We start from the raw sequence: 43,584 nt of genomic DNA, 5'->3' as shown, positions 1-43,584 counted from the left end.
CCAGCCTCCATCCGCTGGCGATAAAACCGGACAACTCACGTGCTACCTAATCCGGACAACTCATGTGCTTACGACACAATGCGTCGTTGCGCTTGCGTTTGGAGCACTTCCCCTCTATATGCGCGCTCATTCCACACACGGACTTTGGTGTCTGCCCGGGAGAAATCCGGCTGAAACCTCCGGTGGCGTCGAGGACTTCGTCCGAAAATGCCTGTGTCCGTGGAGGCTAACCGGAAAGGAAAATGAGAATGGCTCTGCCTGATTTCAGCATGCGCCAGCTTTTGGAAGCTGGCATTCACTTCGGCCACCAGACCCACCGCTGGAACCCGAAGATGGCGCCCTATATCTACGGCGCCCGCAACAACATCCACATCATCGACCTCAGCCAAACGGTGCCGTTGCTGCACCAGGCGCTGAAGCAGGTTTCCGACACCGTCGCCAAGGGCGGCCGCGTGCTGTTCGTCGGCACCAAGCGCCAGGCGTCCGACATCGTCGCCGATGCCGCGCAGCGTTCGGCCCAGTACTATGTCAACTCGCGTTGGCTGGGCGGCATGCTGACCAACTGGAAGACGATCTCGAACTCGATCCAGCGCCTGCGCAAGCTCGACGAGATGCTGGCCGGCGAGGCGCAAGGGTTGACCAAGAAGGAGCGTCTCAATCTCGACCGCGAGCGCGAGAAGCTCGACAAGGCTCTCGGCGGCATCAAGGACATGGGCTCGACGCCCGACCTGATGTTCGTGATCGACACCAACAAGGAAGCGATCGCCATCCTCGAGGCCAAGCGCCTTGGCATTCCGGTCGTCGCCATCATCGACTCGAACTGCGATCCGGACAAGATCGACTTCCCGATCCCCGGCAATGACGACGCCGCGCGCGCCATCCAGCTCTATTGCGACCTCATCGCGAAGGCTGCCATCGACGGCATCGCCCGCCAGCAGGGCGCGCTGGGTGTCGACATCGGCGCTTCGGTGGAAGCTCCGGTCGAGCCGGTGCTCGGCGAAACTCCGGCGGCGGAAACTCCGGAAGCGTGATAGCGAGGGCCGGTCACGGCCTTCATCTTTCTAATATTTTGACGCGTTAAACGGACGCACCGTCGAGATTCGATGGTGCGTCGGCGCATTTGAACAAAGAGGCGACAATGAGCATTTCGGCTGCACAGGTCAAAGAACTCCGCGACTTGACCGGCGCGGGCATGATGGACTGCAAGGCGGCGTTGAACGAGACCAACGGCAACATGGAAGAAGCCGTCGACTGGCTGCGCAAGAAGGGTATCTCCAAGGCCGACAAGAAGGCAGGCCGCACCGCGGCCGAGGGCCTGATCGGCGTCGATTCCGGCGTGCGCGAGGCCGCGGTCGTCGAGGTCAATTCCGAGACCGACTTCGTCGCCCGCAACGCCGCCTTCCAGGAGATCGTCGCCAACGTCGCCAAGGTGGCACTGGCCTATGGCACGAGCGAGGCCGTGGCTGCCGCGAAGTACCCGGGTTCGGACAAGTCGGTCACCGACACCATCAAGGACGCCGTCGGTACCATCGGCGAGAACATGGGCTTCCGCCGTTCGGCCAAGCTCACCGTTCCGCACGGCGCCGTCGCGACCTATGTTCACAACGCGGTTGCCGACGGCCTTGGCAAGCTGGGCGTCCTGGTCGCTATCGAGACCACGGGCAACGAGCACGCGGCCAATGCATTCGCCCGCCAGGTCGCCATGCATGTCGCCGCCACCAACCCGATGGCACTGACCACCGAGGAACTCGATCCCGCGGCAGTCGAGCGCGAGAAGGCGATCTTCGCCGACCAGGCACGCCAGTCCGGCAAGCCGGAGGCGATCATCGAGAAGATGGTCGAGGGCCGCCTGCGCAAGTTCTACGAGGAAGTCGTGCTTCTGAAGCAGGCCTTCGTGCTCAATCCCGACATCACCGTCGAGAAGGCGCTGAAGGATGCCGAGAAGGAGATCGGCGCTCCGGCCAAGATCTCGGCCTATCTGCGTTTCGCGCTCGGCGAAGGCATCGAGAAGGAAGCGACCGATTTCGCGGCGGAAGTCGCGGCGGCGGTCAAGAAATAGCCCGAAGAACAAGTAAGGCTAAACGGCTCAGGCAACTCGGCCGGGTGTCCGCATGGATGCCCGGCCGATTTCTTGTGCGGTGTCGATGAAGGCCCTCAGCTTCGGCGCCATCGACGCCCGGCGCGGAAAGTAAAGGAAAAGGCCGGGTTCCTCGATTGCCGTCTTTGGCAGGATCTGGACGAGGCGTCCTGCGGCAAGATCGACGCGCACCAGCGGCTCGAACACATAGGCGAGCCCGACCCCTGCAAGCGCAAGATCGATCGCCGCCAGCGAATCGGTCACGACGGCCGTGCCACGCGTCTCGACCACGACCTCCTTGCCGTTGTCGTTCAAATCCCAACGATAGAGCGCGCCGGAGCGGACAAGCCTGTAGCCTATGCAATTATGGTTCGCGAGGTCGGCCACGTCGCGTGGACGGCCGCGCTTTCCGATATAGTCCGGCGAGGCGACCAGCACGGCCTTGAAAGGCTGCGTCAGCCGTATGGCGGTCATGTCCTGCGCGATCATCTCGCCCAGCCTGATGCCGGCGTCAAAACCTTCCCCGACGATATCGACCAGGGCTTGATCGGCGAAAACCTCGACCGTCACATCCGGATAGCGATCGGCCATGGCTGCGATCACAGGCGTCACCGCCAAAGGGATCGCGATGTTGGAGGCATTGATCCTGAGCAGACCGGAAGGCCGTCCCTTGACGCCGCGGATGCGGTCCATCCGCTCCGCGATGTCCTGAAGGGCAGGGCCCGCTGTCTCCACCAATGCCTTGCCGGCTTCTGTCAGCGAGACGCTACGTGTCGTGCGCGCAAACAGCGGCTGGCCGATGCGTTCTTCCACCAGCCGCACCGCATGGCTGACCGCCGACGGGCTCATGCCGAGCTCGGCCGCGGCAAGCGCGAAGCCGCCCCGTCGCGCCACGGCAACGATGACGGGCAGGTGGGTAAGCAGGTCCCGGTCCATTCATGAATGATATCGCATAGTCTTTGCGAACAATGCAATCTTATCGATGGCGGCGCGTTGATCCACATTGTCCTCGATACATCGTCGGCGGGCTGATTTTCCAGGAGACGAGACATGAATGCTTTGAAACATGTGACCTTCGCTGCGGGACTGGCGCTGGCGCCGATCGATGCCGGGGGAGCCGAACCGGCGGAGTGGCAGGCGCTTGCCGACGAGCGCGCGGTCATCCGCATCGCCGATGCCATCGACCGCGCCGTCGACGCGCAGGACTGGAAGCTTGTCCGCAGCTATTTCGCGGATCGGGTTACCGCTGATTTCAGCAGCCTGTCCGGACAGCCGGCGGCCAATATTGCCTCCGACGACCTGATCGGCGCCTGGGCCGGCAACCTCAAGGGCGGCAAGACCAGCCTGCATCTGCGCACCAATCACCAGGTCGTTCTCGAAGCGGACACGGCGACCGTCCTGTCGAACGGCTATGCCTGGAACCGGATGGAAGGCAATGGCGAGCCGCTTTGGGAAGTCTGGGGCACATATGAGCACCACCTGACCCGCTCCGGCGCGGGTTGGAAGGTCGACGGCTTCACCTTCCGCGTGACCCATGAGCGCGGCAATCCCTGGGTCAAGACGACACCCGGCCAATAACCCAACATCAAACTCGATCGGAGAATATCATGACCATGAACTACTACACGCTTGGCAACAGCGGCTTGCGCGTCAGCCGGTTGGCGCTGGGCACCATGACCTTCGGCACCGAATTAGGCTGGGGCACTGATAGGGATACAGCCCGCGCAATCTTCGACGAATATGTCGAGGCGGGCGGCAATTTCTTCGACACGGCCGATCTCTATACCGGCGGCACCGCCGAGACCTGGCTCGGCGAATTCGTCGCCGAGCGCGGATTGCGCGACAAGGCGGTGATCGCCACTAAATTCACCTTCAATTCAGAACCGGGCAATCCGAACGCCGGCGGCAATGGCCGCAAGAACATAATGCGCGCCGTGGACGCCTCTCTGAAGCGGCTCGGAACCGACTATATCGACCTCTATCTCATGCATGTGTGGGACAGGCTGACGCCGGCCGAGGAGGTGCTGCGCACGCTGGACGACCTGGTGCGCGCGGGCAAGGTGCGCCACGTCGGCCTTTCCGATGTGCCGGCCTGGTATGCGGGGCGGGCGCAGGCGATCGCAGAATTGCGCTGCTATGAGCCGATCTCGGCCCTGCAGCTCGAATATTCGCTGGCCGAACGCTCGATCGAGCATGAGTTCGTGCCTTTCGCCACGCATCATGGCGCCGGCGTCATGGTTTGGAGCCCGCTGGCCAGCGGCTTGCTCAGCGGCAAATATCGCCCGACGCAAGCCGGCAATGCCGGCCGGCTCGACGGTTTCCGCAACACCACGCATCCGAGCTTCCGGAAATTCAGCGACCGCAATTGGGCGATCGTGGCCGAGCTCGAAAAGGTGGCCGCCGAACTCGGCCGCAGCATGGCCCAGGTGGCACTCAACTGGGTGGCGACGCAGCCCGGCGTCGCAACCGTCATCCTGGGCGCGACCAAGCTCGCGCAACTGCAGGACAACCTCGCGGCGCTGGATTTTTCGATTGCCCCCGAACTCCGCAAGCGGCTGGATTCGGTGAGCAGCATGCCGGCGCCGTTCCCGCATTCCTATTTCGGGCCCGAGATCCAGGTCAGGGTGGCCGGCGGTGTCGTGACCGGCGACAAGCCCTCCGGCTATTCGCCGCAGGTTCTGGTGGAAGGCGAGGCGGTCAGCATCAGCAGCAACTGATCGAAAAAGCCTGGGATTTTGCGCAAGGGCGCGGCGTGACATCGCCGCGCCCTTCGTGTATCGGGTCGAACCATCATGCCAGCGCCGCCAGGCGAAGCGGGGCAGTTTCGCCTCCTGATTTGCCGCGCCGAGATTTTCGAGGACCAGATGACGGTGAAGCCCTTCTACCGACGTGTCTTGCTGAAAGCGTCTGGTGAAGCGTTGATGGGCGAACAGCATTTCGGCATCGACGTCTCGGTCGTCGACCGCATCGCCGGCGACATCGCCGAAGCCCGCGCGCTCGGCATCGAGGTTGGCGTCGTCATCGGCGGCGGCAATATCTTTCGCGGTGTGGCGGTTGCCTCCAAGGGTGGCGACCGCGTCACCGGCGACCATATGGGTATGCTCGCCACCGTCATCAATTCGCTGGCGCTGCGCACCTCGCTGAACAAGATCGGCGTCGATGCGGTGGTTCTTTCCGCGATCGCCATGCCTGAGCTTTGCGAGAGCTTTTCGCAGCGCCAGGCAACCGCCTACATGAACCAGGGCAAGGTGGTGATCTTTGCCGGCGGCACCGGCAATCCGTTCTTCACCACTGATTCGGCCGCAGCACTTCGCGCCGCTGAAATCGGCGCCGACGCGCTGTTCAAGGGCACACAGGTCGACGGCGTCTATTCTGCCGACCCGAAGAAGGACCCGAACGCGACGCGTTTCGAGCGCATCAGCCATGCCGAAGTGATAAATCGCGGCCTTTCCATCATGGATACGGCAGCGATTGCACTTGCGCGCGAAAACAACATTCCGATAATCGTCTATTCGATCCACGAAAAAGGTGGTTTCGGCGATATTCTAAGGGGCGGCGGCCGCTGCACGGTCGTCGCGGACGATTGATCCGGGGCCTGATCGCGGAAAAGGCGAAAACCGGTTTCGAAATCAGGCTCGAACACGGGGCCTTGCCCCGAAAGCAGTGAACCCGCGTCAGACGGGTCGAGGAGACTAAGATGAGTGGTGAGTACGACGATCTCAAGCGGCGCATGGATGGGGCAATCGCCGCGTTCAAGCATGACCTGGCTTCGCTGCGGACCGGTCGCGCTTCCAGCAACCTGCTCGACGCTATCCAGGTGCAGGCCTATGGCACCAGCATGCCGATCAACCAGGTGGCCAATGTCACGGTGCCTGAGCCGCGCATGATTTCGGTGTCGGTCTGGGACAAGTCGATGGTGGGCGCGGTCGATCGCGCCATCCGCGAATCCAATCTGGGCTTCAACCCTATCGTGGACGGCACCAATCTCAGGATTCCGCTTCCGGAACTCAACGAGCAGCGCCGTAAGGAACTCGTCAAGATCTCGCATGGCTACGCCGAGAACGCCCGTGTCGCAGCGCGCCATGTGCGCCGCGACGGCATGGACTTCCTGAAGAAGGCGGAGAAGGACGGCGTCATCAGCGAGGACGATCAGCGCAAGCGCTCCGACCAGGTCCAGAAGCTTACCGACGAAACGATCAGCACCATCGACCACCTGCTTTCCGACAAGGAAGCTGAAATCATGCAGGTTTAGGGTCTGGCCGGCGGCTGGCCCGAAAGCGAGATCATGGCAACGCCCGCGCATGTCGCGATCATCATGGATGGAAACGGACGCTGGGCCAAGGCGCGCGGCATGCCGCGGCTCGCCGGCCATCGCGCGGGCGTAGAAGCACTGCGCAAGACGGTGCGCGCCGCGCCCGATCTCGGCATTTCCTACCTGACTGTCTATGCCTTCTCTTCGGAAAACTGGTCGCGGCCGAAATCCGAAGTCAGCGACCTGATGGGCCTGTTGAAGCTGTTCATTCGCCGCGATCTCGCCGAACTGCACCGCAGCGGCGTGCGCGTCAGGATCATCGGCGACAGGGCAGGGCTGCAGCCCGATATCAGGCTCCTGCTCGAAGAAGCCGAAGCGCTGACGTCGGCCAACGAGGCGCTGACGCTGATCATCGCCTTCAACTACGGCGGACGCGACGAGATCGTGCGCACGGCGCGCAAGCTTGCCTCGGCCGTCGCGCGCGGCGAGCTCGACAGCGAGGCGATCACCGCCGAATCCTTTGCCGGCTGCCTCGACACGCAAGGCGTTCCCGATCCCGAACTGGTCATACGCACCAGCGGTGAGCTTCGCCTTTCCAATTTTCTTCTGTGGCAGGCTGCCTATAGCGAGCTTGTGTTCCTGCCCTGCTATTGGCCCGATTTCAGCCGAGAGCATCTAGCCGAGGCCTTGCGCGAGTTCGCCGGGCGCGAACGCCGTTTTGGCGGGCTGGATCCGCAAGATGTCGCTTCGCGGCCGGCCGCGGGATGAGCAATCTCCAGCTTCGCGTTCTTTCGGCGGTCGTGCTTGCCATCGCGACGCTTGGCCTGACCTGGTTCGGCGGCCTGCCGTTCCGGCTGCTTTCAGCCGCGATTTCGGCGGTGATCTTCTACGAATGGACGCGCATGTCTCGCCCTTCCGGGACGACCGGGCTCGGTTTTTTGCCGGAAGCGCTGCTGCTGGTGTTTCTCGGCGCCCTGATCACCGGCCTGCCTGCCTTGTGGCTGCTGCTTCTAGTGGCTGCACTGGTCGCCGTCACGGCCATCGCCGCCCAACTGCGCGGGGCCGGGCAGTGGGATGCCTCCGGCCTTGCCTATGCAGCCGTCTCGGGTCTTTCCCTTGCGCTTCTGCGTGACGGCGACCATTCCGGCCTCGTCGCCATCCTGTTCCTGTTCGCGGTGGTCTGGGCGACCGACATCTTTGCCTATTTCGTCGGCCGGGCCGTCGGTGGCCCGAGGCTGGCGCCGTCCATCTCTCCCGGCAAGACGCGAAGTGGCGCGCTCGGCGGCGCCGTGGGCGGGGTCGTTGCGGGGCTCATCCTGGCCGTCGCCGCCGGTGCGGGCAACCTGCCAATGCTCGGTCTCGTCGCGCTCGCGCTTTCAATCGTCTCCCAGGCTGGCGACCTCCTGGAATCCTGGGTCAAGCGCCGCCACGGCCGCAAGGATTCGGGCGCGCTCATTCCGGGCCATGGCGGCGTCATGGACCGTGTCGACGGGCTTGTCGCGGCGGCTTTCGCCCTATACGTCATCGGCTGGATTTCGGCGGGCGCCGATCAGCCGGCACAGGGGCTGTTTCCCATTTGAACGGCATCGTTCCACGATCGATGCGGGCGCGCCTTGGATTCGCCTGGATTGATGTCACAGTCGCGGCGCAACGGTGTCGCGGAAGAACTGAGGATTTGAGTTGAACGAGATTCTTCACGCGATCTTCGGCATGGAAGGCTTCCTTCTCGGCACGCTCGTGCCCTTCCTGTTCGTGCTGACCGTGGTCGTGTTCGTCCACGAGATGGGCCACTATCTCGTTGGCCGCTGGTGCGGCATCGGCGTCAGGGCCTTTTCGATCGGTTTCGGCCCGGAACTCTTCGGCTTCAACGACAGGCACGGCACGCGCTGGAAGCTCTGCGCCATACCGCTTGGCGGCTATGTCAAATTCGTCGGCGACATGAACGCCACCTCCAGCCAGCCGTCGATGGAAGAGATCGAAACGCTGACCGACGAGGAACGCAAGGTCGCCTTTCACACCCAGCCGATCTGGAAGCGGGCGGCGACGGTGGTGGCCGGGCCGCTGTTCAATTTCCTGCTGACGATCGTCGTCTTTTCGGTGCTGTTTTCAGCCTATGGCCGCTATGTCGCGGAACCCATGGTGGCCGAGGTGACCGCCGGCAGCCCGGCGGCGAAAGCCGGCATCCTGCCCGGCGACCGATTCGTCAGCGTCGACGGCAGCAAGATCGAAACCTTCGGTGACGTCCAACGCCTGGTTTCGGGCCGGGCCGGCGACAGCATCACCTTCGTCATGCTGCGCGACGGCAAGGAAGTGACCGTGACCGCCACGCCGCAGCTGATGGAGCAGCAGGACGCGCTCGGCAACAAGGTCAAGGTGGCCGTGATCGGCGTCGTCAACAACCAGGAACTCGGCCAGCCCAGGCTGATCACCTACAGCCCCGCCGGCGCGTTGGCCGCGGCGGTGGAGGAAACCGGGCACGTCATCCAGCGCACCGGCCAGTTCCTGCAGCGTTTCGTCGTCGGGCGCGAGGACAAGTGCCAGCTCGGCGGCCCGGTGAAGATCGCGGACATGGCCGGCAAGGCGGCGAAGCTCGGCTTCGAATGGCTCGTGCAGCTCGTTGCGCTGCTGTCCGTGGGCATCGGCATCCTCAATCTTTTGCCGATTCCCCCCCTCGACGGCGGCCATCTCCTGTTCTACGGCGTGGAGGCCGTCATCCGCCGGCCGGTGTCGGAACGGATGATGGAAATGGCCTATCGGGCCGGTCTGCTTCTGGTTTTGGGCTTCATGGGTTTCGTATTCTGGAACGATCTGTTTGGATGCTGAAATCATGAAGAAATTTGGCTTCGGGATGGTCGATGTTGAGACGCCGTTTACCATGCACGGGGATATGAGTGACGCGAAAGCCACGCACCAGGGTTAAGTAAATACAAATTAACCAGAAGCCTTGCGTGTAGGGAAAATCCGGTTAATACGGTACGAGAAATTACCGCACGTCCGGTTTTCTCGCCGTGGGGACTACGAGAAAAGGTTATTAAGCCCGATGAAGGCAGCATCCAAGTTTTTGAGCGCCGCTTCCGCGGCAGCCCTGTCCGCGGCTTTGGTCGTGCCAGGTGCGCTCGCAGTGCAGTTCGTTGCCACATCGGCGGCCGAAGCCGCTGTCGTCAGCAGGGTGGAGGTGAGCGGCAACCAACGTGTCGACGCCGATACCATCCGCAATTACATCACCATCAAGCCGGGCAAATCCTTCTCCAGCTCCGACATCGACAGCGCGGTCAAGGCGCTCTTCGGAACCGGGTTGTTCTCGGATGTGCAGATCAATCAGGTCGGTTCGACGTTGGTGGTCAAGGTTTCCGAGTACCAGGTCGTCAACCAGGTGCTGTTCCAGGGCAACAAGAAGCTCAAGGACAACGCGCTTGCGGCTGCCGTGCAGTTGAAGCCGCGCGGCACGTTCTCGCAGGCGGCGCTCGACGCCGATGTAGAGTCGGTCAAGGCCGCCTACAGGCGTATCGGCCGTGACGATGCCGCCGTGACCACCGAGGTCATGCAGCTCGGCGACAACCGCGTGAACGTGGTCTTCCATGTCAATGAAGGTGATCGCACGCAGATCGCGGCGATCAATTTCGTCGGCAACAGCGCTTATTCGAGCCGCCGCCTGTCAGATGTGATCACGACCAAGCGCTCGTCCTGGGTTTCGTTCATCCTGCGCGACGACGTCTATGACGACGACAAGCTGCGCGCCGACCAGGAGCTGCTGCGGCGCTTCTACTACAATCACGGCTATGCCGACTTCCAGGTCGTGTCCGCTGTCGGCGAACTCGACAACGCGACCAACAAGTACACGGTCACCATAACCGTCCAGGAAGGCGAGCGTTATACGTTCGGCGACATCAGCGTCGAAAGCACGATTCCGGAAGTCGACTCGAAGGCGCTGGAATCGGTGGTCGAGACCCACAAGGGCGACGTCTACAACGCCAAGAACGTCGAGGACACCATCATTGCCCTGACTGAGAAGGTGGCCGGCTCCGGCTACGCCTTCGCGCAGGTCACGCCGCGTGGCGACCGCAATTTCGAGAATCATACGATTTCGGTGGTCTACACCATCGACCAGGGCACCAAGGCCTATGTCGAGCGCATCGAGATCCGCGGCAATGACCGCACGCGCGACTATGTCATCCGCCGCGAGTTCGACGTCAGCGAAGGCGATGCGTTCAACCAAGTGCTGATCCAGCGCGCGAAGAAGCGGCTGGAAGATCTCAATTACTTTGACAAAGTCGAGGTTTCGACGGTGCCCGGTTCGGCGCCGGACCAGGTCGTGCTGGTGGTCGACGTGGTCGAAAAGTCGACCGGTGAATTCTCTGTCGGCGCCGGCTATTCGACCGGTGGCGACACCGCCGGTCCGTCCGTCGAAGGATCGATCACAGAGCGCAACTTCCTCGGCCGCGGCCAGTTCATCAAGGTGTCGGCGGGTGGCGGCAAGAACTCGCGCGATTACAGCCTTTCGTTCACCGAGCCCTATTTCCTCGGGCGCCGTATCGCCGCCGGCTTCGACATCTACAAGCGGACCAGGGAATACGACGACTACGACAGCGATACTGTGGGCGCGACGGTGCGCTTCGGCCTGCCGATCACAGACAGCATCTCGACCCAGCTGGCCTACAATATCTCCCGGGAGAAGTATGAGGTAGACGACGGTTGCGATGCCACCGATGTAGATCCCAGCGGCACCTGCGACATTTCCAGAGCCGTGTTGGATGGCATCGAGCAAAGCCCTTGGATCAAGTCGTCGGTCAGTCTGGGACTGGTTTATAACACCATCGACGACATGAAGAACCCGCATGAGGGTATCTATGCCACCTCCACGGTTGAAGTGGCCGGCCTCGGTGGCGACGCCAAGTTCGTGAAGGTCACCGGACGCGGCAGCGTCTATCAGACGCTGTCCGAGCAGTTCGATCTTGTCGGCCTCATTTCGGGCGGCGCCGGCCATGTCGAAGGCTACGGCGGCGACGGCGATCTGCGCATCTTCGATCACTTCCAGAGCACCGATCGCATGATCCGCGGTTTCGCTTATGGCGGCATCGGCCCAGTCGACAGCGACGGTGCGGGTGACCACCTTGGCGGCACCACTTATTTCAACGCGTCGGCAGAGGCTCAATTCCCGCTGCCGGTCGTTCCAGAAAGCTTCGGTCTGCGCGGCGCGGTCTTTGCAGACGCGGCAACACTCTATGGCAGCAAGGTTGCCAATGATTTGGTTGACCAATCATCCGTGGGCATGAAATGGCGCGCCTCGGTCGGTGTCGGCCTGATGTGGGCTTCGCCGTTCGGTCCGATCCGTATCGACTATGCGATCCCGGTCAAGAAGGAAGCGAGGGACGACGTGCAGGAATTCAACTTCGGCATATCGACCCGCTTCTGACCGGCGGATGACGATGCTCCCGGGTCGTTGAGATCCGGGAGAAAATGTTCCGATCTAGCTGGATATAGCTTCTGGAATGACCGATCCGGTGTTCTTCGCGCCATCACGCCGGTATACGGCGGGCGAAGTCGCGAATCTGACCGGCTCGGTGCTTGTCGATTCCGGCCAGTCCGGCGTTTTCATCGACGCGCTGGCGCCTGCCAACGAAGGCGGCGAGAATGCGCTCGTTTTCGTCGATGGCAAACGCAATTCCGTGCTGATGCCGTCGCTGCGGGCTGCCGCTGTGCTGTGCCCGGCGGAGTTCGCCGGCAAGGCGCCTGCCGCCATCGCCGTCCTTGTACATCCCCGTCCGCAACAGGCATTCGCGCTGGTCGGACGACTGCTGTTTCCGACGGCGGCGACCCCGGGGCCAATGACCGGTGAAACCGGTATCTCGCCGCATGCCCATATCGATCCGAGCGCACATGTCGAGGAAGGTGCCGTCGTCGAAGCCGGCGCGGTGATCGGTCCTGCGGTGTCCATAGGCGCCGGCACCGTCATCGCGCCTCACGCCGTCGTCGGCCGTTCCTGCCAGATCGGGCGTGACGGCTATATCGGCCCGGGCGCCAGCGTCCAATATGCCTTGATCGGCAACCGCGTCATCATTCATGGCGGCGCCCGGATCGGCCAGGACGGCTTTGGCTTCGTTGCCGGCGCCAAGGGGCCGGAACGTGTTCCGCAGATCGGCCGCGTCATCATCCAGGACGACGTCGAGATCGGTTCCAATTCCACGGTCGACCGCGGCGCCATGTCCGATACGATCATCGGCCAGGGCACCAAGATCGACAATCTCGTGCAGATCGCGCATAACGTCCGCATCGGCCGCAACTGCATCGTGGCCGGACTTTCGGGTATCTCCGGTTCCGTCGTCGTGGGCGACAATGTCACCATGGGCGGCGGCGTCGGGCTTGCGGATCACCTGACCATAGGGTCGGGCGCGAAGCTTGCCGCGAGAAGCGGATTCATGAGCAATGTGCCCGCGGGCGAGATCTGGGGCGGCTATCCGGCACAGCCGATGGCGGAAGCCATGCGCGAGATAGCCATGCTGCGCAAGCTCGCCAGGACCCGCAAACAGGGCGAGGGGAGCAATGGCTGACATCACCGGGACGACGCTGGAAGCAGTCGACATATTGGGGCTGATGAAGCTCCTGCCGCATCGCTATCCGTTCCTGATGATCGACCGCATCGTCGACATTGATGGCGACGAATCCGCCACCGGCATCAAGAACGTGACCATAAACGAGCCGCATTTTCAGGGTCACTTCCCCGAGCAGCCGGTCATGCCGGGCGTGCTCATCGTCGAGGCGATGGCACAGACTGCCGGGGCCATCTGCATCCGCAGTCTTCGCACTGAAAAGCCGTCGCTGGTCTATTTCCTGACCATCGACAACGCCAAGTTCCGCAAACCGGTCGTTCCCGGCGATCAGTTGAAGATCCATGTCAAGAAAATCAAGAAACGCGGCAACCTGCTCAAATTCGCCTGTGAAGCCCTGGTCGACGGCAACAAGGCCGCCGAGGCTGAGATCTCAGCCATGATGGTCACCGGCGACTGACAATCGAATGCTTATGAAAATCAAGACATCCATCCATCCTTCCTCCGTCGTGGAGGAAGGCGCTCAAATCGGCCAAGGCGTCCGCATAGGACCGCTCTGTTATGTCGGCGCAGATGCCGTGATTGGCGACGGCGTTGAACTGGTCAGCCATGTCTCGGTGATAGGCGCGACGACGATCGGCGCGTCGACCAAGGTCTATCCGATGGCGATACTGGGCGGGCCGCCGCAGAACACCAAGCACAAGGGCGGCCGCACCACGCTCGTCATCGGCGAGAACTGCACGATCCGCGAAGGCGTCACCATGCATGTCGGCACCGATACCAGCCGCGGCGAAACGACGGTCGGCGACAATGGCAATTTTCTCGCCTACGCCCACATCGCCCATGACTGCGTCGTCGGCAAGAACGCCACCTTCGCCAACGGCGCGACGCTGGGCGGACACTGCGAAATCGGCGACAACGTCTATATCGGCGGTCTCAGCGCCGTTCATCAATTCGTGCGGGTAGGCGACAACGCTTTTCTTGGCGGGTGCTCGGCTTTTGTGGGTGATGTCATTCCCTATGCCATGGCGGCGGGAAATCGGGCCAGCCTGCGCGGCCTCAACATCATCGGGCTCAAGCGCTCCGGTCTGCCAAGATCCGAGATCTATCTGCTGCGCAGGGTCTATAAGACAATATTCGACCGCTCGCGCACCGTTGGCGAGAACATCGAATTCGCCAAGGCGGAATTCGCCACGTCACCGACCGCCATGAAGATCATCGATTTCATCTCCAGTCGCGGCAAGCGGCACTATGCTGTGCCATCGCTCAAGGGGAGCGATTGCGATGACGGCGATGACGAAGACTGAGGCGGCGGCAGCGGATTTCGTTCTCTCGCCGGGGGCCAAGGTCGGCATCGTCGCCGGCGGCGGCAGCCTGCCGGTGGAAGTCGCGCAAGGCCTGGCCGCGCATGGCTACCCGCCCTTCATCCTCTTGATGGAAGGTGAGGCCGACCGCCAGCAGGAGTTGCTCCGATACGAACACGACAGCCTCGCCCTCGAGCAGATCGGTTCACTGGTGGCGACGCTGAAGCGCCACGGCATCACTCATGTGGTCCTTGCCGGCGAAATCAGACGCCGGCCCCGGCTGACCGACATCCGTCCGAGCCTTGGCTTGCTGGCGATCGTACCATCGGTGATCATGGCGCTGGCGCGCGGCGATGACGGACTTTTGAAGGTGGTGACACGCGGCCTGGAGAAGCGGGGCATCAAAGTGGTCGGCGCGCATGAGGTCGTTCCCGAACTGGCCGCCGGCGAAGGCACGCTGACCACGGCGAAACCAAAGCAATCGGACTGGCGCGACATCGAGGCGGCCAGGCTGGCCGCCAAGGCCATCGGCGCGCTTGATATCGGGCAGGCGGCGGTTGCGATCGGAGGCCGGGCCATCGCGCTGGAAGGCATCGAAGGCACGAGCGGCCTGCTCGAAAGAGCGCGCGCGCTGCGCGGCCATGGCAGGCTTGCCGGAAAGACCCGCGGAGTGCTGGTCAAATGCGCCAAACCCGGCCAGGAGCTGCGGGCCGACCTGCCGTCGATAGGGCCGCAGACGGTGGAAGCAGCCCATGCGGCGGGGCTTGCCGGAATTGCCGTCGAGGCGGGGCGCTCTCTCATCCTGGAGGGGCCGGCGACGCTGTCGCGGGCGAATGCGCTCGGCCTGTTCATCGTCGGCCTGCCAGCAGGGGAGCCGGCGCATGGCTGACAAGGCGCTGAAGATCGCAATCGTGGCCGGCGAGGAATCCGGCGACCTGCTTGGCGCCGACATCGTGCGCTCGATCAAGCAGTCGACGGGGCGCGAGGTGCAGCTCGTCGGTCTCGGCGGCCGCCATCTGCAGGCGCTCGGGCTGGTCTCGCCGTTCGACGCCGGCGAGATCGCCCTCATGGGCTTCAGCGCCATCCTGAGTGACCTGCCGCGGCTGATGCGGCGGATCAGTCAGCTGGCCAGGACGGTCGCGGATGCGAAGCCCGACTGCCTCATAACCATCGACAGCCCCGATTTTTCCCTGCGCGTGGCCAGGAAAGTGCGCGCGGCCAACCCCACCATCCCGATCATCCACTATGTCTGCCCCAGCGTCTGGGCATGGCGGCCGGGCAGGGCGGTGGCGATGAAGCCCTATGTCGACCACATCCTCTGCATCCTGCCGTTCGAGGTGAAGGAGCTAGGCAGGCTCGGCGGACCGCCTGGCACCTATGTCGGACATCGCCTCACCCATGACGCGGGCGTGCTCTCTGCGGCGAGGGCGCAGGCGCAGCCGCGGGATCTTTCGCCGGATCGCGTGAAGACGCTGCTTGTGCTGCCCGGCTCGCGGCGCAGCGAAGTGCGGCGGCTGCTCGAGCCGTTTGGGGAGACCGTATCGATGCTGCGGGCCCGCCGGCATCGCTTGCGGCTGATGTTGCCGACGGTGCCGCATGTCGCCGATGTCGTGCGCTCCGCGGTCGCTCGCTGGGACGAGAAGCCCGAGATCATCCTCGACGCTGAGCGAAAGTGGCAGGCTTTCGGCAAGGCCGACGCGGCGCTGATCGCGTCCGGCACGGTTTCGCTTGAACTGGCGCTGTCTGACGTGCCGATGATCTCCTGCTACAGGCTGGACCCGGTTGCGCGCATCGTGGCGCCATATCTCGTTTCGGTCTGGTCGGCGCTGCTGCCCAATTTGATATCGGATCGGGCGCTGATCCCGGAATTCTACAACGAGTATGTCAAGCCGAACAATCTGGCCCGCCAGCTCGAAGCGCTGTTCGCCGACACAGGCATGCGCAGATGGCAGAAGGACGGGTTCGCCGAGATCGCCCGGCGCATGACAACCGCCAAGTCGTCAGGCGACATCGCCGCGCAGGTGGTGATGGGGTATATCAAGAGAGTGAGTAGTGAGTAGTGAGTAGTGAGTAGTGAGTAGGATTACCGCTCTTTCCCTACTGACTACTGACTTATTCACTTCTTCCTTTTTACCGCTTCGCGATCGGCACATAGTCTCGCTCCGGCGCGCCGGTGTAGAGCTGGCGGGGGCGGCCGATCTTCTGGCGCGGATCCTCGATCATCTCCTTCCACTGCGCGATCCAGCCGACGGTGCGGGCGACGGCGAACAGCACGGTGAACATGGTGGTGGGGAAGCCCAGCGCCTTCAGCGTGATGCCGGAGTAGAAGTCGACATTGGGGTAGAGCTTCTTCTCGATGAAATAGGGATCGGTAAGCGCGATCTTTTCCAGTTCCATGGCGATGTCGAGCAGCGGATCGTCCTTGATGCCGAGTTCGCCCAGCACCTCATGCGCGGTCTTTTGCATGATCTTGGCGCGCGGATCGTAGTTCTTGTAGACGCGGTGGCCAAAGCCCATCAGCCGAAACGGATCGTCCTTGTCCTTGGCGCGGGCGATGAATTCCGGAATGTGATCGACATGGCCGATCTCGCCGAGCATGTTCAGCGCCGCTTCGTTGGCGCCGCCATGCGCCGGGCCCCACAGGCAGGCGATGCCGGCGGCGATGCAGGCGAACGGATTGGCGCCAGACGAGCCGGCGAGCCGCACGGTAGAGGTCGAGGCGTTCTGCTCATGATCGGCGTGCAGGATGAAGATGCGCTCCATGGCGCGCGCCAGGACCGGGTTGATCTTGTATTCCTCGCATGGCACGGCAAAGCACATGTGCAGGAAGTTGGCGGCGAAATTCAGTTCGTTCTTCGGGTAAATGAAGGGCTGGCCAATATGGTATTTGTAGGCCATGGCCGCGATCGTCGGCATCTTGGCGATCAACCGCATCGACGCCACCATGCGCTGGTAAGGATCCGAGATGTCGGTGGAGTCGTGATAGAAGGCCGACAGCGCGCCGACCACGCCGCACATCACCGCCATCGGATGCGCGTCGCGGCGGAAGCCGGTGAAGAAGCGCGACATCTGCTCATGCACCATGGTGTGGCGCGTCACGCGGTAGTCGAAATCGTCCTTCTGCGCCTTGGTCGGCAGTTCGCCGTAGAGCAGGAGATAGCAGACTTCGAGGAAGTCGCCATGTTCGGCCAACTGATCGATCGGATATCCGCGATGCAGGAGAATGCCGGCGTCGCCATCGATGAACGTGATCTCGGACTCGCAGCTTGCCGTCGAAGTGAAGCCGGGATCGTAGGTAAAGGCGCCGGTGGTGCTGTACAGCGTGGCGATGTCGATGACGTCAGGCCCGACCGAACCACTTCGCACCTTGAATTCGTGCGTCTTGCCGGCGAATTCCAGCTTTGCCGTGGCTTCCTGGGTCTTGCCGCCCAGTTCCCGTCTTGTCGCAGCTTCGGTCATTGCAAACTCCTTCTTGTTTCCTCATGCCGGCAAAGGCAAATTCTGCAAAGCGACACGTCGAAGTCACCGAATGCGCGTATTCGCGACCGCATTTTAGGAAGTGCGTGCCAGATTGGGCCAAGGCTCAATGTTGCACTGCGAAACGCGCCTTTCAATGCCAATCTTCTTGGGCCAGATTGCTCCTAATCGATTTGATCCGCGATGCGCGCCAGGCTCTCCTCGCGACCAAGCACGGCGAGAACGTCGAACACGCCGGGCGAGGTGCTCTTGCCGGTCAAGGCGGCGCGCAAGGGCTGGGCGACGGCGCCGAGCTTGTGGCCGCCGGCCGTCGCATAGTCCCGGATCGCGGCTTCAGTCGAGGCCGCCGTCCAGTCGCCTGAAACCGCCTCGAGGGCGTCGCGAGCGCCACGCAAAATCTTGCGCGCCTCGTCATTGAGCAGCAGGGCTGCCTTTTCGTCGATCGGCAGTGGCCGCGCGGCTAACAGGAAGGCGGCGCCGTCGACAAGTTCGACCAGCGTCTTGGCGCGCTCCTTCAGGCCCGGCAGCGCTGCCAGCAACTGCGCCCTGTTCTTGTCGTCGAGGCGTGCGGCCATCGCCGGGCCGCCCTCGAGATAGGGCAAGGTGGCAATGAAGATATCGAACAGCTCGGCATCGCCCATGCGGCGCATATGGACGCCGTTCAGCGCCTCCAGCTTGGCGAAATCGAAGCGGGCGGCGCCCTTGTTCACATCGCCGATGTCGAACCATGCGATCATGTCCTGGATCGACATGATCTCATCGTCGCCGTGGCTCCAGCCGAGCCGAGCCAGATAGTTCAGCAGCGCTTCGGGCAGGTAGCCCATGGCGCGGTAGGCCTCCACGCCCAGCGCGCCGTGCCGCTTCGACAGCTTGGCGCCGTCGGCGCCGTGGATCAGCGGTATGTGCGACATTGAAGGCACATCCCAGCCCATGGCGTTGTAGATCACGGTCTGGCGGGCGGCATTGGTCAGGTGGTCGTCGCCACGGATGATGTGGGTGACGCCCATGTCGTGGTCGTCAACGACGACGGCATGCATGTAGGTCGGATTGCCGTCCGAGCGCAGGATGATGAAGTCGTCCAGATCCTTGTTGGGAAAGCGCACGTCGCCCTGGACACGGTCATGCACCACCGTCTCGCCTTTGGTCGGCGCCTTGATGCGGATCGCGCCCTTGACGCCAGGAGGCGCCTGCGAAGGGTCGCGGTCACGCCAGCTTCCGTCATAGCGCGGCGGCAGGCCCTTGGCCCGCGCCGCGTCGCGCATTGCCTCAAGCTCGGCAGGGGTCTCGTAGCTGTAGTAAGCCTTGCCCATGCGCACCAGCTCCTCGGCCACCTCGCGATGGCGCGGCGCGCGCTCGAACTGCGAGACGGCGTCGCCGTCCCAGGTGAGGCCGAGCCAAGTCAGTCCTTCGAGAATGGCTGCTGTCGCCGCATCGGTGGAGCGCTCGCGGTCGGTGTCCTCGATGCGCAGCAGCATCGTACCGCCGGTGTGCTTGGCGTAGAGCCAGTTGAAGAGCGCCGTACGCGCGCCGCCGATGTGCAGGTAGCCGGTGGGCGAGGGGGCAAAACGGGTGACAACCTTGTCGGACATACAACTCTCGGGAAACGTCTGGAGCGGGGTGCGGATCACACGCACTTTCGCGCGTCGCGCGTTCATGTAGCATAGGGTGTCGAGGGCGCAAGGGGCAGACCCGATGGCTGTAGCGGGCAGGGGCGCGGAGGAAGGCGAGGACGTCGTTGCCGGCGTCAGCGAACGCTCCCTTTTTGCCATGCCCGCGCCCGCCTCATTGCCGCTGGCGTTGTCGCCCCTACAGCAGCCGGGCAAGTCGCCGCCGGCGGATGTTTCCACGCCGCCCGGCGTCCCCGCAGCCGGCGCGGCCGAGCGCCTGCGCCGTGAGTTCGGCCGTGCCTCGTGGCCTCGTCTGCGCAACGGCGTGGCCAGAGCGTCCGAGCTCGAACTCGATCGGGGCGTAGCCTTCCTGCTCGTGCCGGTGTTCCTGGCGTGCGGATCGATTGCGTATTTTTCGTTGGCGGCGGAGCCGGGCTTTGCCAAGCCTGTCGCGGTCGCGATCCTGATGTCGCTGTGCGCGCTCGTTTCACGCTCATGGCCGAAAACGCATCTGTGCTTCATGGCGGCGCTGTTGTGCGCGCTCGGCATGCTCGCCGGCAAAGTCGAGACGTGGCGAGCGGGAACGCGGATGCTGGGCTCGGAAATCTCCACGCAAATCACCGGCCGCGTCGTTTCGGTCGACCAGATGGAGACCGGGCGCATCCGGCTGACCATCGATGTGACATCGACCGCGCGGCCGAAACTACTCTACGCGCCGGAGCGCGTTCGCCTTTCGGCACGCAAGGTGCCGGCTGAAGTGACGGCCGGTTCGCTCGTGACCGGCTATGCCAGGCTGTTGCCGCCGACCGGACCGGTGCGGCCGGACAGCTACGACTTTTCCTTCGACAGCTACTTCGCCGGCATAGGGGCCAGCGGCTTCTTTCTCGGCAACCCCAAAATCGTCTCAGCCGATGACAGGCCGCTGTGGGCCGCCCTTTCAGCCGCCATCGAGAGTGCTCGCGAAAGCATTGCCGACCATATCAGGGGCAGCATCGGCGGTGCCGAGGGCGAGATCGCCGCGGCGCTGATCGTGGGTGTGCGCGCCGGGATTCCCGACGAGATCAACGAAGCGATGCGACGCACCGGCATCTACCACATCATCTCAATTTCCGGGCTGCACATGGCGCTGGTCGCCGGCACCGTCATGGGTCTGCTGCGTGGCGGCTTCGCGCTGTTTCCGAATTTTTCCTCCCGCCGGCCGGTCAAGAAATACGCGGCCGCGGCGGCACTTTTCTCGATCGCCGCCTATCTCGTCATTTCGGGCGTCGTTGTCGCCGCCGAACGCAGCTTCATCATGCTGGCGGTGATGCTGATCGCCGTTCTGTTCGATCGGGCGGCACTCACCATGCGCAATCTGGCTATTTCGGCGATCGCCGTCATCGTGGTGTCGCCGCACGAGGTGGTAGGGCCGAGCTTCCAGATGTCGTTCGCCGCCACCGCGGCCCTGGTCGGCGCCTATGCCGGCTGGTCGGATCGCAAAGCCGACAAAGCGCGGACCCCGCCGCCGCAACGGACCTTGCCTGGCCTCCTGACGCGAAAATTGCTGCTGGCGACAGGTGGGCTGGCGATGACCTCGATTATCGCGGGAAGCGCCACGGCGCTTTTCGCCATCTGGCATTTCCAGCGCGTGTCGCCGCTCAGTCTGTTCGCCAATCTTGCCGTCATGCCGATCGTTTCGGTCGTGATGTTCCTTGCGGTTGCCAGCGCGCTGCTGATGCCGTTCGGGTTCGATGGACCATCCCTTTATCTGATGGGCAAGGGACTGACCGCGATGATCGCCATATCAGGATGGATCTCGCAACGCTCGCCGGTCGACGCGGTCGGGTTGATTTCGCAGCAATCCGTCCTTCTGGTGGCGATCGCCCTGGTCATCGCGACGATGGCCACGACATGGCTGCGGCTGACGGCACTTCCCTTCGCGCTCGCCGGCCTGTTGACCGTCTCGGACACGCGCACGCCGGACGTGCTGATTTCGGAGGATGCCCGCCTGGTGGCGTTGCCGATCGGCGGCGGCGAGCTCGCGATCAACCGGGCGCGCCCGAACGAATTCACCGTCGATAACTGGAAACGCGCGCTGAAGTCCGAAACCATCGTTGCGCCGGAACTGTTCGACAGCGGAGACCGACAGTTCGACATCTTCGATCCCGCGCAACTTCCGGCGGGAGCGCCTTTCTATTGCTTCACGGGCCTGTGCATGGCCCGGCATACCTCGGGGGCGATCATCGCGCAGGTGGAGGATCGCAAGGACGCCTGGAGGGCCTGCTCCTATGCGGATCTGATCGTCATCAACGACCCCGCGGGCTACGATCCCTGCCACAATCCGCTGGTTCTCGTCATCACCAAGCGGCAGCTCGCTCGCAAGGGAAGTGCCGCCGTCTTCTTCGACCAGCAATCGGCGACGGCACCGGCACGGGTCAGCTTTGCCGTCGACAGGCCATATCGGCCCTGGCACGAACAGCGGAAATTCTCACGCGAGGCAAGGGGACTGCCGCCTTACCGTAAACCCGAAAAGCCCACCGCCGACCCCGCTCAGTAGCGCCTGATCAGGCCGACCAGCTTGCCTTGCACCTTGACCCTGTCCGGTCCGAAAATACGTGTTTCATAGGCCGGATTGGCAGCCTCGAGCGCAATCGAAGCACCCTTTCGGCGGAAGCGCTTCAGCGTTGCTTCCTCCTCGTCCACCAGGGCCACGATGATCTCGCCGGGACTTGCGGTGTCGGCATTGCGGATGATGACCGTGTCGCCGTCGAAAATGCCGGCCTCGATCATCGAATCGCCCTTGACCTCCAGCGCATAGTGTTCGCCGCCCATGATCATGTCAGGCGGCACTGAAATGGAATGCGTCTGATGCTGGATGGCGTCGATCGGCACACCCGCTGCGATGCGACCCATGACCGGGATCGACACCGCTGAAACCGCGTCGTCGTCATTGCCGGCAGCGGGCAGACGCGAAGACGTCGCCGGCTTGATCTGCCGGCTAGGGCTGCTGCCCTGTCCGAGGCTGCCCTGGATGACGCTCGGGGAGAACTTCTTTGCCGCGTTAAGACCCGGCGCGATCGAGTCCGGCAGGCGCAGCACCTCCAGCGCGCGCGCCCGGTTGGGCAGGCGGCGAATGAAGCCGCGCTCCTCCAACGCCGTGATCAGCCGATGAATTCCCGACTTGGAGGCGAGGTCCAGCGCTTCCTTCATCTCGTCGAAGGACGGCGGAATGCCGCTTTCCTTCAGCCGTTCATGGATGAACATCAAGAGTTCATGTTGCTTGCGCGTGAGCATGGCGGCCCCCAAAGGCATTGCACGAAGGGTCTGGAACCAGAATCAGAAAACAAACCCAGAACAAACACTATCTGTTCCAGTTGTGTTCCGCAACCATTTAAAGTTTAATGAATTTGTTAAGGCGACGGAAACGAAATGCCCTCCCGCAGCCAGCATCCTGCCAGCGCGGTCCGTCGTCAATGCGCTCCCGGGCCCTTTGAAACTATTTTGGTTAATGGCCTGTGGCCCGACCGGTCTCCACTCTTGGCACAAGCCTGCAAGCTGGGTGACCGGCAGGTGCGGGGTGCGTTTGGGCGGATTAGAAACCCCTGCGGCTCGTGAACGAAACGAAACCAAAATGCCAACTTCCGCCGGAAAACGGCCAGACACCACCACTGGTCGCGACGGGCTGCGTTCGTTCGTTCGCTTGACGAAACCGTATAATAATGTACGGTTTTCGAAGAGGAACACCAATGACCACGCCGAAGCAGGCCGCGCGACGCGAACGGATAGAGGAGGCCGCCTATGCGGTGCTCCGGGAAACCGGCTACAAGAGCGCCTCCCTGCTTGCTATCGCCAAGCGGGCATCGGCCTCGAACGAAACCCTCTACAACTGGTACGGCAACAAGCAGACCCTGTTTCGATCCTTGATCGAAGCCAATGCGGGAGAGGCAAGGAAGCTGCTGGAGGACGCCCTTCACCAGGCGCGCGATCCTCTCGAAACCCTGAACTTGCTCGGGCCAGTCCTGCTGACCCTCGTGACGGGCGACAAGGCGGTGGCGCTCAATCGCGCCGCGGCCGGCGACGTCAACGATACAGGCACGCTTGGCCAATCGATCGCGCAATTCGGCCGCAATACCATAATGCCGCTTGTTGGCGACCTGCTTCGAACCGCAAGTCGGGCCGGCCCGATCGCCTGTGACGATCCTGCCGAAGCCGCCGACATCTACATCAGTCTTTTGATCGGCGATCTCCAGGTTCGCCGGATCGTTGGGGTGCTCGAGGAACTGCCTCGGGCGGAAATCGAGCAAAGATCGAACCGGGCGTTCACCCTGTTCTTGCGCCTCTATGCGGCCAGCCCTTGCCCGGGCGGCAAAACAGCCGGCCCGTTTCCAGGGCGCTCTTCTCACCGAGGAACATCGCGACCATGAGCAAAATTCCCGATCTCGCAGCGATCGAGGCAATGGACACCGCGGATCCGCTGCGTGCCATGCGTGACCGCTTCACCTTGCCCCAGGGGGTGATCTATCTCGACGGCAATTCGCTGGGCGCCGCTTCGCCCGCCGTGTTCGGCGAGCTGCAGAAGGCCGCCACGCAGGAGTGGGCGCAGGATCTCATCCGCGCCTGGAACACCGCCGGCTGGTTCGACATGCCGGTCGAACTCGGCGACCAACTCGGGCGCCTGATCGGGGCCGCCGCCGGCCAGACGGTGGTCTGCGATACCACCTCGATCAACATCTACAAGGTGCTGCATGCGGCACTCGGGATGCGGCCGGACAGGTCAGTCATCGTCGCCGAGGGGGACAGCTTTCCGACCGATCTCTATATGGCCGAAGGCGTTGCCTCGACGCGGCCGGGCACGGTGCTGCGGCTCGAGGGTGTCGATGCGCCGACCATAGAAGAACTGATCGACGAGCGGGTCGCGGTCATCCTGGTCAACCACGTCAACTACAAATCCGGGCAGTTACGCGACATGGCCGCGCTGACGCGGACGGCACATGATGCCGGCGCGCTGATTGTCTGGGATCTCTGCCATACCGCCGGCGCCTTGCCCGTCGAGCTCGACCGTTCGAATGCCGATTTCGCCGTTGGCTGCACCTACAAATATCTCAATGGCGGCCCGGGTGCCCCGGCCTTCATCTACGCGGCCGAGCGCCACCATGGCGATGTCCGCCAGCCGCTCAGCGGCTGGTGGGGCCATGCGCGGCCATTCGCCTTCGAACAGGGTTTTGCTGCCGGCACAGGCATCCGCCGGTTTCTCTGCGGCACGCAGCCTGTGCTGTCGATGCGCGCGCTCAAAGGGGCGCTCGATGTCTGGAACGACGTCGACATGGCAGAGGTGCGCAGGAAGAGCATGGCGTTGACCGATCTGTTCATCCAACTGGTCGAGGCAAAATGCGGCGCCTACGGCCTCGAACTCGAAAGCCCGCGGGATGGCAATGAGCGCGGCAGCCAGGTTTCGTTCCTCCACCCGCATGGCTATCAGGTGATGCGGGCCTTGATCGAGCGCGGCGTGATCGGCGATTTCCGCGCGCCATCCACGATTCGCTTCGGCTTTACGCCGCTTTATGTCGGCTATGTCGATGTCTGGCAGGCTGTCGAGGTGCTGGAAGACATTTTGCGCACGGACGCGTGGCAGGAGGCGCGTTTCGCCGTCAAGGCGGCGGTGACTTAAGAGCCTGTCGCTCAGAAAAGCGCAGTGGGTTCGGGATAACGATATGCAGTCGGCAAAGCTACGTCAGAGCCGGGTGCGGACCTTCCACAGCTCCGGGAACAACTCCACCTCCAGCATCTTCTTCAGGTAGGACGCGCCCGATGTGCCGCCGGTGCCGCGCTTCATACCGATGATGCGCTCGACCGTGGTGACGTGGTTGAAGCGCCAACGGCGGAAATAATCCTCGAAATCGACCAGCTTCTCGGCGAGTTCGTAGAACATCCAGTAGCGCTGCGGGTCGCGGTAGATGATCTGCCAGGCGACAAGGACCTCTTCGTTCTCGGTCCGCGTTTCGCGCCAGTCCGTACGCCTTGCGTCGGCACCGATGTCGAAGCCGTTACGGGCGAGCAGCAGCAGCGCCTCGTCGTAGAGCGACGGTTGCGCCAGGATCGCCTCCAGTTTCTCGCTGAGGTCCGGCCGGTGCTTGTGCGGTCCGAGCATTGCGAGATTGCGGTTGCCGGCCATGAACTCGATGGCGCGGTACTGCCACGACTGGAAGCCCGAGGACTGGCCAAGCGCGTCGCGGAACTCGGTGTATTCGCTGGGCGTCATCGTGCGCAGCACGTCCCAGGCATTGTTGAGCTGCTCGAAGATGCGGGCGACGCGCGAAAGCATCTTGAAGCTCGGTTCGAGACGGTCGGCGCGGATGGAGCGGATTGCGGCGCCGATTTCGTGCAGCGCGAGCTTCATCCAGAGTTCCGATGTCTGGTGCTGGATGATGAACAGCATCTCGTCATGGGCTGACGAAAGCGGCTCCTGCGCCTCGAGCACCTTTTCCAGATGCAGATAGTCGCTGTAGGACATGCGCTCCTTGAACGACATTTCCGCGCCCTCGGCGGACGGGTCGTAGGGCTTGCTCAATTGATCTTCTCCGCACGCAGCCGGAAGCGCTGGATCTTGCCGGTCTGCGTCTTGGGCAAAGCGGCGATGAATTTTACCGAGCGCGGATATTTGTAGGGCGCGATCGTGGCCTTGACGTGATCCTGCAGACGCTTGACGGTCATTGCGTCTGGCGCCACGCCTTGCACGAGCACCACATGAGCCTCGACGATCTGGCCGCGCTCGGCATCCTCGGCGCCGACCACCGCGCATTCGGCGACATCGGCATGCGCCAGCAGCGCCGCTTCGACCTCAGGGCCGGCGATGTTGTAGCCGGCACTGACAATCATGTCGTCGGAGCGCGCGGCGAAGTGGAAGAAACCGTCCTCGTCCTGCCAGAACGTGTCGCCGGTGAGGTTCCACCCGTCGCGGACATAGTCGCTCTGCCTGGCATCGGCCATGTAGCGGCAGCCGGTCGGTCCCCGCACCGCGAGCCTGCCCGCGGTGCCGCGCGGCACTTCGCGCATTTCGTCGTCGACGACGCGCGCCTGATAGCCGCCAACGGCCTTGCCGGTGGAGGCAGGCTTCATGTCATCGAAGCGGTTGGAGATGAAAATATGCAGCATTTCCGTGGCGCCGATGCCGTCAAGGATCGGCTTTCCGGTTTTCTCAGTCCATTCCTCGAAGACCGGCGCGGGCAAGGTCTCGCCGGCCGAAACGGCGACGCGCAGCGACGATAAATCGGCCCCTTCGTCCATGGCCTTGAGCATTGCGCGATAGGCGGTGGGCGCGGTGAAGGAGATCGTCGCTTTGTAGGTTTCGATGATGTGGACCATGTTGGGTGGCGTGGCCTGTTCCAGCAGCGTCGCCGCGGCGCCGAAACGCAGCGGAAAGATGGCGAGCCCGCCAAGGCCGAAGGTGAAGGCCAGCGGCGGCGAGCCGACGAAGATGTCGTCGGGCGTCACCTGCAGTATCTCGCGGGCGTAGGCGTCGGCGATGATCAGGAGGTCGCGGTGAAAATGCATCGTCGCCTTCGGCACGCCTGTCGTGCCTGAGGTGAAGCCGAGCAGGGCGACGTCGTCACGCCCGGTCTGCACCGCGGTAAACGTCACGGGCTTGTCGAGGGCGGCGCGATCGAGCTCGGCGTCATGGTTGGCGGTGCCGTCGAAACCGATGACCTGCTTGAGGAACGCGCTGTCCTTGGCGCAGGCGGTCATCTCGTCCATCAGCCTGGTGTCGCACAGCGCTGTCGTGATTTCGGCCTTGTCGACGATCTTGGCGAGTTCGCCGGCGCGCAGCATCGGCATCGTGTTGACCACGACGGCGCCGACCTTGGTGGCGGCCAGCCAGCAGGCCACCATTGCGGGGTTGTTGGCCGACCGGATCAGTACCCGGTTGCCTGGCTTGACGCCGTAATTCTCGACCAGCGCATGCGCCAGCCTGTTCGTCCAGTCGGATAATTCCTTGTAGGTACGGCGGCGGCCGTTGCCGATCAGCGCGGTGTGGTCGCCCAACCCTTTCTCGACCAGCCTGTCGGTCAGTTCGACGCCGGCATTGAGCCGTTCGGGATAGTCGAAGCCGTCGAGCAGGAAGTCCGGCCATTGATCCGGCGGCGGCAGGTTATCGCGCGTGAACGTGTCGATATGCGCTGATGGCCCAAGCATTTTCGGCTGCCCCTGTCTGCCTCACGCCCATCGCTGAACAAGGCACAGGATCGCACCAGTCGAAATTTGTTTCAAGCCTAAAATGTTTTGCCTTGGAGCATTGACGTTGCCGCTGTCGATCGCCATTGCTAGCGGCTGAAACGATGCCGTCCGGGGGAGGGTGCCGATGCTCGAACATCGCATTGCCGATTGGGACAATGCCTACGCCAACGGCGCCAACATCGCCGGCAGCGATCGCTGGCCAGCTGCATGGGTCGAACCGGCGCAGGCATTTCGCGATGCGCTTGCGGCAAAGGGCAGGACTCAGCTCGACATCGCCTATGGCGACAGGCCGCGCAACCGGCTCGATCTCTTCCTTCCCGCCGGGGCACCCAAGGGGCTCGTCGTGTTCATCCATGGCGGCTACTGGCTGGAGTCCGACAAGGATAGCTGGTCGCATCTCGCCAAGGGCTCGGTTGACAGCGGCTTTGCCGTGGCGATGCCGTCCTATACGCTCTGCCCCGCCATACGCATCGCCGGCATCTCCCACGAGATCGGCGCGGCGATCGGCAAGGCGGCGGCGATGGTCGGGGGACCGCTTATGCTGACCGGGCATTCGGCCGGCGGCCATCTCGCCAGCCGCATGGCGACGACATCAACGCCCCTGGCGGCCGGCGTCGCAAGGCGCGTACGCCACGTTGTTTCGATTTCGGGCCTGCATGACCTGCGTCCGCTTATGCGCACCGGCATGAACGCGGCGCTGAAAATCGATGAAGCCGAGGCGCTGACGGAAAGCCCGGCGCTGCTGCGGCCCATGGATGGCGCTCGCGTCACGTGCTGGGCCGGAGGCGGCGAGCGGTCCGAGTTCTTGCGCCAGAACGCCTTGCTGGCCAATATCTGGACAGGGCTTGGTGCCGTCACGAGCGCGGTGGTCGAGCCGGACCGACATCATTACGACATTGTCGAAGGCCTGGCTGATCCGGTCCATCCGCTGACACGAACTTTGCTTGCGGAGTAGAAAAACGGCGAAACTTCACCTCAGCATTATAACGCTGCAGGCATTTCCTACAGCCGCGGCGGACGCAGACGGTTCGCGCACGATCAGTCCGTTGGCGTCGGCCAGTATCCTCAGCATCGAGGAATCCTGGATGCTGAAAGGGGTTGCCACCAGCATGCCGGCCTCTTGCCTGACCACCGCCCGCACATAGTCCTGGCGCAGATCATTGGCCTGCATGGCGGCGCCCAGCCTTGCCTGACGAATATCTTGCCGGAAATCGCGGCCGCCGAGGCGTGCCAGGAGCGGTTTCAGGAACAGTTGCGAGCAGACGAGGCTCGCCACCGGATTGCCGGGCAGGCCGATGCACCTGATGTCGCCGAGGCGGCCGAACATCAGCGGCTTGCCGGGACGCATGGCGATCTTCCAGAAACCGAGCGTCATGCCTTCGCCGGTCAGCACGTCATGGATCAGATCGTGGTCGCCGACCGAGGCGCCGCCAAGCGTGACGATGACATCAGCGCCGGCCGCGACCGCTTTCCTGACCAGCGCCGCGATGGCTTCCTCGCGATCAGCGGCAATGCCGAGATCAAGCGCATGCGCGCCGACCGATTGCGCGGCGGCGGCGACGCCATAGGCGTTTGACGAAATGATCTGGTCGGGGCCGAGTTCGCTGCCGGGCGGCAGCAGCTCGTCGCCGGTGGCGATGATGGCAACCAGCGGCCGCTTTACGACGCCCACCCGGGGATGGTTGGCCGAGGCGACAAGCGACAGTGCTGCCGGATCGAGCACGCGGCCTTTTTCCAGCAGGATGTCGCCCTCGGAGAAATCGAGCCCGAAGCGGCGGATGTTGCGCCCCTCGGCCGTCGGTTCGACCACCTCGATGCTGCCGCCGCCGAGGTCACGAACGTTTTCCTGGATGACGATGGTGTCTGCGCCTTGCGGCAGCGGAGCACCGGTGAAGATGCGCACGGCCTGCGCCTTGCCGACGGCGCCGTCAAAGCCGCGCCCGGCCGCCGCCACGCCCATCACCGAAAGCCGGGACGGCACGGACGCGACATCGACAGCGCGGACCGCGTATCCGTCCATGGCAGAGGCGTTGAAGGGCGGTTGGGTGCGCAACGCCACCACCGGTTCCGCGAGAACGCGATCCACGGCCTCGAGGAGCGAAACGCTTTCGCTCGCAAGCGGCGCAGCACCCTCCAGCAGGCGTTCGAGCGCTGCTGCGACCGGAAGCAGCGCCATCAGGCGACCGCCCCATCTTCGCCAGCGGCTTTGTAGTCGCCCGACTTGCCGCCGGTCTTTTCGACCAACCGGATGCCGGTGATGACCATGGCACGGTCGACCGCCTTGGCCATGTCGTAAATGGTCAGGCAGGCAACCGAAGCCGCGGTGAGCGCTTCCATCTCGACGCCGGTCTTGCCGGTGACGCGCGCCAGCGCAATGATCTTCAGTCCGGGCAGGGCAGGATCGGGCTCAATGTCGACGGAGACCTTGGTCAAGAGCAGCGGATGGCAGAGCGGGATCAGCTCATGCGTCTTCTTCGCTGCCATGATGCCGGCTATGCGCGCGGTGCCCAGCACATCGCCTTTCTTGGCATTGCCGGCCAGGATCATCTTCAGCGTCTCGGGCCGCATCGAGACGAAACCCTCGGCGACAGCGGTGCGCGTCGTTTCGTCCTTGCCGCCAACATCGACCATGTTGGCCTGGCCCTGCGGGCCGAGATGGGTGAGGGCGGCCGTCATCGTCAGACGGCCTCGGCCGCTGCCTTGCCGGTGAGCAGCGCGCGCGTTGCCGCGGTCACATCCTGCTGGCGCATCAAACTTTCGCCGACCAGGAAGGTGCCGATGTCGCTCTTCTGCAATCTGAGGCAGTCGTCATGAGAGAAGATGCCGCTTTCGCTGACCAGCAAGTAACCGCCCGGAATCATCGCCCGCAGTCGTTCCGAGGTTTCGAGACGGGTCTCGAATGTCCGCAGATTACGGTTGTTGATGCCGATTAATTGCGACGACAGCTTCAGTGCGCGCTCCGTCTCGGCCTCGTCGTGGACCTCGATCAGCGCATCCATGCCGAGTTCGAATGCCGTCGCTTCAAGCTCGCTCGCCAAATCATCATCTACGCTGGCCATGATGATCAGGATGGCGTCCGCCCCCCAGGCGCGAGCTTCATGGACCTGATAAGGATCGAACAGAAAATCCTTGCGCAGCGCGGGCAGGGTGACGGCGGCTCTTGCCTTGGTGAGAAATTCCGGCGCGCCCTGGAAAGACGGTGCGTCGGTCAGCACCGAAAGACAGGCGGCGCCGCCCTTTGCATAGGCCCGCGCGAGCGCTGGCGGATCGAAGTCGGCGCGGATCAAGCCCTTGGACGGGCTTGCCTTCTTGATCTCGGCAATCAGAGCGAAGCCGCCGGATCTGCGCTTCGCCTCAAGCGCCGTGAGAAAGCCGCGCGGCGCGTCAGTGTCTTTCGCCCGCGCCTTGATCTCGGCCAGCGGCACGCGCGCCTTGGCCGTCGCGATCTCGTCGCGCTTGTAGGCCTCGATCTTGCGCAGGATGTCCGACATCTGTCTAACCGTTCGAAATCTCGACCAGCCGGTCGAGCACCTGCAGCGCCCGGCCGCTGTCGATGGCTTGCACTGCCGTCGCCATGCCGTCGGCGAGCGTCGTCGCCTTGCCCGCCACCACCAAGCCGCCGCCGGCGTTCATCAGCACGGTGTCGCGAAAAGCGCCCACGGCGCCACCCAGCATAGCGCGCAACGCCTCGGCGTTGTAGGCAGCGTCGCCGCCGCGCAGTTCTTCCTTGGTGTGACGGGTCAGGCCAACCGCTTCGGGCGTCAAGGTGAAGGTGCGGATCTCGCCGCCGATCAGTTCGGCGACATGCGTTTCACCCGTGGTGGTGATCTCGTCGTAGCCGTCACCATGAACGACCCAGGCATGCTCGGTGCCCAGCGCCTTCAGCGTCTGGGCCACCGGTATGATCCATTCCGGCATGAATACGCCGACCATCTGCCGGCGCACGTCGGCCGGGTTGGATAGCGGACCGAGCAAGTTGAAGATGGTCCTGGTGCCGAGCTCCACGCGGGTCGGGCCGACATGCTTCATCGCCGGGTGATGTGCCGGCGCGAACATGAAGCCGACACCAGCCTCGTGGATGCAGCGGCCGATGGCCTGCGGCGTGAGGTCGATCTTGACGCCGAGCGCGGTCAGGACGTCGGCCGCACCGGTCAGCGAAGACAACCCGCGATTGCCATGCTTGGCGACCGGAACCCCGCTGGCGGCGATGACGAAAGCGGATGCCGTCGAGATGTTGACGGAGTGCGAATTGTCGCCGCCGGTGCCAACGATGTCGATGGCGCCGACAGGTGCGTCGACGCGAAGCATCTTGGCGCGCATGGTGGCGACGGCGCCCGAAATCTCGTCCACCGTCTCGCCGCGCACACGCAACGCCATCAGAAAGCCGCCGATCTGGCCGGGCGTAGCATCGCCCGACATGATGATGTCGAAGGCCTCGCGCGCCTCGTCGAAGGACAGGGCGGTGCCGGTCGCGACCTTGGCGATATGGGTTTTCAGCGCGCTCATCTTGTCGAGGCTTGGGCAACGGCAGCCTGGTCGACGCGGACGCCGTACTGCGTCTGCAACTGCGCCACCAGCTGGTCGAGCAGATCGTCCGACATGCCGGAGGTGAAGGACTTGCGCGCGTCCTCGGGCACCGAACTGGCATCGGCCCCGGCGGGTTCGAACACCTCGGCGACCTTGAACAGGATTTGCGCGTCGCTGGTGGGAGAGGGGATCAAGCCGGTGCCGCCTTCGCCGACGCCGAACATCACCGCTGCACCTTCCTTGCCGAAATCGGCGTCGTCGGCTTCGCGCTTCAGGCCACGCTTGGTCTGCTTTTCCAGCTTGAGCTCGCCGGCAATGACGTCGAGCGTTGCGCCGGCCTTGAGCCGCTTTTCCAGCTCCTGCGCCTTGGCGGTCAGCCGCTTGGCCGTCTCGGCCGCGGTCCAGTCGGCAACGACCTTCTGGCGAACTTCGTCCAGCGTGCGGTCGCGGGCCGGCGTGATCGAAGCCACTTCATAGAAAATGAAGCCGTTATCGGCCGTGGTCAGCGCCTCGTTTTCAGTATTCGGTTCGGCATCGAAGGCAGCCTTGATCAGGGCCGGCGATTCCGGCAGATCCTTGACGATGGAGCCATCGGGCCGCAGGCCACTGCGATCGATCGCGTCGACAGTGACGACCTTCAGCTTCAGCTTGGCGGCGGCGTCGGCCAGCGAACTGCCGGCGGCGCGACTGTCCTCGTAATTATCATGCACGTCCAGAAGGATGCGGTTTGCCTCGCCCAGCGCCAGGTCCTTGCGGATCTGGTCCGACACTTCGGCCAGCGGCTTCACGACTTCGGGCTTGATCTCGGTGACGCGCAGCAGCACGGGACCAAAGGCACCCTGCACGACAGGGCTGACCTCATTGACGTTGAGCGCAAAAGCAGCGTCGGCGACCGCCTTGTCGGCGATCTTGTCCTTGGCGAGCGTTCCGAGCAGCGTGTCGGCCGGGGTCTTGCCTTCCGCAGTGACGAGCTTGTCGAAGGTTGCGCCGGACTTCAACGAATCGAGCGCGGCCTTGGCCTCGTCCGGCGTCTTGAACACAAGCTGCTCTATGGTGCGCATCTCGGGAGTGGTGTAGCGCGCCTTGTTCTTGTTGTAGTCGTCGCTGACCTGGGCGTCGGTCACCGAGCTCGTGTCCATGATGTCCTGCGGCTCGAGCCTGACATAGGAAAACTTGCGGTATTCGGGCGCGGCATAGGTCTTCTTGTTGGCCTCGAAATAGGCCTGCAGCGCGCTGTCGCTCGGCGCCTCGATGGGTTCGACCAGCGCCTTCGGCAAGGTCAGATAGTCGACCGTACGATCCTCGCCACGGTACAGGGCCACCGCCTTGAAGAAGGTGTCAGGCGCCTTGAGGCCGTCCGAAACCGCCTCGACGATCTGCTGGCGCACCGCGACCTGGGCACGATTCTTCAAATAATCCTCCGGGCGCATGCCGACCTCACGCAGCCTGTATTCGAAGGCTCTCCGGTCGAACTGTCCGCCGGGGCCCTTGAACGCCGGATCCTCGCGGGTGAGTTCCGCCAGCCGGTCCTTGGACAGGCCAAGGCCGAGCTTGCGAGCCTGTTCGTCGAGGACCGCGCCCGAAACAAGCTGCGCCAACACCTGGTTGTCGACGCCGAGCGCCTTTGCCTGTTCGTGGGTGAGGCGCTGACCGAACTGCTGCGACATGACGGCGAGCTGGCGGTCATAGGCGAGGCGGTATTCGTTGATCGACACCTTGGTGCCGCCGGCCGTGATGACGGAGTCGTGGCCGGCAAGGCCACCCATCAGCCGTCCCGATACGCCCCAGACCGCAAAACTGACCACCAGCAGCGAAAGCAGTAACTTCGCGACCCAGGTGCCCGCCGCGCTTCTCAATATACCAAGCATCGTTACTTCCGATTTATGCGCATTTTCGGATGCGCCGAGTCTGAAACAAGCGCAATAGCGCCCTTCCGGTCCACTGTCGATTGCTTTGTGGCTTGATTTTGGTAGTGAGAACGCCAGCCGAATGTCACCCGGAGAAGCAAACGATGACGCCAGGAATTCGCCCGCTCGTCGCAGGCAACTGGAAAATGAACGGTACCAGCGCCTCGCTCAACGAACTCAGGATGATCGGCAACGGTTTCATGAGCGGGCTCGACGCAGACACCGAGGCGCTGGTCTGCGTTCCCGCGACCTTGCTCGCCCATGCCGCCGAGATTCTGTCGCGTACGCCGGTTCATGCCGGCGGTGAGGATTGCCACGCCAAGGAGAGCGGCGCCTACACCGGGTGCATCTCCGCGGAGATGCTGAAGGATGCGGGCGCGACCCACGTCATCGTCGGCCATTCCGAATGCCGCGAACAGCGCGGCGAGGATGATGCCACAGTTGAGGCAAAGGCCTCCGCAGCCTGGCGCGCCGGGCTTGTAGCCATTGTCTGCATCGGCGAGACGCGGCAGGAGCGCGAAGCGGGCGCGACGCTGGACGTGCTGTCACGCCAAGTTGCCGGTTCGGTGCCGGCAAGCGCTACCGCGTCCAACACGATCATTGCCTATGAGCCGGTGTGGGCGATCGGCACCGGCCTGACCCCGACCGTCGCCGATGTAGCCGAAGCGCATGCGCATATTCGCGAAAAATTGTCGGAGAAGCTCGGCGCCGCCGCGGGCAAGATGCGCATTCTCTATGGCGGTTCGGTCAAGCCGTCCAATGCAGTGGAACTGCTTGGGGTCAGGAATGTCGACGGCGCGCTGGTTGGCGGGGCCAGCCTGAAAGCGGCCGACTTCCTGGGCATCGCGGAAGCCTATCGCAGCATCTCCTGATGACTTCGCGCGGCGCCGAAGCGGGCGCGGCGCACGGGAAATCGTTGTAAAGGACGCCTTGCTTCCCATATTCCGGCCACGGGCTTGGAAATGCCGTGAAAGCATTGTATTGAGCCGCCTCCAATTCCCCGGTCGTGTCCGCGGCCGGGCAGGGCATTGCCAGGATAAACTATGCAAACCGTACTGATCGTCATCCATCTCATGGTCGTTCTGGCCCTTGTCGGCGTTGTGCTGCTGCAGCGCTCCGAAGGCGGCGGCCTTGGCATTGGTGGCGGATCTGGCTTCATGACGGCGCGCGGCGCCGCCAATGCGCTGACCCGGGCGACGGCGATTCTGGCGGCCGCTTTCTTCGTGACGTCGCTGACCTTGTCGATCATTGCCCGCTACGGCGAGAAGCCGATCGACATTCTCGACCGCGTTCCCGCAACATCGGACGGCGCCGGCAAGGGCGTACTCAACCAATTGCCTGGCACGACCACCCCGACGCCGCCTTCAGGCAACGCGGCGCCGACGCCGCCTTCCGGCAACGGAGCCGCGACAACGCCCCCGGCCAACGCTCCGGCCGCGCCGCCCGCCGCCGGCTCGACGTCGCCGGCGACCAACGGCGCCAGCACCGCGCCCGCGGCCCCGCAGGTGCCGAACCAGTAATCCGGGTTCGTTCAAGGGCTATCTGACAGGGAGCGCCGGCGTGCGAACGCCGGCATTCTGCGTCGTTACAACCGAACTGCGCTCGGTTCCGGCTCTCGCTGCCGGGCCCTCGGCCCGCTCTGATCTCTTACACTCAGCCGATCTGTTGTCGTTTGACCACAGTCGCGGCAAATGCGGCGGCATCACGAAGATTCGACGGGAAGTGCAGCGGCCTCGCGCTTGAGGCGCCCGCGCTTATTCGACTATAGATTGCGCGCGGCATTTTCGGTGTCCTTGGGGGACGCCGGGCGACGCCGTGGGCAACAAATATTGAACGATCGGATCTTCGCCATGCAGCTTCGCAGCTTCATCTTCCTGGGACTTTGCGCCGCACTCGGCATGAGCTCCCCGGCTTTCGCCGGCGTGCCAGCCAATTTGGCCGCCAATCAGTCGGTCGGCAAGACCGACGCCATCAACGTCGCAGCCAAGAGCGATGGGGCGCAGTTGAGGCTTCTCAAGAAAAAGAAAAATCCGACACCGGACGATCTTGCCCAGATCAAAAAGATCGAGGCCAAGATCGTTGCCGACAAGGAAGCCGCCAAGGCCAAGGCGCTGGAAGCCAGGAAGATGGCGATGCGCGAAGCGGCGAAAGCGAAGGCCGAGGCGGAACGGCAGGCGTTCCTGGCCAAGAGAGGCAAGACTGCCCCGGCGACCGAAGTGGCCGCGGCCAAGCCGGCCAAGAATGTCACGAAGATCATCGAGCCGTTGACGCCGATCGAGCCGATTCCTTCGGCCGAACCGGAATCGGCCGAGGTGATGAACGTTGCGCTGACCGGCAATAATGGCGAATTGCGCAGCGAGCTGCCTGGCCAGAAGCAGCGCACCGGCGGCGGCCTGTTCGCCGGACTGTTTGGCGGCCAGATGGCATCGTCCTCGATTAACTATCTGCCTGAGACCCGTGCGCTGGATTCGGCGCTCGCCAGGAAAAACGCCAAGAAGCCGTTCAAGGTGAAGCCGGAGTTCGTGCCACAGGACGTGGAATTCACCGGTTACGAGGCCGGCACGATCGTCATCGATACCAGTGCCCGCCGGCTCTATCTGGTGGAATCATCGTCCACCGCCCGCCGCTACGCCATCGCGGTCGGCCGCGAAGGATTGCAGTTCAAGGGCACCGTGGCGGTCGGCGACAAGCAGGAGTGGCCACGCTGGATCCCGACGCTGGACATGCAGAAGCGCGAGCCCAAGCATTATGCCCAGTACAAGGACGGCATGCCCGGCGGCGGCCAGAATCCGCTCGGCGCCCGCGCCATCTACCTCTATGACGGCAAGAAGGACACGCATTTGCGCATCCACGGCACCATCGCGCCGCAGTCGATCGGAACCAGCGCTTCCAATGGCTGTTTCCGCATGATGAACGAGCACGTCATGGACCTCTACAGCCGCGTCAAGGTCGGCACCAAGGTCGTCATCATCTGACGTTTGCAGCAGCTTGCCAAAAGGGCCGGTTCAGCCGGCCCTTTTGTTTTGCCTCGCTCTCGGTCGCGTTCCAGTGGAACGGGCCAGCCCGTTCGACATGGGCCTATCCGAAAACCGGATCCCATTTTCGGATCACGGTTCGAGCGCCTTCTTGGGAAAAAGCCTTAGCGGCGGTTTTTTCTCTGGCGGAATCAATCCGGCCGCGTTAAGCGATGACTCCCATGGCGCGATATGTATTCATCACAGGCGGCGTGGTTTCCTCACTTGGAAAAGGCATTGCCGCAGCGGCCCTAGGGGCTCTCTTGCAGGCGCGGGGCTATCGCGCACGCATCAAAAAACTCGATCCCTACCTCAATGTCGATCCGGGCACGATGTCGCCGTATCAGCATGGCGAGGTGTTCGTCACCGATGACGGCGCCGAGACCGATCTCGATCTTGGCCATTACGAGCGGTTCACTGGCCGTTCCGCCAACCAGCAGGACAACATCACCACCGGCCGCATCTACAAGAACATCATCGAGCGCGAGCGGCGCGGCGACTACCTCGGCGCCACCGTGCAGGTCATCCCGCACGTCACCGACGAGATCAAGAATTTCGTCCTCGACGGCAATGACGACTATGATTTCGTGCTGTGCGAAATCGGCGGCACCGTGGGCGACATCGAGGCGATGCCTTTCCTGGAGGCGATCCGCCAGCTCGGCAACGACCTGCCGCGCAACAACGCCGTCTATGTGCATCTGACGCTGATGCCCTATATCCCGACCGCGGGCGAATTGAAGACCAAGCCGACCCAGCATTCGGTCAAGGAGCTGCGCGGTATCGGCATCGCGCCCGACATCCTGCTCGTCCGCGCCGACCGGGCCATTCCCAAGGAAGAGCGTAGAAAACTGTCGCTGTTCTGCAATGTCAGGGAGAGCGCGGTCATCCAGGCGCTCGACGTGCCGCACATCTACGACGTGCCGATGGCTTACCACAAGGAAGGGCTCGATTCGGAAGTGCTGGCCGCGTTCGGTATCGACCCTGCGCCGAAGCCGCGCATGGAGCCGTGGCAGGCCGTGTCCAACCGCATCCACAATCCGGAAGGCGAGGTGACCATCGCCATCGTCGGCAAATATACCGGCCTCAAGGACGCCTACAAATCGCTGATCGAGGCGCTGTCGCATGGCGGTCTGGCCAACCACGTCAAGGTCAAGCTCGACTGGATCGAATCGGAAATCTTCGAGAAGGAGGATCCGACGCCCTGGCTGGAAAAGGTGCATGGCATCCTGGTGCCCGGCGGTTTCGGCGAGCGCGGCTCGGAAGGCAAGATCCTGGCGGCGAAGTTCGCGCGTGAGCGCAAGGTGCCGTATTTCGGCATCTGCTTCGGCATGCAGATGGCCTGTATCGAGGCGGCGCGGTCCCTGGCCGGGGTCGACGAGGCCTCCTCGACCGAGTTCGGCCCGACCAAGGAGCCGGTCGTCGGCCTGATGACGGAGTGGCTGAAGGGCAACATGCTGGAGAAGCGCCGGGCAACCGGCGATCTCGGCGGCACGATGCGGCTCGGCGCCTATCAGGCCGAGCTCGCCAAGGGTTCCAAGATCGCCGACATTTATGGCGACACGCAGATTTCCGAGCGTCACCGCCACCGCTACGAGGTCAATATCGACTATAAGCAGCGGCTGGAGGATTGCGGCCTGGTGTTTGCCGGCATGTCGCCCGACGGCGTGCTGCCCGAAACCGTCGAATACCCCGACCATCCCTGGTTCATCGGCGTGCAATACCACCCCGAGCTGAAGAGCCGGCCGCTCGACCCGCATCCGCTGTTCGCCAGCTTCATCGAGGCGGCGGTCGAACAATCGCGCCTGGTATAGGCGCGCCAGGCGGGGTTCGGCAACCGATGCAGACCTATGTCGCCCTTCTCTACAGCATCGTCCTGGGAGAAGGGCGCCGGGTCGTGATGTCCGACCTGAAGGCGATGGCGGAAGGCCTCGGGCTGAAGAATGTCCGTACGCTCGTGGCGACGGGCAATCTTGTCTTCGAGGCGCCGGCGACGGACGTCGCCGGTCTCGAGCAGCGTCTGGAAGCCGCCTTCAAAAAAGCTTTCGGCCGCCATGTCGACATCATCGTGCGCGCTGCCGAAGATTGGCTGAGGCTCGCGGCCGGCAATCCGTTTCCGGCTGAATCCGCCGAGACCGTTGACCAGGTGGCGGTCCGGATAATGCGCAAGCCCGTGCCCGACGATGCGGCGGCGGCGCTCGAGACCTATGCCGCCGCCGATGAGAAGGTGATGTCACGCGGCGGCGACATCTGGGTCGTCTTTTCGCGGGAACGACCGAGTTCACGGCTGCTCGCGGCCGCCAATCACAAACGCCTGGGCGTCGGCACGTCGCGCAACTGGAACACGGTGCGCCGGCTCGCCGAGATGGTAGGAGTAGGCAGTAGGCAGTAGGGGGAAGCCGTCTGCTTTCCCTACCTTTCCTGCCTACTGCCCCATTTCAGGCCTTCGCCGTCTTGGCGCCGGCACCCACGGCGGCGGTGCGCAGCACGTAGTAGATGATGCCGGCAATCCCGACGCCGAAGAACCAGCCATAGACGCCCCACCAGGATGGCAGCCAGTTGGTGAAGTTCGGCAGGATCGAGGAGAAGACGGCGCCAATGCCGGCAGCGATGAAGGCATTGACATGCCAGCCGCCCTGGAAGCGGAACTCGCCGTCCTCGCGATAAAGCGCTTCGACGTCGACCTCGCCCTTCCGGATCAGGTAGTAGTCGACCATCATGACGCCGAAGATCGGCCCCATCGTCGCACCGATGATGTTGACGAAGGACGCAGCGCTGCCTTCCCAAGGCGCGAAGGGATAGAGCACGAGCGCGATCAGTGCCGCGATGTAGCCGCCCTTCTTGAAGTCGATCTGGCGCGGGAAGACGTTGGAGAAGTCGAAGGCCGGCGAGACGAAGTTGGCCACGACATTGATGCCGAGCGTCGCCACCGCGAAGGTCAAGGCGGCGAGCGCGGCCAGGAACCAGCTGCCGAATTTCGCCGATATCTGGTCGGGGTGCAGCAGCACCTCGTGATAGACGTCGTAAGCGGCAATGGTGGTGACGCCAGCGACCAGCGAGAACAGGATGAGATTGATCGGCAGGCCCCAGATATTGCCCTTGCGCAGCGATGCCTTGTCCGGTGCATAGCGGGCGAAATCGCAGAAGTTGAGATAGAGGGCCGAAAAATAGGTCACCCAGATCGCGGCGACGGCGAACAGCGACGTCCACGATCCCGGCGTACCTGGCACGCCCGCATCCTTGGTCTTTTCGAGCAGCACCTCCATCGGAATGTCACTGGTGAAGGCGAAGGTCCCGGCTTTGACACAGAGATAGACGGCCAGGATCAGCATCATCACCCACACGGCTGGCCCGGCCCAATCCTGGAAGCGGCGCACCGTCTCCATGCCGTTCTGGATAATCAGCAGCTGCAGCGCCCAGATGACCACGAAGCAGATCACTTCCAGCCCGGAGTGGCCGAGGAAATGGGTGTTGGCGTTGAAATCGGCGAACCATTGCGAGCGGATCAGCAGCGCGACAATGGCGCCGGAAGCGGCCGCCGTCTGTGCGCCGTACCAGAAGCAGGCGACGATGGCGCGCACCAGCGCCGGTATGTTGGCGCCCCATATGCCGAACGAGGCGCGGGCGAGCACTGGGTAAGGCACGCCGGTCTTCACGCCGGCATAACCGACCATGTTCATCAGCGCGTAGATGACGAGCGAGCCGATGCCGATGGCGATGATGAAGTTGACGAAACCGCCGCAGAACAGGAAAAGGCTGGCGGCGAGATAGTAACCCCAGAGGCTGTGCACGTCCGACGTCCAGACGTTGAAGATCGAGAATGGTCCCCAGTTTCGTATCTTGGCCGGTGCGAGATCTTCGTTATATAGATCCGGCGATGCGCCTTGTATCGTCATTGCAATTGTCCCCTTCTTGCAGCACGCGCCCTCACGCGTTGACCGTCAAGGTTACGCCTGACGCGAGGGAAGGGGCAATCGGCTGATTTGCCGGCTTTGGCCTTAAAGATATTCAATGGGGATCGCCATTGTCGCGCGGCATGATGCTTGCCCTCTGATCGGCGAGTCGGGTTCGTGGCGCTTTCAAGCGCCGGCGCGACGACATCGGAGCCGCGGCGGGCAAACCTGCCCTTTTTTTGCCAAGCGTCGTTTTTTATGGAACCAAGTGGATGATGGCGCGTTTGATGGGGTTCGGTCGAACACGTCGCGACCGAGCGGGAGGATATGATGGACTATTTGCATTTTTTTTCGCCCGTGCGGATTTCACGCGGGCAGGGACACCCTATCGAGGAAATCGACAGTGTTGCCGAGGCCATGATGTTTTTGCGTAAATGGCCGACCGGGCGACGTGGCCCTGTCTATCAATGCGCGCTGAACTGCTGCGCGGCCGCCCTGTCGGGGCAGATGTCGGCTGAAGAAGCCAGGAAGGCGTTCACCGGCTTCGCCCGGATCACGCGGCTTCTGGATGACGACATGGCCTTGTCGGTGGGCAGCGAGCCAGCTGGGCGCGTGTACGCGCTGCGGCGGTAACGTTCTGAACCGGCTGTAGTCGAAAATCGGCGCCGACCCCCGGCGCCGATCGACTGTTTGTCCGTTTGCCATGGCGTCGGCGAACGCCTAATGCGGCGCGGCCCAGGATGGCCACCATCTGCTTGTGGTCGGCAACTTCGGAAAGCAGCCAATCCTGGAAAGGCGGTCCCCCGTCTTGTTCGCCGCAGTTGAAAGACTATCGACCAGGTCGCAAAACGGCGTGCCGCTCTCCTGCGGTGTAGCAAGGGGGTGCAAGCTTCCGATTTCTTGGAGCGATTTCGCCCAGCACTCGAAAAAACGAGAAGACAGCACTTCAGGCCATAGGATTTGGCAGGCGCAGAAGGACCGCCTTCAGACTTACTGCTCGAGCGAGGGGCTTGCCTACTTCGCATATGTCGCCGATATGAGGATTGGTGGCCATACCGCCCGCATCAACCAACCAATTGACGCAAAAAATGTCGAGATACCAAGAGCATAAGGTGGCAATCGCCCCGATGATGGATTGGACGGACCGCCATTGCCGGTTCTTCCATCGCCAGCTGACTCGCCGTGCGTTGCTCTACACCGAGATGGTGGTGGCGGACGCGGTCATCCAGGGCGCGCGCGAGCGCCTGCTCGGTTTCGACGATGCGGAACATCCGGTCGCGCTGCAGCTCGGCGGCTCCGATCCGGGGAAGCTGGCCGAGGCGGCGCGCATCGGCCAGGCTTTCGGCTATGAGGAAATCAACCTCAATGTCGGCTGCCCGTCGGACCGCGTCCAGTCCGGTACGTTCGGCGCCTGCCTGATGAAGGTGCCTGACCTCGTCGCCGACTGTGTCGCGGCGATGAAGGCGGCGGTGACCATTCCCGTAACCGTCAAATGCCGCATCGGCGTCGACGAGCAGGATCCCGAGCCGGCGCTGGATGCGCTTGCAGACGGTGTTTTCGCGGCCGGCGCCGACGCCCTTTGGGTGCATGCGCGCAAGGCATGGCTGGAGGGGCTGAGCCCCAAGGAAAACCGCGACATCCCGCCGCTCGACTATGGCCGCGTCTATCGGTTGAAGGCGAGAAAACCGAGCGAATTCATCGGCATCAATGGCGGTATTCAATCGCTTGAAGAGGCGCAGACGCATCTCCAGCACCTCGACGGCGCCATGCTCGGCCGCGCCGCCTACCATACTCCAGGCATTCTGACCGGCGTCGATGCCATGTTTTATGGAGAGCGGACCGGTCCCTTCGATTTCGCCGCGCTGATCGATGTCATGGCCGGCTACGCCGCACGCCATGTCGAACAGGGCGGGCGGCTCGGCCACGTCACCCGCCATATGGTCGGGTTGTTCCATGGATTGCCCGGTGCGCGCCGCTACCGCCAGATCCTCTCCACGGATGCAACGCGCCCCGGCGCTGGGCCGCAGGTGCTGAAGACGGCGTTCGCTGCGGTCGACCTCAGCGGGGCGGTCGACAAGGCCGCCTGAACCGCTTTTGCCGAACGTCAATCCCGGAGGGTCATCCGGTCGCCGCGCACGTCGAAGCCGGACAGCGAACTGATGAAGTTCATGCCGAGCAGGCTCTGGCCAAGCATACCGGGTGCCGCGACCATCACCGGCATATTCTTTCGCACGATGCCGCCGATGGCCAGTTCGTTGGTTTTCACAGCCGCGGCGCGCGCCGTGCCGTTGGCGGTCGAGACCGGTATGGTGAAATCGAGAGCGGCGGGATTGATCCCGGCTGCCTGGGCGTCCTGCGACGTCAACACGGTGCTGGTCGCTCCTGTGTCGACCACCGTGCGCACTGGCGCGCCGTTGATCAGGATGCGCGCCTCGAAATGGCCATTGTCGGCCTTGTCGAGCGTCACGGTGGCATGGCCGTCCTCGATGCCCAGCGCCAGCGGGCTGCCGGGAACAAGGCCAGCGGTTACCCGGTTGGCGAAATCCTGCAATTCGTAGCGATATTGATAGCCGGCGATCAGCGCGAGCGCGATCGCCGCCCACGCGCCGAGATTGCGCGCCATGGCCCCGAGCGGGCGGCCCGACCTTAGCAGGCCGGCGCCGATGAGCGCACCGAAGGCGCCAAGCCAGATCAGCCGGCCAAAATCATCGTTCTCTACGCCGAGCGTATTGCCGGCGGAATCGTTGAACATCAGCAGCACCGCGCCGACGCC

39 protein-coding genes (1 of these 39 running past the window's edge) are annotated in these 43,584 nt (G+C 63.4%); 26 read left to right on the top strand and 13 right to left on the bottom strand.

Going from position 1 to position 43,584, the window contains the following annotated elements; translation table 11 throughout:
* The first annotated feature begins 248 nt into the window (after positions 1-248).
* Complete coding sequence (rpsB, locus tag FJ979_RS29280) at positions 249-1,031, top strand: 30S ribosomal protein S2 (RefSeq protein WP_140498708.1); 783 nt, start codon at positions 249-251, stop codon at positions 1,029-1,031.
* A 107-nt stretch (positions 1,032-1,138) separates the two neighbouring features.
* Complete coding sequence (tsf, locus tag FJ979_RS29275; protein ID WP_140498706.1) at positions 1,139-2,059, top strand: translation elongation factor Ts; 921 nt, start codon at positions 1,139-1,141, stop codon at positions 2,057-2,059.
* 27 nt (positions 2,060-2,086) lie between these two features.
* On the opposite strand, the gene FJ979_RS29270 is transcribed toward tsf, so the two are convergent.
* Positions 2,087-3,013, bottom strand: a complete 927-nt coding sequence (locus FJ979_RS29270) for a LysR family transcriptional regulator (protein ID WP_140564523.1) — start codon at positions 3,011-3,013, stop codon at positions 2,087-2,089.
* A gap of 114 nt (positions 3,014-3,127) precedes the next feature.
* On the opposite strand from FJ979_RS29270, the gene FJ979_RS29265 reads away from it, so the two are divergent.
* The 13 genes from FJ979_RS29265 to lpxB all read left to right on the top strand — a co-directional run bounded on the left by FJ979_RS29265 (position 3,128) and on the right by lpxB (position 16,238).
* On the top strand, positions 3,128-3,655 hold the full coding sequence (locus FJ979_RS29265; RefSeq protein WP_140515354.1) for a nuclear transport factor 2 family protein: 528 nt from the start codon (positions 3,128-3,130) through the stop codon (positions 3,653-3,655).
* 29 nt (positions 3,656-3,684) lie between these two features.
* Entirely contained in the window at positions 3,685-4,794 is a 1,110-nt protein-coding gene (locus tag FJ979_RS29260; protein ID WP_140498700.1) for an aldo/keto reductase, read from the top strand.
* Positions 4,795-4,941: 147 nt separating this feature from the next.
* Complete coding sequence (gene pyrH, locus FJ979_RS29255) at positions 4,942-5,664, top strand: UMP kinase (protein WP_140560967.1); 723 nt, start codon at positions 4,942-4,944, stop codon at positions 5,662-5,664.
* A gap of 110 nt (positions 5,665-5,774) precedes the next feature.
* A complete protein-coding gene (gene frr, locus FJ979_RS29250) occupies positions 5,775-6,329 on the top strand; it encodes a ribosome recycling factor (RefSeq protein WP_140498698.1) in 555 nt (184 codons plus the stop codon).
* Between the two features lie 33 nt (positions 6,330-6,362).
* Positions 6,363-7,097, top strand: coding sequence for an isoprenyl transferase (locus FJ979_RS29245; RefSeq protein WP_140498696.1), 735 nt, complete (start codon positions 6,363-6,365; stop codon positions 7,095-7,097).
* On the top strand, positions 7,094-7,909 hold the full coding sequence (locus tag FJ979_RS29240) for a phosphatidate cytidylyltransferase (protein ID WP_140498694.1): 816 nt from the start codon (positions 7,094-7,096) through the stop codon (positions 7,907-7,909). The genes FJ979_RS29245 and FJ979_RS29240 overlap by 4 nt, the downstream gene beginning before the upstream one ends.
* 100 nt (positions 7,910-8,009) lie before the next feature.
* On the top strand, positions 8,010-9,152 hold the full coding sequence (rseP, locus tag FJ979_RS29235; protein WP_140564524.1) for an RIP metalloprotease RseP: 1,143 nt from the start codon (positions 8,010-8,012) through the stop codon (positions 9,150-9,152).
* 217 nt (positions 9,153-9,369) lie between these two features.
* On the top strand, positions 9,370-11,742 hold the full coding sequence (bamA, locus tag FJ979_RS29230) for an outer membrane protein assembly factor BamA (protein WP_140560947.1): 2,373 nt from the start codon (positions 9,370-9,372) through the stop codon (positions 11,740-11,742).
* Positions 11,743-11,818: 76 nt separating this feature from the next.
* Complete coding sequence (gene lpxD / locus FJ979_RS29225; RefSeq protein ID WP_140498688.1) at positions 11,819-12,877, top strand: UDP-3-O-(3-hydroxymyristoyl)glucosamine N-acyltransferase; 1,059 nt, start codon at positions 11,819-11,821, stop codon at positions 12,875-12,877.
* The gene (gene fabZ / locus FJ979_RS29220) at positions 12,870-13,334 is read left to right on the top strand and encodes a 3-hydroxyacyl-ACP dehydratase FabZ (RefSeq protein WP_140498686.1); all 465 of its coding nucleotides are present in this window, start codon (positions 12,870-12,872) and stop codon (positions 13,332-13,334) included. Before lpxD ends, fabZ begins: the two co-directional genes overlap by 8 nt.
* A gap of 13 nt (positions 13,335-13,347) precedes the next feature.
* A complete protein-coding gene (gene lpxA, locus FJ979_RS29215) occupies positions 13,348-14,181 on the top strand; it encodes an acyl-ACP--UDP-N-acetylglucosamine O-acyltransferase (RefSeq protein WP_140584442.1) in 834 nt (277 codons plus the stop codon).
* Positions 14,168-15,067, top strand: a complete 900-nt coding sequence (locus FJ979_RS29210) for an LpxI family protein (RefSeq protein WP_181181819.1) — start codon at positions 14,168-14,170, stop codon at positions 15,065-15,067. The genes lpxA and FJ979_RS29210 overlap by 14 nt, the downstream gene beginning before the upstream one ends.
* The gene (gene lpxB / locus FJ979_RS29205; protein ID WP_140584441.1) at positions 15,060-16,238 is read left to right on the top strand and encodes a lipid-A-disaccharide synthase; all 1,179 of its coding nucleotides are present in this window, start codon (positions 15,060-15,062) and stop codon (positions 16,236-16,238) included. Before FJ979_RS29210 ends, lpxB begins: the two co-directional genes overlap by 8 nt.
* 70 nt (positions 16,239-16,308) lie before the next feature.
* Here the strand turns inward: lpxB and gltA are convergent, their stop codons facing one another.
* Positions 16,309-17,637 (bottom strand): citrate synthase, encoded by a 1,329-nt coding sequence (gene gltA / locus FJ979_RS29200; protein WP_140498678.1) that lies wholly within the window; start codon positions 17,635-17,637, stop codon positions 16,309-16,311.
* A 182-nt stretch (positions 17,638-17,819) separates the two neighbouring features.
* A complete protein-coding gene (gltX, locus tag FJ979_RS29195) occupies positions 17,820-19,244 on the bottom strand; it encodes a glutamate--tRNA ligase (protein ID WP_140584440.1) in 1,425 nt (474 codons plus the stop codon).
* Positions 19,245-19,347: 103 nt separating this feature from the next.
* Here gltX and FJ979_RS29190 point away from each other — a divergent pair, with 103 nt between their 5' ends.
* On the top strand, positions 19,348-21,798 hold the full coding sequence (locus tag FJ979_RS29190; protein ID WP_140584439.1) for a ComEC/Rec2 family competence protein: 2,451 nt from the start codon (positions 19,348-19,350) through the stop codon (positions 21,796-21,798).
* On the opposite strand, the gene lexA is transcribed toward FJ979_RS29190, so the two are convergent.
* Positions 21,792-22,535, bottom strand: coding sequence for a transcriptional repressor LexA (lexA, locus tag FJ979_RS29185; protein ID WP_140498674.1), 744 nt, complete (start codon positions 22,533-22,535; stop codon positions 21,792-21,794). The two genes, FJ979_RS29190 and lexA, sit on opposite strands and share 7 nt — an antisense overlap.
* A gap of 452 nt (positions 22,536-22,987) precedes the next feature.
* Between lexA and FJ979_RS29180 the strand changes: the two genes are divergently transcribed.
* Together FJ979_RS29180 and kynU are read left to right on the top strand one after the other, a co-directional pair.
* Positions 22,988-23,665: a TetR/AcrR family transcriptional regulator C-terminal domain-containing protein gene (locus FJ979_RS29180; RefSeq protein WP_181168627.1), complete on the top strand. Its 678-nt coding sequence runs from the start codon at positions 22,988-22,990 to the stop codon at positions 23,663-23,665.
* Positions 23,662-24,909, top strand: a complete 1,248-nt coding sequence (gene kynU, locus FJ979_RS29175; RefSeq protein ID WP_140584437.1) for a kynureninase — start codon at positions 23,662-23,664, stop codon at positions 24,907-24,909. Before FJ979_RS29180 ends, kynU begins: the two co-directional genes overlap by 4 nt.
* A 63-nt stretch (positions 24,910-24,972) precedes the next feature.
* Here kynU and kynA read toward each other — a convergent pair whose 3' ends face one another.
* Positions 24,973-25,809 carry a tryptophan 2,3-dioxygenase gene (gene kynA / locus FJ979_RS29170; protein ID WP_140498668.1) on the bottom strand — a complete coding sequence of 279 codons (837 nt, stop codon included), beginning with the start codon at positions 25,807-25,809 and terminating at the stop codon, positions 24,973-24,975.
* Complete coding sequence (locus FJ979_RS29165) at positions 25,806-27,431, bottom strand: AMP-binding protein (protein WP_140515363.1); 1,626 nt, start codon at positions 27,429-27,431, stop codon at positions 25,806-25,808. Before FJ979_RS29165 ends, kynA begins: the two co-directional genes overlap by 4 nt.
* Positions 27,432-27,597: 166 nt before the next feature.
* Here FJ979_RS29165 and FJ979_RS29160 point away from each other — a divergent pair, with 166 nt between their 5' ends.
* Positions 27,598-28,428 (top strand): alpha/beta hydrolase, encoded by an 831-nt coding sequence (locus tag FJ979_RS29160; protein ID WP_140557166.1) that lies wholly within the window; start codon positions 27,598-27,600, stop codon positions 28,426-28,428.
* Between the two features lie 15 nt (positions 28,429-28,443).
* Here the strand turns inward: FJ979_RS29160 and glp are convergent, their stop codons facing one another.
* Genes glp through FJ979_RS29135 form a run of 5 tightly spaced genes read right to left on the bottom strand, consistent with a single transcriptional unit; the run spans position 28,444 to position 33,868 of the window.
* The gene (gene glp / locus FJ979_RS29155; RefSeq protein WP_140515365.1) at positions 28,444-29,649 is read right to left on the bottom strand and encodes a gephyrin-like molybdotransferase Glp; all 1,206 of its coding nucleotides are present in this window, start codon (positions 29,647-29,649) and stop codon (positions 28,444-28,446) included.
* Entirely contained in the window at positions 29,649-30,149 is a 501-nt protein-coding gene (moaC, locus tag FJ979_RS29150; protein WP_140557169.1) for a cyclic pyranopterin monophosphate synthase MoaC, read from the bottom strand. The genes glp and moaC overlap by 1 nt, the downstream gene beginning before the upstream one ends.
* A 2-nt stretch (positions 30,150-30,151) precedes the next feature.
* Positions 30,152-30,964 (bottom strand): indole-3-glycerol phosphate synthase TrpC, encoded by an 813-nt coding sequence (gene trpC, locus FJ979_RS29145; protein ID WP_140515366.1) that lies wholly within the window; start codon positions 30,962-30,964, stop codon positions 30,152-30,154.
* Between the two features lie 4 nt (positions 30,965-30,968).
* On the bottom strand, positions 30,969-31,979 hold the full coding sequence (trpD, locus tag FJ979_RS29140; protein WP_140515367.1) for an anthranilate phosphoribosyltransferase: 1,011 nt from the start codon (positions 31,977-31,979) through the stop codon (positions 30,969-30,971).
* On the bottom strand, positions 31,976-33,868 hold the full coding sequence (locus tag FJ979_RS29135) for a SurA N-terminal domain-containing protein (protein ID WP_140498654.1): 1,893 nt from the start codon (positions 33,866-33,868) through the stop codon (positions 31,976-31,978). The genes trpD and FJ979_RS29135 overlap by 4 nt, the downstream gene beginning before the upstream one ends.
* Positions 33,869-34,011: 143 nt before the next feature.
* Here FJ979_RS29135 and tpiA point away from each other — a divergent pair, with 143 nt between their 5' ends.
* The 5 genes from tpiA to FJ979_RS29110 all read left to right on the top strand — a co-directional run bounded on the left by tpiA (position 34,012) and on the right by FJ979_RS29110 (position 39,310).
* Positions 34,012-34,779, top strand: a complete 768-nt coding sequence (gene tpiA, locus FJ979_RS29130; protein WP_140584436.1) for a triose-phosphate isomerase — start codon at positions 34,012-34,014, stop codon at positions 34,777-34,779.
* 171 nt (positions 34,780-34,950) lie between these two features.
* Positions 34,951-35,427, top strand: coding sequence for a preprotein translocase subunit SecG (gene secG, locus FJ979_RS29125; RefSeq protein ID WP_140525224.1), 477 nt, complete (start codon positions 34,951-34,953; stop codon positions 35,425-35,427).
* 330 nt (positions 35,428-35,757) lie between these two features.
* A complete protein-coding gene (locus FJ979_RS29120) occupies positions 35,758-36,882 on the top strand; it encodes a L,D-transpeptidase (protein ID WP_140584435.1) in 1,125 nt (374 codons plus the stop codon).
* A 212-nt stretch (positions 36,883-37,094) separates the two neighbouring features.
* The gene (locus FJ979_RS29115; RefSeq protein ID WP_140498648.1) at positions 37,095-38,732 is read left to right on the top strand and encodes a CTP synthase; all 1,638 of its coding nucleotides are present in this window, start codon (positions 37,095-37,097) and stop codon (positions 38,730-38,732) included.
* Positions 38,733-38,758: 26 nt separating this feature from the next.
* Positions 38,759-39,310, top strand: a complete 552-nt coding sequence (locus FJ979_RS29110; protein ID WP_140584434.1) for a DUF1697 domain-containing protein — start codon at positions 38,759-38,761, stop codon at positions 39,308-39,310.
* 46 nt (positions 39,311-39,356) lie between these two features.
* On the opposite strand, the gene FJ979_RS29105 is transcribed toward FJ979_RS29110, so the two are convergent.
* Positions 39,357-40,814: an NCS1 family nucleobase:cation symporter-1 gene (locus tag FJ979_RS29105; RefSeq protein WP_140498646.1), complete on the bottom strand. Its 1,458-nt coding sequence runs from the start codon at positions 40,812-40,814 to the stop codon at positions 39,357-39,359.
* 327 nt (positions 40,815-41,141) lie between these two features.
* Here FJ979_RS29105 and FJ979_RS29100 point away from each other — a divergent pair, with 327 nt between their 5' ends.
* Positions 41,142-41,444: a DUF982 domain-containing protein gene (locus FJ979_RS29100; RefSeq protein ID WP_140498645.1), complete on the top strand. Its 303-nt coding sequence runs from the start codon at positions 41,142-41,144 to the stop codon at positions 41,442-41,444.
* 455 nt (positions 41,445-41,899) lie between these two features.
* Entirely contained in the window at positions 41,900-42,898 is a 999-nt protein-coding gene (dusA, locus tag FJ979_RS29095; protein WP_140557178.1) for a tRNA dihydrouridine(20/20a) synthase DusA, read from the top strand.
* A 17-nt stretch (positions 42,899-42,915) separates the two neighbouring features.
* Here the strand turns inward: dusA and FJ979_RS29090 are convergent, their stop codons facing one another.
* On the bottom strand, positions 42,916-43,584 hold the 3' portion of the coding sequence (locus FJ979_RS29090) for a TIGR02281 family clan AA aspartic protease (protein ID WP_140584433.1). Its footprint extends 36 nt past the window's final position; only the last 669 of its 705 coding nucleotides appear in the window; its start codon lies beyond the right edge, outside the window; its stop codon occupies positions 42,916-42,918.

Origin of the sequence: Mesorhizobium sp. B1-1-6 (genome assembly GCF_006443035.1) — a bacterium.
Taxonomy (GTDB): domain Bacteria; phylum Pseudomonadota; class Alphaproteobacteria; order Rhizobiales; family Rhizobiaceae; genus Mesorhizobium.
The sequence above is the reverse complement of the archived record's forward strand: the minus strand, read 5'-3'. Positions and strand labels throughout refer to the sequence as shown.

Coding starts and splice junctions, on each gene's coding strand:
- pyrH (WP_140560967.1), top strand. CDS start 4,942: ATGACGGTGAAGCCCTTCTACCGACGTGTCTTGCTGAAAGCGTCTGGT.
- FJ979_RS29240 (WP_140498694.1), top strand. CDS start 7,094: ATGAGCAATCTCCAGCTTCGCGTTCTTTCGGCGGTCGTGCTTGCCATC.
- FJ979_RS29260 (WP_140498700.1), top strand. CDS start 3,685: ATGACCATGAACTACTACACGCTTGGCAACAGCGGCTTGCGCGTCAGC.
- FJ979_RS29270 (WP_140564523.1), bottom strand. CDS start 3,013: ATGGACCGGGACCTGCTTACCCACCTGCCCGTCATCGTTGCCGTGGCG.
- glp (WP_140515365.1), bottom strand. CDS start 29,649: ATGGCGCTGCTTCCGGTCGCAGCAGCGCTCGAACGCCTGCTGGAGGGT.
- lpxB (WP_140584441.1), top strand. CDS start 15,060: ATGGCTGACAAGGCGCTGAAGATCGCAATCGTGGCCGGCGAGGAATCC.
- FJ979_RS29165 (WP_140515363.1), bottom strand. CDS start 27,431: ATGCTTGGGCCATCAGCGCATATCGACACGTTCACGCGCGATAACCTG.
- bamA (WP_140560947.1), top strand. CDS start 9,370: ATGAAGGCAGCATCCAAGTTTTTGAGCGCCGCTTCCGCGGCAGCCCTG.
- FJ979_RS29120 (WP_140584435.1), top strand. CDS start 35,758: ATGCAGCTTCGCAGCTTCATCTTCCTGGGACTTTGCGCCGCACTCGGC.
- FJ979_RS29115 (WP_140498648.1), top strand. CDS start 37,095: ATGACTCCCATGGCGCGATATGTATTCATCACAGGCGGCGTGGTTTCC.
- FJ979_RS29180 (WP_181168627.1), top strand. CDS start 22,988: ATGACCACGCCGAAGCAGGCCGCGCGACGCGAACGGATAGAGGAGGCC.
- FJ979_RS29110 (WP_140584434.1), top strand. CDS start 38,759: ATGCAGACCTATGTCGCCCTTCTCTACAGCATCGTCCTGGGAGAAGGG.
- FJ979_RS29210 (WP_181181819.1), top strand. CDS start 14,168: ATGACGAAGACTGAGGCGGCGGCAGCGGATTTCGTTCTCTCGCCGGGG.
- trpC (WP_140515366.1), bottom strand. CDS start 30,964: ATGTCGGACATCCTGCGCAAGATCGAGGCCTACAAGCGCGACGAGATC.
- rpsB (WP_140498708.1), top strand. CDS start 249: ATGGCTCTGCCTGATTTCAGCATGCGCCAGCTTTTGGAAGCTGGCATT.
- FJ979_RS29135 (WP_140498654.1), bottom strand. CDS start 33,868: ATGCTTGGTATATTGAGAAGCGCGGCGGGCACCTGGGTCGCGAAGTTA.
- FJ979_RS29160 (WP_140557166.1), top strand. CDS start 27,598: ATGCTCGAACATCGCATTGCCGATTGGGACAATGCCTACGCCAACGGC.
- kynU (WP_140584437.1), top strand. CDS start 23,662: ATGAGCAAAATTCCCGATCTCGCAGCGATCGAGGCAATGGACACCGCG.
- lexA (WP_140498674.1), bottom strand. CDS start 22,535: ATGCTCACGCGCAAGCAACATGAACTCTTGATGTTCATCCATGAACGG.
- fabZ (WP_140498686.1), top strand. CDS start 12,870: ATGGCTGACATCACCGGGACGACGCTGGAAGCAGTCGACATATTGGGG.
- FJ979_RS29105 (WP_140498646.1), bottom strand. CDS start 40,814: ATGACGATACAAGGCGCATCGCCGGATCTATATAACGAAGATCTCGCA.
- trpD (WP_140515367.1), bottom strand. CDS start 31,979: ATGAGCGCGCTGAAAACCCATATCGCCAAGGTCGCGACCGGCACCGCC.
- tpiA (WP_140584436.1), top strand. CDS start 34,012: ATGACGCCAGGAATTCGCCCGCTCGTCGCAGGCAACTGGAAAATGAAC.
- lpxD (WP_140498688.1), top strand. CDS start 11,819: ATGACCGATCCGGTGTTCTTCGCGCCATCACGCCGGTATACGGCGGGC.
- FJ979_RS29265 (WP_140515354.1), top strand. CDS start 3,128: ATGAATGCTTTGAAACATGTGACCTTCGCTGCGGGACTGGCGCTGGCG.
- moaC (WP_140557169.1), bottom strand. CDS start 30,149: ATGACGGCCGCCCTCACCCATCTCGGCCCGCAGGGCCAGGCCAACATG.
- FJ979_RS29190 (WP_140584439.1), top strand. CDS start 19,348: ATGGCTGTAGCGGGCAGGGGCGCGGAGGAAGGCGAGGACGTCGTTGCC.
- frr (WP_140498698.1), top strand. CDS start 5,775: ATGAGTGGTGAGTACGACGATCTCAAGCGGCGCATGGATGGGGCAATC.
- secG (WP_140525224.1), top strand. CDS start 34,951: ATGCAAACCGTACTGATCGTCATCCATCTCATGGTCGTTCTGGCCCTT.
- FJ979_RS29245 (WP_140498696.1), top strand. CDS start 6,363: ATGGCAACGCCCGCGCATGTCGCGATCATCATGGATGGAAACGGACGC.
- dusA (WP_140557178.1), top strand. CDS start 41,900: ATGTCGAGATACCAAGAGCATAAGGTGGCAATCGCCCCGATGATGGAT.
- tsf (WP_140498706.1), top strand. CDS start 1,139: ATGAGCATTTCGGCTGCACAGGTCAAAGAACTCCGCGACTTGACCGGC.
- lpxA (WP_140584442.1), top strand. CDS start 13,348: ATGAAAATCAAGACATCCATCCATCCTTCCTCCGTCGTGGAGGAAGGC.
- gltA (WP_140498678.1), bottom strand. CDS start 17,637: ATGACCGAAGCTGCGACAAGACGGGAACTGGGCGGCAAGACCCAGGAA.
- gltX (WP_140584440.1), bottom strand. CDS start 19,244: ATGTCCGACAAGGTTGTCACCCGTTTTGCCCCCTCGCCCACCGGCTAC.
- FJ979_RS29100 (WP_140498645.1), top strand. CDS start 41,142: ATGGACTATTTGCATTTTTTTTCGCCCGTGCGGATTTCACGCGGGCAG.